Below are 57,225 nucleotides of genomic sequence, written 5' to 3' on the forward strand. Positions count from 1 at the left end.
GGCGATCCAGCGATCAAGAATGACGGCGGCGGCTACGGCATCGAGCAATTCGGCATCGCGGCGGCGGCGTTGACCTTCCGCACGTCCGGCGGCAAAACGCTGCGCAGCCTCAATGCTGCTGCTACGCTCATCAACCATCAGCACAGGCAACTTGAAGCGTTCCAGCAGGGCGCGGGCGAAACGCTGGGCACGCACACGCGATGGCTGGTCACTGCCGTCCAGCGTCAACGGGTCGCCGACGATGAAGCCTGCAGGCATCCATTCTCGCTTGAGCTTTTCGACTGCTGGCCAATCGGCCTTTTCATCACGCATATCCACCACGGCGATGCCGCGTGCGCCCGCACCCAGGCGACTACCGACTGCCACGCCGATGCGACGTGCGCCGACATCGAACGCCAGCATCGTGCCATCCAGCCTCATGCGCGACCGCTGTAATGGGTCATGCGCTCGAAGTTGACGCCGACCAACCCGGCCGCCGCCTGCCAACGCTGTTCCAGAGGCATGCGGAACAACAGATCGGCATCGGCTGGTGCAGTCATCCAGCTGTTCTCGGCCATTTCCAGCTCCAACTGCCCGGCACCCCAGCCCGCGCAACCAAGCGCGATGAGCGCCTGTTCAGGGCCATCGCCATCCGCCAAGGCTTGCAGGACATCACGCGAGGTGGTCAATGACAAGCCACCCGGCAGGCGGATGCTGGAATCCCATTCGCGGTCGCCATCGTGCAGCACGAAACCGCGTTCTGCGTGCACCGGGCCACCCGCAACCACGGGTAGCGCACGCAGCGCAGCGTCACCGCCTTCGATATTGAGTTGATCGAAGAGCTGCCCCACGGTGAATTCGGAGGCTCGGTTCACCACGATACCCATCGCGCCATCGCCGTCGTGCTGGCAAACCATCACGACGCTGCGGGAGAAATTGGGATCAACGAGGCCAGGCAGCGCAATCAACAGCTGCTGCGACAAGGCGGAAGCGGAATCGGACATGGCGCCAGTTTAGCGCCCTGCCCGCATCCGGGTCACTTGACCTCTGCCACCTCGACGCCGTCCAGCCCTTGGGCCAAGGTCCGGGCGTCGCCACTTTGCGCCAGTTTGATCCTGAGGCGCACCTCGTTCTGCGAATCGGCATAGCGCAGTGCGTCGTCGTAGCTGATCTCGCCCGCCTGATAGAGCTCGAACAGGCTCTGATCGAAGGTCTTCATCCCGAGTTGGGTCGAATCCTTCATCACTTCTTTGAGTTTGTGGACTTCGCCATCGCGGATGTAGTCCTGCACCAGCGGCGTGCCCAGCAGGATTTCCATCGCCACCCGGCGGCCCTTGCCGTCGCTGCGCGGCACCAACTGTTGCGCGACCACCCCCTTGAGGTTGAGCGAGAGATCCATCAGCAGCTGGTCGCGACGGTCTTCGGGGAAGAAGTTGATGATGCGGTCCATCGCCTGGTTGGCGTTGTTGGCATGCAGCGTGCACAACACCAGGTGACCGGTTTCCGCGAAGGCGATCGCATGATCCATGCCTTCGCGCGTACGCACTTCGCCGATCATGATCACGTCCGGGGCTTGGCGCAGGGTATTTTTCAACGCGTTTTCCCAACTGTCGGTGTCGATGCCAACTTCACGCTGGGTGATGATGCAGCCCTCGTGGCGGTGCACGAATTCGATCGGGTCTTCAATCGTGATGATGTGTCCGGTCGAGCTCCTGTTGCGATGGCCGATCATCGCTGCGAGCGACGTGGTCTTACCCGTTCCTGTCGCGCCGACGAAAATGATGATGCCGCGCTTGGTCATCGCCAATTGCTTGATGATCGGCGGCAGGCTGAGCTCTTCGACCGTCGGGATCTTGGTCTCGATCCGGCGCAACACCATGCCAACCTGGTTGCGCTGGTAAAACGCCGAGACACGGAAGCGCCCCACACCGGCCAGACCGATGGCGAAATTGCATTCGTGGGTCTTTTCGAATTCTTCGCGCTGCGGCGGCGTCATCACCGAGATGACCAGGTCGCGGCTTTGCTGCGGCGTCAGCGGCACGTCATTGACCGGCGACAGCTTGCCATCGACCTTCATGGACGGCGGCATACCGGCGGTGATGAACAGATCCGAGGCGCGCTGGGCGGCCATCAGCTTGAGGAGCGAGGTGAATTCGGTAGGCGTGGTCATCGCGGTACTCCTTGGGGTCGGCGCTTAAGGCCTTCCCGAAATCAATCAAACAAACGCTTGTCTTTCGCGTATTCGCGCGCCTGCTGCTTGGTGATCTGGCTGCGTGCCACCAAGTCCTGCAGATGCTGGTCGAGCGTCATCATGCCGTGCGACTGGCCGGTCTGGATGGCCGAATACATCTGCGCAACCTTGTCCTCGCGGATCAGGTTACGGATGGCGGGGATACCGACCATGATCTCCCACGCCGCCGTACGCCCGCCGCCGACCTTCTTCAGCAGCGCCTGGGCAATCACCGCACGCAGCGACTCCGACAACATCGAGCGCACCATCGGCTTCTCGCCCGCCGGGAACACGTCGATGATGCGGTCGATGGTCTTGGCCGCCGAGGAGGTATGCAAGGTGCCGAACACCAAGTGGCCTGTTTCCGCTGCTGTCAGCGCCAAGCGAATCGTTTCCAGGTCACGCAACTCACCAACCAGGATGTAATCCGGGTCTTCACGCAAGGCGCTGCGCAGCGCCTCGTTGAAGCCATGTGTATCGCGATGCACCTCGCGCTGGTTGATCAGGCACTTCTGCGAGGTATGCACGAATTCGATCGGGTCCTCGGCGGAGAGGATGTGGCCGTACTCGTTCTTGTTGATGTGGTCGAGCATCGCCGCAAGCGTGGTCGATTTGCCCGAACCCGTAGGCCCGGTCACCAGGATCAAGCCCTGCGGCTGGTTGATCAGTTCACGGAAGATCGGAGGGCAGCCCAGTTGATCGAGGGTCAGCACTTCTGACGGAATGGTACGGAATACCGCACCTGCGCCGCGGTTATGGTTGAACGCATTCACGCGGAAGCGCGCAAGACCCGGGATCTCGAACGAGAAGTCGGTTTCCAGGAACTCTTCGTAATCACGGCGCTGCTTGTCCGACATGATGTCGTAGATCAAGCCGTGCACGGTTTTGTGATCCAGCGGCGGGATGTTGATGCGACGTACATCACCATCCACGCGGATCATCGGCGGCAGGCCTGCAGACAAATGCAGGTCGGACGCCTTGTTCTTGACGGAAAACGCCAACAGTTCTGCGATATCCATGTGCTTTCCCCAATTCGCGGTCCATCCCCACCTGCGACCGCCGCAAACGGCAGAATAACCACATCCCACCCCATTTGGCACCCGTCATGCCTCGAGCGGTCGAACGACTTGCCCAATTGCAGGCTCACCTGGTTACGTCTGCGAAACAATCCGGCCGTCCAGCCCCCGTCCTATTGGCGGTCAGCAAGACCCGTGACAGCAGTGAAATCACTGCTCTTAATGCCGCGGGCCAACACAGGTTTGGCGAGAACTACGTGCAAGAGGCCATAAGCAAGATGCGCGAATTGGTCGGCAACAACATCGAGTGGCATCTCATCGGCCACCTGCAGTCGAACAAGGCCAAAGATGTGGCGACCCATTTCGATTGGGTGCAATCGGTGGACCGGATCAAATTGGTCGATGCGCTGGCGAGGCATCGCCCGGGCGATCGCGGGGCACTCAACCTGCTGGTGCAAGTCAACATCGACGATGAAGCCAGCAAGCATGGCTGCACGCCTGCCGATGCCGAAGCTATCTGTGAGGCGATAGCCACCCATGAGTCACTTGCATTGCGCGGGCTGATGGCAATTCCCGCACCGTCGGTTGACGTGGATGTGCGTCGCACTGCCTTCCACGATATGCGTCTGTTGTTTGATCAGCTGCGCGAGCGCTTCCCGTCGATGGACACCTTGTCGATGGGGATGAGCGACGACGCCGATCTCGCCATTAGCGAAGGCAGCACGATGGTGCGCATCGGCACCGCCTTGTTTGGTCCCCGCCCGGCGAAATAGTCGAAGGGCTATCCTGATGCGACATTCCCACCCCGCATTGCCATGAAATCGCCAGACGCCAAACCTTCGCTCCCCACCATCGCCTTTATCGGCGGCGGCAACATGGCGCGCAGCCTGATCGGCGGATTACTGCAGGCAGGCGCAACTGCAAACCAGGTGCACGTGGCCGAGCCCGTTGCTGAATTGCGCGATGCACTGGCGCGCGATTTCAACGTACACGTCTTCAGCGATGCTGCCTCGGCCGCCACCCACGCCGAGGTCTGGGTGCTTGCGGTGAAACCGCAAGTATTACGCGAGGTCTGCACGGTGCTAGCGCCCGTTGCGCAAGCGAATCAGCCGCTGGTCGTCTCCATCGCCGCCGGCATCACCGGAGCGCAGATTGGTCGTTGGCTCGGCGGCGGCATCGCGGTCGTGCGCTGCATGCCCAACACACCGGCTTTGCTTGGCGCTGGCGTGACCGGCCTGCATGCCAACAGCACCGTGAATGCCGAGCAACGTGACATCGCTCAAACCTTGTTGACCAGTGCCGGCAAGACCGTATGGGTCGATGACGAATCGTTGATGGATGCGGTGACCGGCGTATCGGGCAGCGGCCCGGCTTACGTGTTCCTGCTGGCCGAGGCGCTGCAAGCCGCCGGTGAAGCCGAAGGGCTGCCCGCTGATGCTGCGCGCACGCTGACCATCGAAACACTGCTGGGTGCATCGCGCATGTTGGCCGCCGATGACACGCCTGCTGCCGAATTACGTCGCCGGGTGACATCACCCAATGGCACCACGCAGGCCGCCATCGAAAGTTTCGAAGCCGATGGTTTCCGCGAAGTGGTTGCGCGCGCTGTGCATGCCGCACGCATCCGTGGCGCGGAACTTGCAGCCGCGAACGATTGATGAAGCCATGGCCCACGCTCGGATTGTTGCTCTTGCTCGTCGGCTGCAGAGGCGAGCCGCCGTCACCCCCTGCCGCTGCACAAGTCCCCGCGCCTGCTGAAACGCGGGTGGGCGATGTCATCGTCCGTGCCAGCACCTTGCCCACGATGCAGCTCAATGAGGCGATGGCGCGCAGCTATGGCGTGGAGCGCACGGAAGGCAGTGTGCTGATCGTGGTGGGGCTGCGTCGCGAATCCGCCACGGGCGAAAAGGCCATCCCCGGCACGGTCAACGCGACTGCCACGGACTTGTTCGGACGCGCGCAGACCATCACGATGCACGAAGTCGAAAGCGCGGGCTACGTCGATCACGTGGGCGTGGTTCCCGTCTCGATGCCGGATACCCTGCGATTCCGCATCCGCGCGCAACCACAAGGCGCGGCGTTGGCGACACTGGAGTTCCACCGCGACTTTTTCCCGCCGCGGTAGTCGCCCGGGCAGAGGGCTCAGCGTTGGTTGATCGCGTAGCGTCCCGGTCCGAGCAAGGCGAGCGCGACGGCGGTCGCCAGGAACATGCCCTGCAATTCCAGTGCCCAGCCGCCTTGCTCGTTGAGCTGGCCCAGCTGGCCCATGTGCGCCAATCCCACGGCAAACACCATGTTGATGGCAATCACGGCGCTGCCGATACGTGAAAAACAACCCATCAGCACGAGTACCGGCGCCAGCACCTCACCGATCAGCACGCCATAGCTCATGAAGGCAGGCAGGCCATGCGACGTCAGCATGCCTTCGATCCCACCCAGGCCGCCGCGCAATTTGGCAATGCCATGCAGCAGGATGAGCACGCCCAGTGCGATGCGAAGGATGAGAAGTCCGAGGTCGTGTCGATTGGAGGCTTTCAAAGGCCGCTCCCTGAAAATATGAACAAGGATGATGGCGGCATTGGCCCAGCGGGTCGAGCCTCAAGGTGGAACAGTCTGTCCGCTCGGCCATCCCTCTGATCGCTTGGCGGACCAGGCCTGGATGATGCGGGCGAGTTCGCGCACCCCGTCCGTCAATGCCGCCGGGCCGGGCTGCAGGATGAGCGGCGACTTGATTTCGTGCAGCTCGCCATCGCGCACGGCAGGAATGTCATTCCAGCCAGCGCGTGAAGCAACGCGTTCCGGGCGGAACTTCTTCCCACACCAGCTGCCGATGATGATGTCGGGCGCGCGGCGGATCACTTCATCGCTGTCTTCCAGAATGCGCTGCTTGGCCAACGACTCCCGCGCACGCTCGGGAAAGGTTTCAATGCCGCCGGCGATCTCAATTAATTCACTCACCCAGCGGATGCCGGTGATGAGCGGGTCATCCCATTCTTCAAAATACACCTTGGGATGATGCGAGAGCCGGGCGGCCTGCGCGGCGATGTCGTCCAGCCCGCGCTGCAGATCATCCGCGCAGGCATCGGCTTTGTCGCCAACGCCCACCAACGCGCCCAGGCGTCTTATGTAGGCGAGGATGTCATCGACGCTGCGATGGTTGGCGATCCACACCTCCACCCCGCGCCGAATCAATTCGGCGGCGATGTCCGCCTGGATGTCGGAGAACCCGATCACGAAGTCCGGCTTCAGCTTGAGGATCTCGCCAATCTTCGCCGAGGTGAACGCACTGACCTTGGGCTTCTCCTTGCGCGCCTGCGCTGGTCGCACCGTGAAACCGCTGATGCCGACGATGCGGTCCTGCTCGCCGAGCGCGTACAGCGTTTCCGTCGGCTCTTCGGTCAGGCAGACGATGCGCCGCGGACCGATCACGTCGCGACTTCCGGCATCGGGAACCAGGATTCATCGACGAATACCGCCGGCACTTCCCACGGGTGGTGACGATGCACACCTTCGCTCAACACGCGTTGCAAGCGCTCTGCGTCGCGGGGGATGGCGAATTCAATCCGCACGGTGTCGCTGCGCACCAACTCACCCGCGCTGCCCAACGTGGGATGGGCGGCGGCGCCCGGACGAAATTCTTCTTGTCCGCCCGGGGTGATCCACATCACTTCGCTGTAGTCCCCCAACGCGAGCGCATCCACGGCATGGATACCTGCCCGCAGCGTCTCTACGTACTCGGGCGGCACGAACACGGTCACGCGATAAACGGGCAACAGCTGCATCAGGGATACAACATGCGCTTGGACCAATCCCCGCCCATGCCGCGCTCATACAACCAACGCTCATGCAGGCGAAATTTGGCACCATGCCAGAACTCGATCGCACGAGGCACGACGCGCGTGCCCGACCAGTCTGCCGGCCGCGGCACTGCACGGCCTTCGAACTCACGCTCGAACGCATCGATACGGCGCTCGAACATCTCGCGCTCGTCCAGCGTGCGCGATTGCTCGGAGGCCCAAGCGCCGATCTGGCTCATGCGTGGACGCTCTGCGAAGTAGGCATCCGCTTCTTCATCGGATACACGTTCCGTCGCGCCCTCGATACGCACTTCGACGCCTGCTTCGCCCAGATGCGGCCACCAGAACAACAGCGCCGCTTGCGGGTTGGCGGCCAACTCCGCGCCTTTACGCCCGTCGGTATGGCTATAGAACACGAAACCGCGCGCATCGAAATTCTTAAGCAACACGATGCGCGCGGCAGGCTGTCCTTTCGCGTCGGCGGTAGCCAAGGTCATGCCGGTGGCATCGGCCTCGCAGCCCTTGGCCTCCTCGAACAAACGCGCGAAGGCGTCCAGTGCTTCGAGTAATAACGGGTGAGTATTCATCTCGCCATTGTGGCGTGCGCCGCCGATGCGCGCACGCACTTGGATCAAGAATCCGGTTTACTGCACCAGGAATGTGATCTTGAGGTTGACGCGCCACTCCTTGACGCTGCCATCGGGGCCGCAGACCACTTTGATCTCGTTGACCCAGGCGCCCTGGATGCCCTTGACCGTCTCGGAGGTCTTGGCCAGGCCCTTTTTCACTGCGTCTTCCATGCTGGTGGCCGATGCGGCATTGACTTCAATGATTTTTGCGACTGACATGCGGGTTTTCTCCTGGTTTGACGGCCCAATGCCGTGTGCCGAGCATGGCAGCCCGTGTGTTAATTCCCTGTACGATTGGCGTATGGATACCGCCGCCAACTTGGTGCTGGTCGGGCCGATGGGCGCAGGGAAATCCTCGATCGGCAAGCGGCTTGCACAAGCACTCTCACTGGAATTCGTCGATGCGGACCGCGTGCTGGAAGCGCGTACGGGTGCCAGCGTTGCCGACATCTTCGTCTGCGAGGGCGAGGCCGGATTTCGGCGTCGGGAGTCCGCATTGCTGCAGGAATTGCTGGCTGGCCAAGGTCAGCTGATCGCGACTGGCGGCGGCGTGGTGCTGTCCGATGCCAACCGCGCCCTGTTGTCGCGCGATGCCTTTGTGGTGCATCTCGATGTCAGCGTGACCGAGCAACTCAGGCGCCTCGCACGCGATCGCACCCGCCCGCTCCTGCAACGCGATGATCGCGAGGAGGTGCTGCATGTCATGGCCACCGATCGTGCCCCCCTGTATGCCGAAGTCGCCGATTTGCATCTCGACACCGATGGCTGCACGCCTGACCAAGCCTGCCGCATGTTGCTGCCCTGTATCCAGAACGCTTGGCGCGGGGTGGCTGCATGAAGCTGGATACCACGGTTGATGTGGGTGGGCCTTCGCCGTATCGCATCGATATCGGCAGCGGTTTGTTGGGCGATGCTGCGTGCGTGAGCGCGCAATGGCGTGGGCGACACGCGCTGATCGTCAGCGATACGCACGTTGCACCGCTTTACAGCGAGCGGTTGCAAAGCGCGCTTCGCATAGCGAAGCCGAGTTGCAACATCAACACCCATGTCATCGAGGCGGGTGAGGCATCGAAGACACTCGCCAACTTCGCTGCCGTCATCGACACTCTCGCGGTGCAAGGCGCGACCCGCGATGTCTGCGTATTCGCACTTGGTGGTGGCGTGGTGGGGGATCTAGCAGGATTCGTCGCGGCCAGCTGGATGCGCGGCATCGATTGCGTGCAACTACCGACGTCACTCTTGGCGATGGTGGACTCCTCGGTCGGCGGCAAAACTGCAGTTGACATTCCGGCGGGCAAGAATCTGGTCGGCGCCTTTCATTTGCCGCGCGCGGTCGTCATCGACACAGCGACACTGGCCACGCTCCCCGCCCGCGAATTGCACGCGGGTTTAGCGGAGGTGGTGAAGTACGGCGCCATCTTCGACCCTGGCTTCATTGCTTGGCTGGAAACGAATGCAGACGCATTGCTCGCGCTCGACGACGCAGCCATCGCCCATGCCATCGCCGCCAGCTGCCGCTACAAGGCGGCCGTAGTCGAGCGCGACCCGTTCGAGAAAGGCGAGCGCGCTCTGCTCAATTTCGGCCACACCTTCGCCCATGCCATCGAAACCGAACAGGGCTACGGCGGCTTGGTTCATGGGGAGGCCGTGGCAATCGGCATGGTGCTGGCTGCGCGCCTGTCCGCCCGACTTGGCCTGTCCAGTGACAAGGATGCCGCGCGCCTCCAGGCTTTACTTGAACGCTTCGGGTTACCCGTGAGCATCCCCGCCGAGCTCAGCGCCGATGCACTTATTACGCGGATGCGACTGGATAAAAAGAATGATGCCAACGGCCTGCGACTGGTCCTATGGGACGGCATGGGCCGTGCGCGCGTAGTCCCCGGTGTGCCAGAGGACGCCGTCGGCCACGTGCTGGGTTGATCCATCTCAACGGTCTGAATACGGCCCGGGCGCTACAATTTCCCCATGCGCCTGCTGCTGCAACAACGGCCTGACGGCCGCGAAGCGCCCCGCTTCGTCCAGCTTACCTTGCAACCGGACCTGTTCGGTGGTTGGGTATTGCTGCGCGAAACCGGACAAACCGGCAGCCGCAGCACTTTGCGTCGTGAGCAATACATGGACCAATCCAGCGCACTCGCCGCGCTGGAAAAAGCCCGCGACGCGCAATTGAAGAAAGGCTTCCAACTGATGTTCGCGCAGGGCGCGGACCTTCCACGCTAACGGGATCAACATGACACTGAAGAACGATCGCTTCCTGCGCGCATTGCGCCGCGAACCCGTGGACTACACGCCGGTGTGGTTGATGCGCCAAGCCGGGCGTTATCTGCCGGAGTATCGTGAGACACGCAAGGCCGCTGGCAGTTTTCTTGCCATGGCCAAGAACCCGGAGATCGCCTGCGAAGTGACGCTGCAGCCGCTGCGTCGTTTCCCGTTGGACGCCGCGATCCTGTTCTCCGACATCCTCACTGTGCCGGATGCGATGGGCTTGGGCCTGTATTTCGTCGAAGGCGAAGGCCCCAAGTTCGAGCGCCCAGTCCGCACCGAAGCCGACATCGCAAAACTTGCGGTTCCGGACATGGAAACCGAACTCGGCTACGTGATGGATGCGGTGCGCACCATTCGCCGTGAACTGGATGGCTCGGTGCCGCTGATCGGTTTCTCGGGCAGCCCGTGGACGCTCGCCTGCTACATGATCGAAGGCGGCGGCAGCAAGGATTTCAGCAAGATCAAGGCGATGGCGTATAGCCAGCCCGCGCTGTTGCACAAATTGCTTGGTGTCGTGACCGATGCTGTCATCGCTTACCTATCGGCACAGCGGCTGGCCGGTGCACAAGCGCTGCAAGTGTTCGACACCTGGGGCGGCGTGTTGTCGCCCGCGCTGTATCGCGACTTCTCCCTGCGTTACCTGCAGCGCATCGCCAAGGAACTCAAACGCGGCGAAGGCGCACAGCGCACGTCACTGATCCTGTTCGGCAAGGGCAACGGGCCGTACCTGGACCAACTCGCCAACAGCGGCGCGGAAGGCGTTGGCGTGGATTGGACAGTGTCGCTGGAAGACGCCGTATGGCGCACCAAGGGCAAGGTCGCCCTGCAAGGCAACTTGGATCCCACCACGCTCTACGCCAGCCCTGATGCGATTCGCGAGCAAGTGCGCGAATCATTGGACAGCTACGCGCACGGCAATGGCGGCTCACGCGAAGGGCACGTCTTCAACCTGGGCCACGGCATGTCGCCCGACATGAATCCCGAGCACGTCGCGGTAGTGGTGGACGAAGTCCACACCTACAGCAAGCGCTGACTCAAACGCCGCCTTTGGCTCGGGCGGCTTTGGCCTGAAGCAATCCGTTGGCCAGCATCTCAGCAGTCACCGGCTTGCGCAGGAAGGCATCGAATCCTGCCGCTCGTGACATCGGCTCGGCATCGGCATCGGCGCGCGCGGTCACGGCCAGCAATGGCCCGTTGAAGCCACCCAATCGCAGTTGCCGAGCCAAGGCGAAGCCATCCATGCCTGGCAGGTCCAGATCCAACAATGCGGCATCGAAACGTGTCGATGCCACTTCGGCCAATGCCGCCAAACCATGAGGTGCGTGCCGAACGTCATGCCCTTGCGTGCGCAACAGGCCTGCTACGACTTCGGCCACGGTGACATCGTCCTCCACCAGCAATAGATGGAGCACATCGCTTGCCGGGTTCGACGTCGAATGGGCTGGAGCGATTGGCAACTCCGCCGCCTTCAGTGGCAGATCCACGGTGAATCGCGCACCTGCGCCTGGAGCGCTTTCCAAATCAATGCGCCCGCCCATCACCGCCGATAGTTCCTGGCTGATCGCCAGGCCCAAGCCGCTGCCGCCGTAACGCGCATTGGTGCGCGCGCCTTCGGCCTGCTCGAATCGGCGGAACAGGCGCTGGCGTTGTTCTTCATTCAATCCCGGGCCGGTGTCATGGATGACGAAACGCACGCCCTCACCCTCCAGCGGCAACAGCGCCAACCCGACTTCGCCATGCTCGGTGAACTTGATCGCGTTGCCCAGCAAGTTGAGCAGGATCTGTTCGACCCGGGTGCGATCACCGATGAATCCACGCGGCAATCCCGAGGCGCATTGCAAAGTAAATCGAAGCTGCTTTCGTTCCGCCAATGGCGCCATCAACTCAACCACTTCGTCCACCAAAGCCTGCAGATCGAAGGGCTCTTCCGACAACACCAATTTGTCGGCCTCTATTCGCGCAAGATCCAAAGCATCATTGACCAAGCGCAGCAAGTGCTTGCCTGCGCGGTGAATGGCATGGACCTGGCCCTGCTGCCGATCATCCAATTTCGATGACTGCAGCAATTCGGCCATACCCAAAACGCCGGTCATGGGTGTGCGGATTTCATGGCCAAGCGTGGCCAGGAATCGTGTTTTTGCCTCCGAGGCTTGCTCAGCCATCGCGCGCTGCTGCTCTGCCAGGCGCAGTGCGTGGTTGCGATTCAAGCGACGACGATAATCCAGTGCCAACAATGCCAGCACGCCGACAAGTAGCAGGGCGCCAAAAAACAACGCCGGCAAGGTGCGCCACCACGGCGGCCGCACAGCGAATTCCAGCACCTGCTCTTTCGCCGCATTGCCCGCCGCATCGGTGGCACGCATACGCAATCGATAGTGTCCCGGCCCCAGCCCGCTGAACACACGCTCGCCCTGGGCACCCTGCTCTATCCAATTGCTGTCGAAGCCCTCCAACCGGCTCCAGTAACGCGTTCCGCTGGGATCATCGAACGCAAGCAAATGACCGGTCAGGCGGAATTCGCGATCATCCGGCCCGAATGACAAGGTCTCGGTGATGGGCTGCGATACCCATGCGCCATCACGACGCACATCAATACCGTCGATACGCAGCGTCGGCACGTTCGCCGGCAGGTCTGGATAGCGCGTGTCGATGAGCACCACGCTGCCATCGCGCGCGGGGACGCCGAGCATGCCCTCCGGCGTCAGGCTAAGCGCGCGATCGGCGAACTCCTGGCTGGACAAGCCATGCTGGATGCCGATGCGATCCAGATGTCGCCGCAGCGGATTCCAGCGATATATGCCTCGCTGGCTGGACAACCACACACGACCACGCGTATCCACTTGCAACCCGCCCGCTTGCAGCGAAGGCAGTTGCTGACCGGTCGGCACACGATCGGCTTCCCGCCACGAGTCGTCGCCGCCACGGTGATGCCGAGTCAGGCCATCCAATCGATACAACCAGATGTCATCGCGTCCAGCGAAACCGAACGCAAACACGCGCGAGCCCGCAAGGCCAGCAGGCACGACCAATTTGCCGCGACGGGTGTCCAACCAGCCCATGCCGAAACTACCGGCCAACCACAAACGACCATCAGGCCCACTGCGCATGTCTTCGATATCGCCATCGCCGATGCCGACATCGGCCATGCTGATGCGACGTAACACCTTGCCGCTGACGATGTCGCGCTGCTCAAACCCGACATCTGACATGCCAGCCCACAACGTGTTGTCGCCAGGGACTGCGAAGAAATCGTATTGCGCGTCCTGCAAATCGTCCGGGTTCTCACCTGGCTGCCAATCGTCCAGGCGGCCGTCGCGTCCGATTCGCCACAGGCCGGTCCGTCCGTAGAAAATCCACACCTGACCCAGCCTGTCCTCAATCATCGTCATCGGCTTGCTGGCCGGTAATTGCTCGCGGATGTCCTCGCCAATGCGCTCCACGACACCGCTCGCACTCACCCGCTCCACATGTCCATCGACCGCGGCCAACCACATGCCACCAGCACGGGCTGGAGCCGTGACCCGGTACGTGCTGCCCATCAAGCCGGTGCCATCGACACGCTTGCGCAGCTGGGCAATGGCGCGCCAGTCCGCACGCAAATAGCCCAACCCAATACCGGGTAGCGCGACCCATAGCCCGCCATCCGGCTGGCGCATGAGCGCCTGCACCGTGCCAGGCTGGTATGGCGGCTCGGTCGAGATGGGTTCGGGAATCGCGCTGTCATTCGCCACGCGCCATACCTGCCGCTGACTGCCCACCCACAGGGCACCATCACTGCCGATGGCCAGCCCGGTCGCCGCGTTGGGTCTTTCGAACATGTCGGCATAAGGCAGTCTTGACCACTGCCCATTGGCTTCGCGCCTAAAGATCCCTCCGGAAGTACCGACCCAGACCCGCCGACCATCCACCAGCACCGAATAGATCACCGGCATCGCGTCTTCACCCGGCAATGGTTCGCTGCGGACTCGCCCCTTCTCGAGCACAGCAAGACCACTGAAGGTCGCGATCCACAGCCGCCCTTTTTCATCGGTATCCAGGTTGATCACGGTGTCCGATGGCAAGCCGTCGATCCGCTCAGGCACCCATGTCGATGGATCTCCGGCCAGCGACATCCGATACAAGCCGGCATCCCCCGTGCCAAACCACAGCATGTCGCCGCGGCTGGCAATGGCGAAGATGTCGTCGCTACCCAGCTGCGGATGGGTAGCGCGACGCCAATGGCGAAAGCCGTCCCTCCGGCCATCCAGCATGCTGAGCCCACCAAATTCACTGGAAGCCCAAACGCGATCGCCTGCATCCACGTGCAAGACCTGTACCCAGTTGCCGGTCAGCGAGCGCGGATCATTGGCCTGATGTCGCCATACACGAAAGCCATTGCCGTCATAGCGGGCCAGACCATCGGTGCTGGCGATCCAGATGAATCCGGCACTATCCCGATCGATGGCATTGACTGTACTGGTCGGCATCCCGTCCCTGGGCCCGAGCACGCGCAGGTGCGGACTCTCGGGCACTTGCGCGCGCAAGCCCGCCAGCGGCCCCAGGGCAGATAGCATCAACAAAGCCGCCACGATCCATCGTCGCATCATCATTCCCCTTTCCCCAAGCCGATGCTGGGCCGATGCGAGCGTCAACGCAAGACCGGGCGCAGCGTTGCAGCTTAGAATCCAGCCACCGACTCCGGGGACAGCCTATGAGCCCTCGCAATTCCGCTACCCAGTGGGGCAGCCTCAGCAAGACCTTTCATTGGCTCATCGTGCTACTGCTGATTGGCCAGGGCATCCTGGGCTTGACGATGGGGGACTTCCCGCGCGAAACCCGCGTCGAGCTCATCGGCCTGCACAAATCGATCGGCATCACGATCCTGATGTTAGCCATCGCCCGTTTGCTTTGGACCTTATTTAGCGGGCGGCCCAGCCCCGCGCCTGGAGTGACACCCTTGCAGCACAAACTGGCCATGGCAGGCCATGTCTTGCTGTATGTCCTGCTGTTCGCGCTGCCGATCAGTGGCTGGCTGCTGACGTCCTACGCCGACCGCCCCAGCTCATGGTTTGGCCTGTTTGAATTGCCGCGTCTGGTCGGTGAGAACCACGACCTGCACGAGATGCTCGAGGAACGCCATGAGCAATTGTTCTGGTTGTTGACGCTGGTGGCCGTCGGCCATGCAGGTGCGGCCGTCTACCATCACTTGTTCCAGCGCGATGCCACCTTGTCTCGCATGTTGCCCAAAGGGTGGTTGCGCGACCCACGCAGCTGATCAGAGCAAGGCACGCACCGCCGCCGCATCGAACGGCCAATCCAGTTCGATGTCGCGGGCATCATCCCGCAGCACCGGCACGCGCAGACCGTAGCGCGCCTCCAGCGTTGGGGCGTCCTCGATGAACACACTATCGAAGTCCGGCGTACGGGCTTCGGCCATCACGGCCAATGCCTGATCGCACAAATGGCAGTGATCGCGCTGAAAAAGAATGAGAGCCATGCGGGGGCGTTGGTTGCTGTCGATCAATGCTGCCTAGAATAGCGGTTCATCCCGTGGAATCCGCGCATGGCTGTCAGCGTCTTCGACCTCTACAAGATCGGCATTGGCCCCAGCTCCTCGCATACGGTGGGGCCGATGCGCGCGGCTGCGCGCTTCGTCGAGCACCATTTGAAAGAAGCCGGCCGGCTGAATGAAGTCGCGCGCCTCCGTGCGGAAGTCTTCGGCTCACTCGCGCTGACCGGTCGCGGCCACGGCACCGACAAGGCCGTGTTGATGGGGCTGGAAGGCCATTGGCCGAACTTGATCGATCCGGACATCATCCCTGATGCCCTTGAGCGCATCCGCTCATCGAAGAAAATTCGACTGCATGGCGAACGCGAGATCGGCTTCAACGAGAAGACCGACCTCATCATGAACAAGCGCCAGAAGCTACCCTTCCACACCAATGGCATGCGCTTCGCTGCGTTCGATGCCGAAGGCAACGAGATCGCCACCCGTGACTATTACTCGGTCGGCGGCGGCTTCGTGGTCAATCAGGACGAAGCGGCGGAAGATCGCATCGTCGCCGATACCACGCCGGTCGCGCATCCTTTCCATAGTGGCGATGAGCTCTTGGCGCGCGCAAGGGAAACTGGCCTGTCGATCTCGCAGTTGATGCTGGAAAACGAACGCGCGTGGCGCAGCGACGAAGAGACGCTGGCTGAGCTGCGCGAGATATGGGCAGCGATGAGTGGCTGCGTGGCACGCGGCATTCGCGAAGCTGGCACCTTGCCGGGTGGCTTGCATGTGGGACGCCGCGCACCTGCATTGTTTGCGGAGTTGTCATCGAAACCCGAGGCCGCGATGCGCGACCCCCTGACCGTGCTGGATTGGGTCAACCTGTACGCACTCGCAGTGAACGAGGAGAACGCTGCCGGTGGACGCGTCGTCACCGCACCGACCAATGGCGCCGCTGGCATCATCCCGGCGGTCGGTCATTACTACGAACGCTTCATTCCCGGTGCGAGCGAACAAGGCATCTTCGACTACCTGCTTACCGCAGCTGCGGTCGGCATCCTCTACAAGGAAAACGCCTCGATCAGCGGCGCCGAAGTCGGCTGCCAAGGCGAAGTAGGTGTGGCTTGTTCGATGGCCGCAGCCGGTTTGACCGCAGCACTCGGCGGGACGCCATCGCAAATCGAGAACGCGGCGGAGATCGGCATGGAACACAACCTGGGCCTCACCTGCGATCCGATCGGTGGGCTGGTTCAGATCCCCTGCATCGAACGTAATGCGATGGGCGCAGTCAAGGCAATCAACGCCGCGCGCATGGCGATGCGCGGCGACGGCAAGCACAAGGTGAGCCTGGACAAGGTCATCAAGACCATGCGCGACACCGGCCGCGACATGCAAGACAAGTACAAGGAAACCTCACGCGGCGGCTTGGCGGTGAACGTGATCGAATGCTGAGGATGTCGCGCTGGCAGTAATCCGCAGCACGTCGTCGATGAGCGCAGCCGCGGTGACTTCCGCGCCCGCACCCGGCCCCTGGATCACCAACGGCTGGTCGCAGTAACGATCCGACCAGATCGCCACGCGGTTGTCTGTGCCAGCGCCTGCTGCCAGCGGATGATCCGCAGGCAGTGCTTCCAGACCGACCTTGGCTTCGCCATTTTCATAGCGCGCGATGAATTTCAACACTTCGCCATTGCGATAGGCTTCGGCGTAACGAAGGCGCATTGCTTCGTCGAGATTCGATAACGCCTCATCGAACTCCTTCGCCGACAAGTTGGCGAGTGTTTCCGGCACCAGCGAATCGACTTGCACTCGCGCCGCATCCAGCGCCACGCCCGCCGCACGCGCGAGGATCACGATCTTCCGGCGCACGTCCTCGCCCGACAGGTCATCGCGTGGATCGGGCTCGGTGTACCCGGCATCACGCGCCTCACGCACGAAGCCGGAGAAAGGGCGCTTGCCATCGTAATGGTTGAACAGCCACGCCAGTGAACCAGACAACACGCCGGCAATCGCGCGGATATGGTCACCGCCCGCTTGCAACTCACGCAGACTGCGCAGCAATGGCAGCCCTGCCCCGACCGTAGCGCTGTCACCGTACTGGGTGTGCGATGTGGCTGCAGCCAAACGTATCGCCTGCCAGCGATCGACCGAGGTGCCCTGGCCCAGTTTGCATGCAGTCACCACGTGTGCCCCGCGGCCGAGCCATTCCGCATGGCGTGCGGCCAGATCCTCGCTGGCGCTGGCATCGACGACGATGTCACCGCGACCAAAGTGCGTACGCGGCAACCATGCAGCATCGCGCGGCGCAGACGATGCGCGTAAAGCATCCAGCGTTTCATTCGCGGATGCCGCATCGCAATCGCCCCAGCCGCGTGAGTTGGCGATCGCCACCAAAGGCGGCAGCCCGACACCCTTGGCACGAAGCCGCGCCTGACGCTCGACGAACACGCTGCCCACCGTGCCCGTACCAAGCAGGTACAGCCGAGGCGAAGGATGGCTCATGCCGCCAGCGCCTCGCGTTTACACGACAACACGCGATCCAGCGCTGCCTGAAGATCCGCGATGAGGTCATCGACATGCTCGATGCCCACCGACAGCCGCAGCAAACCATCGCCGATGCCCGCCGCACGCCGTGCCTCCGGCGTCATCGCCGCATGCGTCATGGTGGCCGGATGCGCGATCAGGCTTTCCACACCGCCCAGTGACTCGGCCAAGGTGAAGCACTGCAGGCCTTCGACAAAGGCTTGCACGGCGGATTCATCGGCCAGCTCGAATGAGAGCATCGCGCCGAAGCCCTGCTGTTGGCGCGCGGCGATCTCGTGGCCCGGATGCGAGGCCAGCCCCGGCCAGTACAGGCGTCGCACCGCCGGATGGCCATCCAGCAACTCGGCCACTGCATGCGTGTTCTCTTCGTGCACGCGCAGGCGCGCCGACAGCGTGCGCACGCCGCGCAAGGTCAGGAAACTGTCGAACGGCGAACCCGTGATGCCAAGAGCATTTGCCCACCAGGCGAATTGTTCGTGCAACGCGGCCTCACGCGCGACGACCGCGCCACCGACCACATCGCTATGGCCATTGATGTACTTGGTAGTCGAGTGCAGCACCGCATCAGCGCCGAAGTCCAACGGGCGTTGCCACAACGGCGAGAGGAAGGTGTTGTCGACCAACACTTTTGCACCGGCGTCCTTGGCTTCACCAATCACCGTTTCAAGATCGGTGACACGCAGTAATGGGTTGGACGGCGTCTCGATCCACACCAGCTTCGGCCCGCGCGCGAAGACGTCGCTACGCGCATCGGCATCGGTGAAATCAATGGTGGCCAACTCGAATGCGCCTTTCTTCGCCAACGCATTGAACAAGCGCCAGCTGCCACCGTAGGCATCGTGCGGCACGACCAGCAAGTCGCCGGGCTCCAGCAGCGCATTCAATGCCAAGGTGATCGCCGCCATGCCCGTCGCAGTCACGACACCGCCTGCACCGCCTTCGAGTGCCGCCAGCGCATCGCCCAAGAGGTCACGCGTGGGGTTGCCACTGCGCGTGTAGTCGTACTTCCGCTTCTGATTGAAGCCTTCGAAGCTGAAGTTGGATGAGAGCACCAAAGGCGGCGTCACCGCGCCAAATGCTGGGTCGGTGTCGATGCCGGCACGTACGGCGCGGGTGGCGATGTTGGTTTCAAGCGTCATGATTCAGGCGTCCAATGCGTCGTTGAGGGCAGCAGTGATGGCTGCGGTTTCTTTGAGAAATGCGTCGTGTCCATAGCGTGAACTGACCAAGTGCAGCCAGGCATCGGGCGCACGTACGGCGAGCTCGGCCAGGTCTTCGCTGGGCACCAATTGATCGCTGTCGATAGCGATGACCGAAAGCGGCACACGCACGGCTTCCGGCTCCACGCGGTGCAAGTCAATGGACTCGGAAAGGCGTCGATACGCGGTCGCATCGAAGCGCGTGATGGCGCGCTGGCCACAGGCTTCGAGGTACCCCTCGGCCGGGCACACTGCGCGTGCGCCTTCAACCGTGACTGCCTCGGCGAAGCGTTCGGCAAATTCCTGTGGCGTGCGGTACGACAACATCGCCAATTGACGCGCCAAGGCTAGCCCATGACCGTCATCGCATTGCAAACCGCCCAACTCGACGATCTTGCGTTGGATCGAACGCAGAGCGCTGGACCACGGGTGCGAACGATGCGCACCGCTGATCGCCACCAAGGCACTAAGGCGATGGGAATAGCGCGCAGCGAATTGCAATCCCACCATCGCGCCATACGAAGCCCCGACGAAAGCGCGGACCTTGGCGATGCCGAGAGCATCCAGCACGCTGGCAATCGCATCGGCCTGATCGGCACTGTCGATGGGCGCATCCAGGCCATCGCCATCGCCCAGCCAATCTATGGCCAGCACGCGATATCGACGCAGGAAATTGGCCTGTGCCTGCCACCAGCCGTCGGTGCGATCAGAATCATTGGCCAAGACGTGTCGGGTTGCGGAAATACCGCCTGCGACGATCAAGATTGGTGCCTGGGCCGGTCCGCTCAACTCCCAGCGAACCGCGACATCGCGGGCACCCGCATGCTTGAGTGCGAGGGCGCAGGGGAGGATGCCCTGCTCTGCCACGGACTCCAGCGCATGATGCGAATGCCCGAATCGACAGGCCGGGTCGATGGCTGATTCGGATGATGCGTGGAACGAGGCGGCAACCAGACTCATACGGAACTCCTTGTGCATCGAGTTCCGGGCGGTGCGCATGTCGGGCAACGCCAGGGCGCTGCTCAACCATCTGCGCGGTGGGCTTGCGCCCCCACAGGAATTGGCACCTTGGACTATGTCCAGGTTGCCTCGGCGTCGTAGGGCCTATCCCTCAGCCGATCTCGATGGATGTCCGCAGCTTGCCTCAGGGTTTTCGCAATGTCAATCGCTTCATCCGAATTGAGCGATACACATTCCAATCTGTCATGAGCAGGATAATCAGGCGATGTCACTTCGTCCTGTCTTGCTTCTGCTGCTCGCTGCTCTGCTCTCTCAGCCAGCCCAGGCCCAATGGCTCAGCTGGCCGCCAAAGCCGACCTCACCCAGCACCACACCCGCCGACCCGCCTGCCGCCGCTGTCCGCCTGCGCTTGGCCGGCCACGACACGATGCGAGAGATCTGGGTCGACAACGATTTGTCCGGACCTGTAGAGGTCAGGATCGACACCCAGCAACGACGCAACGGATTCCCTCTGCAGCAGACGCTGCCGGGCCGAGGTGGGTATTTGCTCGGCTACTTGCCCGCTGATACCCCTGTGACCTTGCGCCTGACTGCCGTCCCCGGCCTGCCCGCAGCCCATGCGCAGGGGGTGAGTTACCGCTTTCCTCTGCTGCTGCCGCAAGTCCGCATCGGCCAAGCACCGGAAGGCCGCTTCAGCCATGTCGATGTGGAAAACCGCCAGGCCATCGATTTTGCCGCGCCACTCGGCACGCCGGTGATCGCGGCGCGGGCAGGCACGGTGATGCAGCTCGAAGACCGCTTCGGCAATACGCCCGGACAACTGGATGAAGCGAACTTCGTCCGCATACTCCACGCCGACGGAAGCATGGCGATCTATGCGCATCTTGAACGCGGCAGCATTGAGGTACTTCCCGGCCAGCGCGTGGAGACGGGCCAGGTGCTCGCGCGCAGTGGCAATTCCGGCTATTCCAGCGGCCCGCACCTGCATTTCGCGGTTCAAGTGAATCGCGGGATGCGGCTGGAATCGGTACCGGTGCGCATCGAGACCGCCAGCGGCGAGTTGCGCCTGCCGCGTACGACAGCTCAACCGTAACGCATCCACACCGGTTTTGGCTTGAGCTTGGCGATGCGTTTAGCGGCCGGGCAGTCCGCGCGATGCGCGCCCGGCAGGTAGCCCAGACTCATCAGAAACTCTCCCACGATCTCCCCGCCGACGAAGCGGAAGTCGCGCTTGAAGAGCTTCACCCACTCGGCCTTGGTGCGCGCGCGGCCGTCCAATTCAACATGCGCGTCCAGCCATCCGGCAAACCCGCCGTGCGAGGCACGCAGGCGCTGGATGACACCAGCGTTGTGGATCGCCGCATCCACCTTCAAGCGGTTGCGGATGATGCCGGCATCGTTCAATAGGCGTAGCCGGTCGGCGTCGCCGTAAGCGGCCACCTTGTCGACATCGAAGCCGTCATACGCACTGCGAAAGCCTTCGCGCTTCTTCAGCATGGTTTCCCAGCTGAGTCCGGCCTGGTTGATCTCCAGGATCAGGCGCTCAAACAAGGCGGCTTCGTCACGCGCGGGCACGCCGTATTCGCGGTCGTGGTACGGGCCGTGCAACGGGTGGCCGGGGGCGATATCGCAATATCCAGACATGGCGGGCAACGTTGTGGCGGGAAGGCAAAGATAAACGTTGCGGCTGCCAGGGATTTTCAGCAGCAGGGCGGCCGCTGCATCCCGCTATAATTCGCGTCCCGACCCGACACCCGACGGCGCCAACCGCGCCGTATTCCGCATGTCCGCCATCAAACAGGAAGCTGCGCGTCGCCGCACCTTCGCCATCATCTCCCACCCTGACGCCGGCAAGACGACCCTGACCGAGAAGCTGCTGCTGTTCGGCGGCGCAATCCAGATGGCCGGCTCGGTCAAGGGCCGCAAGGCCGCGCGCCATGCGACATCCGACTGGATGGCGCTGGAGAAGGAGCGCGGCATCTCGGTGACCTCGTCGGTGATGCAGTTCCCGTATGGCGAGCACATCGTCAACCTGCTCGACACCCCCGGCCACGCCGACTTCGGCGAGGACACCTATCGCGTGCTGACCGCGGTAGACAGCGCGTTGATGGTGATCGACGTCGCCAAGGGCGTCGAGGAGCGCACGATCAAGTTGATGGAAGTCTGTCGACTGCGCGACACGCCGATCATGAGCTTCATCAACAAGCTCGACCGCGAGGGCAAGAACCCGATCGAGCTGCTAGACGAAATCGAAAGCGTGCTGAAGATCCAGTGCGCGCCGGTGACCTGGCCGATCGGCATGGGCAAGCGCCTGCGCGGCGTGGTGCATTTGCTCAGCGGCGAAGTGCATTTGTACGAAGCCGGCAAGAACCACACCCGACAGGACTCGACCATCTATCCGTCCATCAACGATCCGCGCGTGGAAGCGGCGATCGGCGCGGACATGCTGGCCGAGCTGCGTGACGAGCTGGAATTGGTCGAAGGCGCCTCGCATCCGTTCGATCAGGACGCCTATCTTCGTGGCGAGCAGGCGCCCGTTTTCTTTGGGTCTGCCGTGAACAACTTCGGCGTGCAGCCGCTGCTGGATTTCTTCGTCCAGCACGCCCCGCAACCGCAGCCGCGCGAGACGACCTCGCGCGAGGTCGAGCCGACCGAGGACAAGCTGACCGGCTTCGTGTTCAAGATCCAGGCCAACATGGACCCGCAGCATCGCGACCGCGTTGCGTTTATGCGCATTTGCTCGGGCAAGTTCAGCGCCGGCATGAAGGCCTTCCAGCCGCGCACTGGCAAGGATCTGAAACTCGCAAACGCACTGACGTTCATGGCGAGCGACCGCGAGATCGCCGAGCACGCCTATCCGGGTGATGTCATCGGCATCCATAACCACGGCACCATCTCGATTGGCGACACCTTCACCGAAGGCGAGAACATCGCCTTCACCGGCATTCCCAACTTTGCGCCAGAACTGTTCCGCCGTGCGCGCCTGCGCGATCCACTCAAGCTCAAGCAGCTGCAGAAGGGTTTGGCCCAGCTGAGTGAGGAAGGCGCGACGCAGTTCTTCCGCCCGCTAATGTCGAACGATCTCATCCTCGGCGCCGTCGGCGTGCTGCAGTTCGATGTCGTCGCCTATCGCCTCAAGGACGAGTACGGCGTGGATGCCTCCTTCGAGCAGGTGCAAGTGGCGACGGCGCGCTGGATCAAGTGCGACGATGCTAAAAAGCTGGAGGACTTCCGAGAGAAGAACGCGGCGAACCTGGCGCTGGATGCGGCAGGCCAACTGGTCTATCTGGCGCCCACCCGCGTCAACCTGCAATTGGCGCAGGAACGGGCGCCGGGCGTCGAGTTCCTCGCCACCCGCGAACACGCACACGCGGAACGCATCGACTAAAGAATCAATGTCATCGCGGGGCTGTATGCTCCCGGCATGGGCGCTTCCACTACATCCGCATATTCCCCCCGCGAAGAACGCGCCAACGTGCTGACCCACGGCATCGGCGCGGGCGTTGCGCTGGTGGCCGGGCTCACCATGCTCACGCTGTCGATAGGACGTGGGGGTGATCCTTGGCAATGGGCGTCAGCGATCGTGTTCTCTATTTCGATGCTGATGCTCTACCTCGCCAGCACGGCCTATCATCGCGCGGTCGATCCGGTGCGTCGCGCTCGACTGAAGATCGTGGACCATTGCGCCATCTACGTGCTCATCGCGGGCACCTATACGCCTTTCACGTTGACCGTCCTGCGCGATACCGTCGGCTGGACGCTCTTCATCGCCATCTGGTCACTGGCCGCGATCGGCATCATTTTCAAATTATTCTTCACCGGCCGCTTCAAGCTGGTATCCACCCTCATCTACATCGCGATGGGCTGGTTGGTGATGCTCTACGCCAAACCGGTGTACCAGGCCTTGAGCGGCTGGACCTTCGGCTGGCTGTTGGCCGGCGGCATCGCCTATACGCTAGGTACAGTGTTCTACATGCAAAGGCGCATGCCTTACGCACATGCCGTTTGGCATTGCTTCGTGGTAATCGGCACCGTCTGCCATTTCATTTCGGTATGGTCGCTGGTGGTGCCCCGCGCCTGAACGAATGGCCACGGCATTCACCCCTGTTTGACCTGCGTGCGTCGAAGGTGATGGCAACGACCTGCCGCACCTTTGCCGCATGACTGACACCACAACCCCAAACAATCCCACGCCCCGCATGCCAGGGGAGGAAACAACATCCCCCCGTATCTGGCCACGCCGCCACCCGTGGCTGACAACACTTGGCATCATGATCGCGGCCATCATCGTGCTGATCCTGTTGTGGGACTGGAACTGGTTCAAGCGTCCGATCGAGCGCTATGTGCACGCCAAGACCGGGCGTGAACTGCACATCGACGGCAATCTGGATGTCGACCTCGGCCGGATGACGCGCGTCAGCGCCGACGGCCTACGCTTTGGCAATGCTCCATGGTCGAAGGAAAAGGAGATGGCGAAGACCGACCGCCTCGCCTTCGCTTTCGCTTTGTGGCCTGCCATCTTTCAGCGTGACTTCCGCGTGCCAGAGCTGCGCCTGACCAATCCCGACGTGCTGCTGGAAAAAGGACCGGACGGCCAAGGCAATTGGGTGTTCAAGGATCAGGAAGACACGCGCGGCAAGCAGCCGGAATTCCGCAGCCTGTGGATCGACGATGGCCGCCTGCGCTTCGTCGATGCCAAGGGCAAGACCGACATCGACATCCGCGTGGACAGTGAAGCCCGCGGGAAAAATGAAAGTGGGCCGCCCATTGTCGTGGCGGGCAAGGGGCGTTGGAAAGGCAATCCTTTCACGATGCAAGGACGTGGCGAGTCACCACTCGACCTGCGCAACGCGGACGAGCCATACCGCATCGATGTGCGTGCCACCGCTGGCCCGACCAGTGCCCACGCCGTCGGCACCTTGCTGGACCCGCTGCGCATGCGCGACTTCGACCTGAAGCTCTCAATAAGTGGCCAGAACATGGATGACCTTTATCCGCTGTTGGGTATCGCCCTGCCGCCCACGCCGCCCTACTCCCTCAATGGTCGCTTCACGCGCGAAGTGAAATCACTCACCCGCAGCACGTGGAAATACGACGGCCTAAGCGGCAAGGTCGGCGACAGCGACTTGGCCGGCTTCGCCCACTTCACCACGGGCAAGCCGCGTCCACGTTTGGACGCCGATCTGCGTTCGAAGCGGCTGGACCTGGATGACCTGGCTGGCTTCATCGGTGGCGCACCCAAGGCCTCCGGCGGCGAGAAGAGCAATCCCGAGCTGGCGGCCAGGGCGGCTAATCAAGCAGCCAGCGGCAAACTGTTTCCCCGTGACGAGTTCAAGCTGGAAAAACTGCGCGCGATGGATGCCAACGTGCGTCTGCGCGCGACCCGCATCAACACCCAAACCCTCCCCGTGGACGACATGGATGCCAGGATGAAGCTCGAAGCCGGGGTGATGACACTGGCACCGCTCAACTTCGGCGTCGCCGATGGCGACATCCGCTCCACCATCCGGATGGATGCGCGCGAAGGAAGCGTCATCCGCACCCGCGCCGACATCACCGCCAAAGGACTCACGCTGGGCAAATTGATGCCCAAGGTAAAGCTGGGCCAGAACGCCATCGGCAGCCTAGGCGGCGACATCAAGATCAACACCACCGGCAACTCCATTGCCAAGATGCTGGGCAATGCCGATGGGCAGGCCGATGTCGGCATGGGCAGGGGCAGCATCAGCAAATTGTTGATGGAGATGGCGGCGATCGACATCGCCGGCATTCTGAAAGTGAAACTCACCGGCGACAAGCAGCTGCCCGTGCGTTGCGCGTTCGGCGACTTCGACATCAAGAACGGCGTGATGAACACGCGCGCGCTTGCCTTCGATACCGATGACACCGTCATCACCGGCAGCGGCACCATCAGCCTGCGTGATGAACGTCTGGACCTCACCCTGAAACCCAAGACACGCCGCTTCAGCCCACTGTCGTTGCGCTCACCGCTGTACGTGCAAGGCAGCTTCACCCACCCGAGCATCCGTCCCGACTACAAGCGCGTCGGCCTGCGCGCGGCGGCAGCGGTGGCGCTGGGTGCGGTGACCGCGCCGGCAGCTGCGTTGGCTGCGACCACCGACCTCGGCAGCGCCAAAGGACGTCAGTACTGCGGTCAACCGAAAGGCTGAAGCGCACGCGAAATCAGGACGCGATGTATTCCTGCAGGTGTCGTAATTCGATCTGCTGCTCGTCGATGACGGCCTTGACCAGGTCGCCAATCGACACGATGCCGACGACTTCCTTGTGCTCCAGTATCGGCAGGTGGCGAATGCGCTTCTCGGTCATCACCTGCATGCACTGATCGACCGTGTCCCCCAGGCGACCGCACACAACCTGATGGCTCATGATCTCGCTGACTGGCGTATTGGCCGAGGTACGCCCCAACAGGACGACTTTGCGAGCGTAATCGCGTTCAGAGAGGATGCCGACCAATTTGCGGCCCGCTTCCATCACCAACACCGCGCCGACACCGTGGTCGGCCATCAATTTCAGTGCGTCGATGACGGGGGATTCAGGCGCGATCGACACCACGCCCAACTGCTTCGATTCAAGTAGATGCCGCACCTGACGCATGGCCGCTCCTCGCTTCGGATTCGCTGCCAGCATACGCCTGTCCGGCCGCGGGCCGCCAATCGGCGATCACATACAACGGGCGTTGCTTGGCTTCGACATACAGGCGACCCAGGTATTCGCCGATCATCCCCAGCGCGATCAACTGCACGCCGCCCAGGAACAGGATCACCGCCATCATGCTGGGCCAGCCGGCGACCGGATCACCGTACATCCACGCCTTCACGATCACATAGAGGCCGTAAACCAACGCGATCAAAGCCGTGATGAGGCCCAGATAAGTACTGATGCGCAGTGGCGCGGTAGAAAAGCTGGTGATGCCTTCCAGCGCGAGATTCCACAGCTTCCAGAAATTGAACTTGGTGGTGCCTGCCACGCGTGCCTCGCGCTCATAGACAATTTCCGCGCCGTTGAAGCCTACCCAACCGAACAAGCCCTTCATGAAACGATGGCGCTCGCGCAACTCGCGCAAGGCCTTGAGTGCACGCGGCGATAGCAAGCGGAAATCACCGGTGTCCTCCGGCACCGGCGTGCGCGACAAGCGGCCGATCAGGCGATAAAACATCGATGCAGTCGCGCGTTTAGCAATACCTTCGCCTGCACGCTGGCTACGACGGCCGTACACGTTGTCGAATCCGGCACGCCATTTGGCAACGAACTGCGGGATCAATTCCGGCGGATCCTGCGCATCGGCGTCCAGAATCATGGCTGCCCCTTCATCGACCAGATCAAGTCCCGCCGTCAGTGCCGCCTCCTTGCCGAAATTGCGCGACAGCCGCAGCAGGCCAACGCGCGGATGATTGGCCGCGAGCCGTTGCATGGTGGTCCAGGTCGCGTCACGACTGCCATCATCGACATACAGGATGCGCGCATCGACATCGTTCATGGATGCCAGCACCGGCAACAATCGCGCATGCAGCAAGGGCAAGGCCTCGGCCTCGTTGAACGCCGCGACCACGATGGTCAAGCGATCCGTCTTGCCAGCAACATTCATCACTTCCTACCCTCGACTTCACGCAACGCGCCCGCACCGCCGATGTAACGCATCTGGCGCTGGATGGCGCGACTACGACGCTGCACATAAGGACCCGGTCGGGCCACGCTATAGCGCTTCGGATTGGGCAACACGGCCGCCAGGCGTGCGGCTTCGGCTGCAGACAAGCGCGAGGCATCCTTGCGGAACCACGTGCGCGCCGCGGCCTGCGCACCGTAAACACCATCGCCGAACTCGGCGAAATTTGCATACATCTCCAGGATGCGCGTTTTCGGCCAAAGCAGCTCCATCCAGAAGGTGTACCACGTCTCCAACGCCTTGCGCAGCCATCGCGTCAGGCCCGTGCCGCTCCACAGGAACAGATTCTTCGCGGTCTGCTGGGTGATGGTGCTGCCGCCACGGATGCGCTTGCCACGCTCGTTGCTGTCGCGGGCATTTTCGATCGCCTTCATGTCGAAGCCGGAATGATCGGCGAAACGCTGGTCTTCGGCCGCAATCAGCGCCACCGGCACGTTGCGGGACATCTGGTCGAGGTCGCGCCAGTCATGCGCGATGCGGAAATCGATGTCCCCACTTCCCCATGCCTGGAATTGACGGATCATCATGAAGCTGGAAAACGGCGGGTCGATGAAGCGCAAGGCGAGCACTTGGACGATCGGGAAAACGACGATGAAAGCCGCCAGCCAAAGCAAACGTCGCAGCCAACGCCGGCGCGGTTTTCGATCAACTTGCGCTTTGCTCACATCGTCCCCATTTATCGCAGCAATGGCGGCATTATCGGGGAGATTCCCGTGCGCCGCAGACCTTCGAGAGACCGATGAGCAACGACAACACTTCCGCGGCCCACGGCGGCCGCCTCGACATCTTCCTCCTCCCCGACGCTGGGGTGCGCGGCGCATATGTGCGCCTTGATGATGCCTGGCGCCAGATCATCGCCCGCAACGATGACCCGGATGCGGTACGCGACCTGCTGGGACAAGCCGTAGCCGCGACAGCCCTGCTCACCGCACACACCAAGGTCGATGGACGTTTGTCGGTGCAATTGCGTGGCTCGGGCGCATTGCGCAGCCTGTTCGCGGAGTGCACGGGGGCCCGGACGGTACGCGGACTCGTCCGTTTGTCCGAGGATGCTTCGCCCAAAGCCGCCACTGCCGAAGCGCTGGACCTGTCGCAGCTTGGCGGTGATTCGGTGATGGCCATCACCATTGAAAATCCCACACCCAGCGGTGAACCCGTCCGTTATCAGGGTTTGGTGCCGCTTGAATCGCCCACGCTTGCGGGGGCCTTCGAGAACTATTTCCGTCAATCCGAACAATTGCCGACCCGATTGCTGCTGGCCGCCGATGGCCAGCATGCCACCGGCCTGTTGCTGCAGAAACTGCCTGCGTCCGAAGCCGACGATGATGGCTGGAACCGCATCGAACAGTTGTTCGCGACGCTGGGCACCGAAGAGCTGCACTCGGTGGATGCGGCGACGTTGCTGCATCGCCTGTTCCATCAGGAGAATTTGCACGAGCTCGGCCACCGCGACCTGCAGTTCGGCTGCTCCTGCTCGCGTGAGCGCGTAGCGGAGGTCTTGCGCAGCCTTGGGCGCGAGGAGGCCCTGGCGGCGGTCGAAGCAGGCGATGTGGACGGCGCGGAGGTCCGCTGCGAGTTCTGTGGCCAGCGCTACCACTTCGATACCGCCCAGATCGAAAGCCTCTTCCTGGCCCCCGAACCCAATACCGATGCCCCTAACCGCTTGCAATGATTGAAGTTTTTCCTTCAACCAGCCAATCTGAATGCGGCCTCCAGACCGATTGTTAAATTAATATAAATGAGGTACTTTGGATTGGCAGGAAAGACCCGGTTACCGGGAACTTACCGCGCCGGGGATAGTCAATAGGTGGCCCATGAAACATCGCCTCTTGCCAACGCTGTTGTTTGCAGGGCTTACGCTCGCCGTCTCTGGTGGTCAGGCGTATGCACAAGCGCGCAAGGGCGTGACAGTCATCCCCGTCGTCAACAACACCAATGGCAAGGTCGAGGGCATGTTCGTGCTCGAGCCGACCGGCAAGGCCAACAGCGGTGCCCGCTGGCGCTTCGGTAGCAATACCCTCGAATCAGCGTTCGGCTTGTCCTCGGGCGAATCACTGGCTCTGCTGTGCAGCGGCAAGGGCGGCATCCCGAATCGGATGGACCGACTTTCCGATGACTGCACGCTGGGCTCGATCAGCCCACGCGGTGCGGCTGCCTCTCTTGGCAATCGCAACGCCCGCGTTGGTGTGGGCGTGGGCAAGGCACGCGGCAACCTGCCCGGCTGGCTGACACCCGGCAGCCGCAATCGCGTCGAACAAACTGACCTCGCCCTCTTCGCCGAATACAACATCGGCCGCAGCGGCGTGGTGTCGATTGCCGGCACCACCGCCAATGCGCGTTTGATGCCGGCGGCGGAAATGCCGCAATTCGCCGACCGCTGGAACAGCAAAGGACTGAGTATTGGCGGAGGCGTCGGTGCCTTCAGTGCCAGTGTCTTTGGCCGCGTCGTCGAAGTGCCCGGCCAACCCGGCAAATGGGAAGGCTTTGGTGTTGGCCTGACTTGGCGCACGCCTTGGAGCGGCCAGCTCAGCGTGGGCGCTGACAACGTGGTGACCCGCGGCAAGAATCCTTTCGCGCCTTCCAAAGGCGAGGAAGAAGGCACCGTTCCTTACGTGCGCTACCAGCAGGATCTTTGATCCTCACCCTGCTCTGCGCGTCGACAGCGACGCACAAGAGCCGTTGATTACGCCTGCTCCCAGCCCTCCAGCACGCCGCCTTGGCGCAGGCGTGTGATCATCGGCTGCAAATAAGTTTCATACGGCTTCCACTTCGGCACATCCCGCACCTGAATGCCTTCGCGCACCTGCACTGCACTGGCGGTGGATACGCCGCGCTTGCGATTGCCGATGGCGAGCATCTCAGGCGTGAACTCCAGTGCACAAAATTCACAGACCTCACGCATGACCGCCTCCGGATCACGGACCATGCGGTCATAGCGGATGTCGAAGATGCGCCCCGGATACGTCTTGCGCCAATGGGCCATCAGCTTGTGGTATTCGATATAGAAGTCCGCCAGCTCGATCTGGTCGTAAGAATACGGATTGGCGCTCGAGAACAACTCCCTCAAGTTGGAGAAACAAACTTCCACAGGATCCCGCACCATGTGCAACAGCTTTGCCTGTGGCAAGGCTTCGCAAATAAAGCCCGCATTGAGAAAGTTGGATGGAAGTTTATCGGTGAAGTGCGAGTTGCCCTTTAGGCGCCATTGCAGCCCTTGCAGGTAGCGCCCCCCTACGGCCTTGAAGTTGAACCCGGCAGTGAATGCTCGTTCGACAATGACCTGGTCGATCACACCCTGGCAGTGATGGTCCGTTTCGTACCGCATCGCGCTGGTGAAATCGTATAGTTCGCCAACACCTTGCACCCGCGGATGACCATCAAGCATCTGTTCCAGCAAGGTGGTTCCCGAACGATGCATGCCGATGATGAAGATAGGAACTATCGCTGGCTCGACCACCTCCGTCGATTTATCAACTGCACTCGAGCAGAGTAGATCAATCAACTGACGAGTCTCTTCAGAGGCGTAGCGGAGGGTCTCGCGCTTTGATCTATTTCCCTTGCTCAAGGCCTCCCAAGCCTGTTCAGTGCGACCAAGATCATCCAGTTCCTTGTGCAGCGCGTGACAAAGCAGCGCAATGTCTGTGGGAGTCGGCAGTTTGCCCGAGGGTGTCAACTGCGCTTCGACTTCCTGCACATGATTTTCCGTTGCCGTCGCCTTGCCAAGCCTCGAAGCGAGCCACCATGCCTGCGCGATACCCGGGGCTCTTTTCAAGGCCTTGATGATGTCGGCCTTGGCCTCGGCAAAACGTGCCAAATACATGAGGACTTGAGACCGCGCAACAAGAGTCGTAGGGAAATCAGGATCCCCGGACTTTGCCTCGTCAAGCAAGGTCATTGCCGTTGCTTGATCATTGACTGAACTGAATTGTGAAGCCGCCGAGATCAGCAACGGGATGGGAAGCCTCCGAGGTCCACCCAGCCTGCGAATGTAGTCATGCATTTCTGGCACTTGGTTGAACGTCCGCAACCTGGAAAGAACATCCTGGACAACTCCCAAGCTACCGGGACGAGCTGCTGCAGCCTTGATCGCTGCGGCACGCGCCTGACGATATCCCCCCAGATAGGATTCGACATAGGAAAGCTGTACCCACAAGTCTGCGCTACCCGGATTTTGGGTAATCAATTGCACAAGCCCGCTCTTGGCCGACGCCCAATCTCCTGCCGCAATCGAACGCTCGACCGATGCCACCAAGCTCTTCGGATCCATGTTCTTCATCAGGTCCAACCTAGCCGCATCCTCGCATCGATCTCATGCAAATCCTTGCGCTTCCAGTCGACGCCTCAGGGGCTCCAACTTCCCCGCATAACGACGCCAGGCCCCGATCCCATTCCGGTTCAAAGGCTTGCGTACTTGCGCCTTGCTGGCTGTCGATACCGGCGACTGATTTCGCGCCAGATCTTCCTGTCCTTGCTGATACTCGCCGCCGCAGAACGCCATGACCTCCTCAAGCTGTGCGCGAGGCTGAGCGACTAGCTCTTCGTAACTCACCGCCTTGAAGCGCTTCGGATGCGTTTGCTCGAAGTGGGCGGCAAGCCGCCTGAAATCAGCATAGTGATTCGCCAAGTCATCTTGCGAATAGCTGTAACCATAAGCCCCAGGAGAAAACGGCTCTTTCAGGTTTGAGAAACAGGTGTCCATCGGATCGCGCACCATGCAGATAATGCGGGCATCGGGCATAGAGCGCGCGATGAAACCTGCATTGGATATGTTCAACGGATTCTTGTCGATGATGCTCTTTCGACCAGCGCGGAGATACTCGGTGGCTTCGCCATAGCGCGCGGCCACGGTCCTATCATCCAATCCGACAGCAGCTTGCACGATGGCCTCGGTTACCGGCGGCTCGTAGAAGCGATCAATAGCCCAAGACAGGCTGCGGGCGAACACATTCAACTCTCCCGCCGACACCATGTCGGAATGATTGCCCAGCATCCTGTCCAGCACGGTGGTGCCACTTCGCGGCATCCCCACGACGAAGACGTGTCTAGCAGCTGCGCCGCCATCATCCAAAACATCAAGTTCAGCCACTTGTGCGCGGCTACCATCCCTAATCAAGGCGTCGATACCTCGGGATTCGCGCCCTTGGTCATACGTCTGGTTGGCCCGCCGCAGACCTGCACCAGCAGAAAGATGCTCCCACGCTTCATCGACGGCATCGATGCCATCCAGCTCCTTGAAAAGCGCGTAATGAAGATCGATACGGTCTTCAACGCCTATGCCTTCCCCAGCGGTTCGCAAGATCTCCTTGATTCTTTCGATTCTGGGGCCGGAATCCTGCGTCGGGTGCAGGTATGCGAGCGCCCTGTGAGACATCGAGAACATGGGGTTCAACTTGATCGCCAACTCATGTTCTATTTCGGACTCTTCCAGCCGCCCCAGATGGCTAAGCACCTCTGCCTTGGAGTAATGCAGCAGATGATGTGCTGGCAGCCGCCTCATTGCGTGCTCAAGGAACGCGAGCGCCACGTCGTCCGCGCCAACCAGCCACAGCTGTTGCGCGAGCACAGCGGATTCCGAAAGCAATAGCGGGTTGTTCCAATCCGCTTCTTCGATCAACTCGCGGACCAAGCGGCGCTCATCAAAACGCAGCAGTTGGCGCCCCACATGCGGCAACGCTTGCCAACGCGAGGCGCGACGCATCGCATTGGCCGCTTCCAAGGTCGCGTCCAATGCATTCCGGTAAGAGCCTTCGAGCAAAGAAGCCTGGCCAAGTTTCAGCCATGCAGCCGGCAAATCGGGCACCTTCGTCACGACCTCTTGGTAGGCCGCTCGAATGAGGGATAGATTGCCACTCGCCTCGGCAGCACGCACGCCACCCCAGATATCTGCTTCTTGAACGCTCATGCTTGCATCGTATTCCATCTGAAAATGAAACGGCCGCCCGGAGGCGGCCGTTTGAGTAACCGACTTCAGTTGAATCAGAAGTCGTACTGCACCATCAAGCGAACCGAACGCGGCTGCTGGAAGCTCGCCGGCAGCATATAGGTGCTGCTGGCAGCACCCGTCGCTGAAACTTCTGCAGTTTCAATGACCGAGGTGACCTTCTGCGAGTTCAAGATGTTGAAAACGTCCATCTTGAATTGCAGGCCCTTCATCCAGTTGGGCTGATACACAACGTTCAAGCCATACTCCGAAGTCCACGGCAGGCGACCCTTGGTGCCGCGCGGTACGGCAACGACCGAAGCATCGTCAGTGGCATCGCCGGTGGTGCTGCAACGCATGAACGAGGAGCCGTACGGGTGAGCCGAGTAACCATCACTCGGATCCAGGTCAAGCACGCCCAGGCAGTTGATCGGGCGACCGGACTGCACAATGGCGTTCATGCCGACGGACAGCTCATCGCTGATGTCGTAGCTACCGAACAACTTCAGGCTGTGGCGACGGTCGTTCGGCAGGAAGCCGTACGTGTCGGTCGTCAGCGCCAGGTAGTCGAAGTCCTGCGTCACGCTGGTATCGCCCTGACCGATGTCGGACTTGACGCCACCTTCGGTGTTGCCCTTGCTGCGAGCGTACGTGTAGTTGCCCTGCAGGAAGAAGCGATCCCAACGACCGTCGAACAGGAACTCCAACGCGGAGTACGTGCGCTTGGCCTTCGGCGACAACAGCGCGCCGGGGACGGTGACTTCGGTCAAGGTGCCGTTGTTGAGGTAATCCGTCACGAAGACCGCGTCATTGCCGGGGTTGAACATGCGGCAATACGGGAAGCCTTCGCTGGGCAGCTCGGCATGGTCGCCATTGGCATTTTCGAACGTGTTGGGATCGAAACCGCCCGCGATCAGCACCGGCACGTAATCGCAGTTGTCATCGATCGCGGCTTTCAGCTCACGCATGATGCCGCGCACGCCGACCGCCACGTTGTCGGTGACCTGCTTCTGGAAGCCCAGGATGAACTCGTCCTGATACATCGGGTCCAGGTTCTTGGACGCGATCGTGATCGGGTTCTTCGGGTTGCCGGTTTCCGCGTTGATGAAGCGGAAATTGCCACGCGAGGTCGCACCCGTCGGAGCACCGGTTGCCCGGTCAATACCGGTGAACAGGTAGTCTTCACGCGTGAACAGCGAGGCCGAGGCGCCGCGCACAGCCACGGACGGGGTCAGCGGCAGTGCATAACGGCCGGCGGTACCGAACACCTTGAAGGAACCGTCGCCATCGACGTCCCAGCTGAAGCCCAGACGCGGAGAGATCTGGTTCTCGATCTTCACGTAGGCCTGGCCCTGGCCGTTGACGTTTTCGAAGGTGTCCGAACGGACGCCCATGTACAACATGAAGTTGTCGGTGATGTTCCAGCTGTCTTCCAGGTAGTAAGCGCTTTGCTTGACGCTGACGACTGCACCCTGGCTGGTGTACTGCAGGCGTGCAACATCGAACTCGTCACCCGTGTTGGCACGGCCGTCCGGACCGTTTGAGGTCAGGTACGTCCAGCGATAACCACCTTCGAATGCGGAACCGGCGCGCGACTCGTAATCATCGCGGTCGTAACCGCCGCGGATGCGGTGATCACCCAACTGCCATTCAAGATCGACGCGGTACTGCTCGCGTTCGTCGCCGGAGTTGATGTCCTGCAACGTGGCATTACTGATGTTGCAAGGGCTGGAGTAGGCGCCAGTGAGCGTCTGACGATAGCCAGGGCGTGAATCGACCACGGTCGGGCAGCCACCGGTCGGTGCCACGCGCGGGGTCGGCACGGTGAAGCTGCCATCGTAACTGCCACGACGACCATCCGGGCTAGTGACGTACGTCGAACGGGAGTACTCGCTGCGGCCCGCCAAGGCGGACAGCGTGAAGCTGTCGGTCAGGTAACCGGTGTACTTCAGGATGTAGTTCTGACCACCCGATTCCGCAACCGTGTCACCCAAGTAGGTGCCGCGAACGAACGAGCCCGGCGCATTGGTGTACGAGCTGGTGACCGTTTCGCTTTCATCACTGAATGCAGTGAATTCGAGCAGGTTGTTGTCGGTGATGTTCCAGTCCATCTTCAACAACCAGGTCGGGGACTTGGTTTCCGAGGTGGTGTTGCTGGTGGCAAGCACGGAACCAAAGGTGTCCGCTTCGTTCTTGCCATACGACAAGATGCCGTAGGCGAACAGGCGGTCCTTGATCAGCGCGCCGCTGGCCCAGACGTTGGCGCGGACGCCATCGGACGTGTCCTTCGAGTTGTCCTGGCGCAGGCTGCCAAAGTCAGGCGTCAGCGGGTTAGCGTAGTACGTGTTCTTGACCTGAGAGCGGAGCGAATCCGGGCTCCAATAGACGTTGCCGCCGGCATGGAACTCGTTGGTACCGCGCTTGGTGATCTGGTTGACCACGCCGCCCAGCGAACGGCCAAATTCAGCGCCGTAGCCACCGGTCTTGGTCTGCTGCTCCGCAACGGCCTCGAACGGAATGTTGCTGAAGTTGAGGTTGCGGAAGGTATTGGTGACGTTGAAACCGTTGACGTAGTACTGGTTCTCGGCCACCGAAGCGCCGCCGAAGGAAGCGAGGTTGCCGAATGCGGCATCGCCACGCACCGTACCCGGGGCCAACAGGGCCACCGAGGTCGTGTCACGACCCACCGGGATCTTGTTGATCTGCTCGGAGGTCAGGATGGAGGTGGACTCCACCGAGGTCACGTCGATCGGGTTGATGTAGTTGCTGCCCACCACCGTGACGGTGTCCAGCGCCGAGCCGCCGCTGACGAAGTCGACGTTGGACGCCGTACCCACGTTGACAGTGACATTACGCGGGCTGCCGCCATTGCGTGAAACGGTGTATTGGCCGGTCGGCAACTGCGAGAAGCGATAATTGCCAGAGGAGTCGACCGTGATCGTGCGACTAAAGCCGGTTGCTGGATTGGCAACCGTGATCGTGTCACCCGCTGCCGCCTTACCTGCCACGGCACCTGCCGTATTGGTCTGCGCCTGAACACCGCCAGCGAAGCAAAGCCCCATCGCCACGGCAAGTGCGCTTCGCTTGAGCGAGGTGCGCATCGTATTAGAAGCCATTGTCAAACCCCCAGGTAGAAGAGTAATGGATTGAAATTTCAGAAATGCTAGTCAAGACCAGAATGCCCGACCGCCCGACTATAGTCCCGCCAACGAAACGTTAACAAGGGGGTGTCTGCTATTCATATTAATAAGAGTCGCTTTTCCGGGCATTAGGTCACGCCACCAAGTCCTGCTGGCGCCATCAGGCAATAGGTGTCAAAGATCCCCGATCCTGTGGCAAACCGGGTACTTAGGCCTGATCTGGTACTCGCGCTCTCCCTTCTCATTGAGAGTTCCGCACATAACCATCATCTGCATGCATTATTTACGTTTTGTTCATTTTTAAAAAAACCTTGTCGCATCAAGGCTTTGCCCTCACTCAGAACAAACATTTGACGCCCTTCGCCGCTTAATTATTAACAAGACTTTAATTTTCAAGCGGGGCTGGCTACTATCGGGGTAGCCGTGCGTTAAAGCTTCGTGATGAGCAATCGCGCGTGGCCAATCAGCTTGCCTATGGCAGACGACACTAGCCCTCTTGGAGACAAAGAGTCATGAGCTTCAAAACCCATAAGCTTCGCGATGCAATCGTGATCGCACTCGCCGTAGGCGTCGCCGCTCCCGGCCTCGCCCTCGCCCAAAGCAATGAGGAGTCCGACAGCAAGACCCTCGACCGCATCGAAGTGACCGGCTCGCGCATCAAGCGCGCAGAAGTCGAAGGTGCACTGCCGGTAACCGTCATTGGTCGCGAACAACTCGAGACCAGCGGCGACATCTCGGTGGCCGACTACCTGCGTAACACCAGCTTCAACACCTTCGGCTCGTTCCAGTCCACCTCGGGCAGCTCGGGCCAGGGCTTCACCGGCATCAGCCTGCGCGGTCTTGGTACCAACCGTACCCTGATCCTGATCGACGGCCGGCGTGCACCGACCGCGCCGATGATCGGCAACTCGCAGGATCTGAACTCCATCCCGATGGCCGCTGTCGAGCGCATCGAGCTGCTGTCTGACGGCGCATCGGCCATCTACGGTTCCGACGCCATCGGTGGCGTGGTCAACGTGATCACCCGCAAGGATTTCGAAGGCATCGAAGCCAGCGTCGGCCTGGGCATGCCCAGCGAGGCGGGTGGCGACACCAAGGAAATGAGCGTCGTCATGGGCAGCGCCGGTGAGCGCAGCCGCGTGATCGCAGGGGCTTCGTGGAATTCGCGCGACGTCATCTATACCCGTGACCGCGATTATTGGTATTCCGCCCCGGGTGCTTCGGTTTATTCGAACAACTTCTCGCGCACCACCTCGACGGCCGCCAGCGCGTTGCTTGCCCACCCCACCTTCGGCTCCGCCGTGCCGGGCCTGTGCACCAACGGCGATGCCAGCGACCTGTTCTATCAGTCCGCGAACCGCAACTGTCAGTTCAACCACTCCGCGACTTCGGCCAACCTGACCTCGCTGGACAACCGCGCTGTGTTTGCCCGCGGTGACGTGCAAATCAACGACAACTGGACCTCGTACTTCACTGCCTCGGTCAACCGCACCAAGAGCTTCGGTCGTTACGCACCGGTCCCCTCAAGCCCGTGGCCGGGCGGCGCCATTCGCCTGGTAGCCGGCACCCCCAACCATCCGGGTACTCCGACTGCCAATGGCGGTCTGAACCCGAACTGGGCTGACCCGTACTACCAGACGTTCCGCAACCAAGACGTGTTCCTGTTCCACCGTTTCGCTGCCCTTGGCCCGCGCGATGGCAACACCGAGAACACCACCAGCAACTTCATGCTGGGCTTCGAAGGCTTGCTGTGGGACAAGGTGGACGTGGACTTCGGCATGCGTTACGTGCAGTCGCGCGCCATCAGCCTCGGCACCAACTACGTCGTCGGCGGCCTGGCACAGGCTGCGATCACGGCCGGTCGCTACAACATCTACAACCCGTATGCCGGCAACCCCAATGGCCTGGGCATGACCGCGACCATCTCGCGTGACATGGAAACCTCGGTGAAGGAAGTCTACGGTACCGCTGGCTTCGATCTGTTCAGCCTGCCGGGCGGCAATGCTGCCGCCGTTGTCGGTGCCGAATACCGCGAAGAGGCTTATCAGGACATCTACGATCCGCTGTCCTCCAGTGGCCAGATCGTTGGCTCGGCTGGCAACTCGGCGGCGGGCGACCGTAACGTCAAGGCTGTCTACGCCGAAGTCCTGTTCCCGTTCTTCAACTCGTTTGAGATGAGCCTGGCCGGTCGCTATGACCAGTACAGCGACTACGGCAACGACTTCGCACCGAAGGTGTCCTTCCGTTACCACCCGATCGATTCGCTGACCTTCCGCGCTTCGTATGGTCAGGGCTTCCGCGCGCCGTCGCTGGACATCCTGTCTCAGGCGGCCGCGTTCAGTGCAGTGACCACGTCCGATCCGGCCACCTGCCTGATGTTCACCGGCTCGCTGTCCTGCAGCAACGCTCAGGTCTCGACCTACAGCATCTCCAACCCGAACCTGGAGTCCGAAAACTCCAAGCAGTGGACGGCAGGTGTGGTGTGGGATGCCACCGACTGGATCAACACGTCGCTGGACTACTACAACATCAAGATCGAAAACCAAATCGCCCAGCTGACCCTGGGTACGGTGGTTGGCTGTCTGCGTGGCACGATCTCGATCTGCCCGAGCGCACTGTCGACCTTCCCGCAGGGCACCGTGCTGCCGAACGTCGGTCTGGGTCTTGGTGCCCAGTTTGACCCGGCCACGGGCGGCATCGTGAATGCCCAGACCGGTTTCGGCAACATCGGTTACTTCGAAACCCAGGGCTTCGACTGGAAGGTCAACACGAACTTCGATCTGGGCACCATGGGCAAGATGCGCAACCAGCTGTCGGCCGGTTATGTGTCTGATTACTCCGGCAATGGTGGTGCAAACACGGCCGGCCGCAAGGGCCTGCCGCGTATCCGCGCCAACCTGAACAACAATTGGTCGTTCACCAACTGGGACTTCAACTGGAACATCAGCTACATCCACAGCACGCAGTCGCAGGCCTATCGTGAGTGGCTGGCCCTGATCAACACCCCGGTCTTGACGCCCGTCCAGATCAGCAACAGGGACTTCTACGCATCGCAGCCCTCGCACCTGCCGTCGTGGGTCATCCACGATGTCCAGGCCAGCTTCAAGGCCCCGTGGAATGCCACGATCTCTGTCGGCGTCAATAACGTCGCCAACAAGATCCCGGTGTTCGAGAACTACTCCGGTGGCACCAGCTACGACTCCACCCTGTACGATCCCTGGGGTCGTGTGATCTACTTCCGCTACACCCAGCGCTTCTGATCAAGGCTGGCGCATTCAATCAATGCGGAAAGGAGGGTCTCGAAAGAGGCCCTCTTTTTTTATGCGTGCGCGGCACGAGCAGCCACCGCCATAGACAAGCGGAATCGTTACCATGGACTGTGCTGATGACGTAGTCGCCCATGCCTATCCTGCCGTCCGTTTTTTCAACGCCCATGACGACCGCGGAGGGTCACCGAAGCGCACGCCTTGGACGAGCGAGTCCTCTCTCCACATCACGCGCCGCAACGGTTACTTCGGCAGGCACAACCACTCCCTGCATTCTTGGTCCGGCGTGTATAGCACCTGCCTAGAAGCAAACGATTGGAGAGGTGATACTGGGTGTCTTGCCTTTCTCAATACGAATTCGTCGATATTCATCGAGATGTCGGAGGCTTTTGGCCTGAGTCATCTTTCGATCAAGCTCAAACCTGACTAACGTGTGCTGTTTCCGTCCCAGCTGCAGCATTACGACAGCCCTTCCGAGCCCGCAGGCGATGATGGCTTGCGAATCACCATAGCGTTCAATGCGCACATGCGCATGGACTCAATCAATCCGACAGGACAACCCGCATGAGCAACGAAATGCAGGACGCGAACCCGGATCGCCGCAAGGCATGGGGCAATTATTGGCAGCAAGGTGCACTGCACAGCCTGCCAACCTCGTACGCGGGAAATTATCGCGGTGCCGTGGCGGATTTCTGGGCGTCGATTGCCAATACGCTCAATGCCGATCAACGCGTCCTCGACATCGGCACCGGCAACGGCTCGCTGCCCTTCCTCCTTCACTCACAACTTGCTGCGAATTGCCCGCGCATCGACGCGATCGATCTAGCCGACCAACTCGCCCCGGCATGGCATCAGGCGTTGCCGGACGAGATCCGCGGCAAGATCGCATTCCACACGGCAACCCAGGCCGAACATCTGCCTTTTGCAGATGAATCATTTGACCTGGCCTGTAGCCAGTTCGGCATCGAGTATTCAAACCTTACTGCGGCGCTTGCGGAAGTTGCGCGAGTACTTCGTCCGCAGGGTCGACTGGCATTGATCATGCACCATGCCGAATCGCAGCTTGCCTTGGTGGCAGCAGAAGAATTGAAGTGGGCGAACTGGCTATCAACTGAAGGCAATTTCCTGCAGAAAGCCAGGGATATCTATCCATGGCTGGCATGGGTAGCGGCGGGCAAGCAGGCAGAACTCGTCGACAACCCGGAGGCCAACAGCGCGCGTACGGCGTTCAATCAGGCACAGGCGGAGATGTCGCAATTCATCGAGTCCAGCCCGATTCCCGACTTGCTGCACGATGCGCGTGACATGGTGGCATCGCATATTGATGCGATCCTGTCTGGGCGTGCCAATGCGGCGCAAGCAAACCAGGCATCACTTGAATGGCAGGATGCACTGAAACTGAGCGCCTTCCGCCAATACGAGCTGATCAAGCACGCGCTCGACAAAGCTTCTTTTCAGCATCTGTCAGGCACATTGGACACGCTCGGATTTCAGATCGAGCACGCGCAGGCACTCACGGAAGGCGACGACATCCTGATCGGCTGGTCGCTTATCGCCAGCCGTCGCTAATCACTTGATGACGGAGCGCGGCCCGCTTAGCCGAGGCTGCGAGCCGTGGCCTTCTGCTCGTCCTTGAGTGCCTCAGGCATGCGAGGACCGTACTCATCCAGGTACTCACCAATGCTGGCGAACTCGTGCCGCCAGCCCTCGCGGTCATAGCCAAAGAGCTTCTCGCGGGCCTCTTGGCTAAGCTCGACGCCCTCAAGATTCACGTCCTCTATCTTCGGCAGGTGGCCGATCGGGGTTTCCTGGCTATCAACCTCCCCCGCCACCCGCTTGAGCATCCACTCCAGCACGCGCATGTTGTCGCCGAAACCGGGCCACAAGAAATCGCCGGCGTCGCCCTTGCGGAACCAGTTGACGTGGAAGACCTTCGGCAGCTTGGCGTTGGCTTGGTCGAAGGACAGCCAGTGTGCGAAGTAATCCGCGAAGTTGTAGCCGCAGAACGGCTTCATCGCCATCGGGTCGCGGCGCATCACGCCGACCGCGCCGGTCGCGGCCGCCGTGGTCTCGGAACCCATCGCCGCGCCGACGAGCACACCATGCGTCCAGTCACGCGCCTCGAACACCAGCGGCACCAGTGACGCACGACGCCCACCAAATACAATGGCACTGATCGGCACGCCTTGCGGGTCTTCGGCCATCGGCGAATACGACGGGCACTGCTTCGCACTGACGGTGAAGCGGGAATTGGGATGCGCCGCCGGCTTGCCGGCATTGAAATCGTATACATTTCCGCGCCAATCAATGGCGGGCACGCGTTTGTCGAGACCCTCCCACCACGGCTGGTTGTCATCGGTCACGGCGACGTTGGTGAAGATGGCATCGCGTTGCAGCGAGGCCAGCGCATTCGGGTTCGATTTTTCGGACGTGCCCGGCGCCACGCCGAAGAAGCCGGCTTCCGGATTGATCGCATACAAGCGACCATCCGCGCCCGGACGCATCCAGCAGATGTCATCACCGATCGTGGTGATCTTCCAACCATCACGCACGTAGCCTTCCGGCGGGATCAGCATCGCGAGGTTGGTCTTGCCGCAGGCACTCGGGAATGCGGCGGCGATGTAGTGCTTGTCGCCTTTCGGGTTCTCGATGCCGAGGATCAGCATGTGCTCGGCCAGCCAGCCTTCCGACTGCGCTTGGTGCGAGGCGATGCGCAACGCGTGGCACTTCTTGCCTAGTAGCGCATTGCCGCCGTAGCCGGAACCGAAGGATTGGATCTCGAGCTCTTCGGGGAAATGCATGATGAAGCGACGGTCCGGGTTCAAGTCGCCGGTCGAGTGCAGGCCTTTCACATAGCTGCCATCGCGCTCGATGCGCGCAAGCGCCGGCGCGCCCATGCGGGTCATGATGCGCATGTTGGCGACGACATAGGCCGAATCGGTGATTTCCACGCCGCAACGCGACAGCGGCGAATCGATCGGGCCCATGCAATACGGCACGACATACATCGTGCGCCCTTCCATGCAGCCTTCGAACAAGGAATCCATCTGCTGACGGGCCAACTCAGGCGCCATCCAGTGGTTGTTCGGGCCGGCATCGTCACGATTGGTGGTGCAGACGAAGGTCAGATGCTCAACGCGTGCGACATCGTCCGGATGCGAACGGTGCAGGTAACTGTTGGGATGGGTGTCTTCGTTGAGCTTGATCAAAGTGCCATCGGCTTGCATCGCCTGGATGAGCGCTTCGTTCTCGGCGTCGCTGCCATCGCACCAGTGGATGCGATCAGGGCGGGTGAGGCGGGCAACTTCAAGCACCCACTGGTTCAAGGCCTCGAGTTTGCTTTGCGAATTCTGTGCGATATCGGTCATGTCGGTTCCGGAAATGGAGCGAAGCCGCGCAAAGGGCACGGCAGAAATAAAGGAAGTCAGACTTTGGCGGGGATCAGCGTCGCCATCATGTGGTTCACGTAATCCTCGAACTCCTCGCGCTGCATGTCGCGCTGGCCCAGCTGCAGGTTGAGCTGGAGGAAGCCGACGTACGCGGCATACGCCAGGCGTGCGCGGTGCTGCGCATCGGTCGCATCCAGACCCGCAGCGCGGAAAGCCGAGGTGAGGTAGTCGAGGCGGCGCTTGGACACGCGACCGATCACCGGCTGCACCGCCGGGTGATCCAACGCCTTCAAGAGCTCGCTGTAGATGACGTGCGATTGCACTTCGTTGGCCACCAGCTTGAACAGTGCACCCAGACGCGCGGCAGGATCCTGGATGCCTTCCAGCTGACCGAAGACTTCATCCTGCTCATGGCCCTCCCAACGCTCCAGCGCCGCCTGCAGCAGCGCATCGCGCGAAGGGAAGTGCCAGTAGAAGCTGCCCTTGGTCACGCCCAAGCGGCGGGCCAGAGGCTCTACGGCCACGGCGGATACGCCCTGTTCGGCGATTTGGTCGAGCGCGGCCTGCGCCCAGTCATCAGCGCTCAGTCGGCCGCTGCGTTCGGGTTTGTCGTTGGGAGGCGTCATGGTGGACATTGTAACCATACGCAGGGGTCAAATTGCGTATGTGGCAGTGCAGCTTGACATGCCATCATGGCAAACATACTTTTGCGTATGGTTTACATCTTCCCGGCGACGTCCACTTCTAGTAGATGTCTCTTCGGGTATTACATAGACAAACAGTCAGCGCGCTAGCCGCAGGAGTGCACCATGTCCACCGTGATCCCGTTTCTGGCCATTCTTCTTGCCACCGGGCTTGCCTCCTATCACCGATGGCGGATGCCAGTGTGGGCGGCCCTCACCGCCTGCTTGCTGGTGGCGTGTTGGCTGCTGGGCGCAAACCCGACCGCAACATTCATCGCCGCCGCGATTACCGCGATCATCGCCATCCCGCTGCTGATCCCGGGCCTGCGCAAGGCTGCGATCACCACGCCCTTGCTCAAGTTCTACACCAAGATCCTGCCGCCGCTCTCGGACACCGAGCGCACCGCACTTGAAGCCGGCACGGTCGGTTTCGAAGGCGAATTGTTCTCAGGCAAGCCAAACTGGGATTTGCTGCTCTCGCAGCCAAAACCCGTCCTGACCGAAGAAGAGCAGGCCTATCTGGATGGCCCGACCGAAGACCTCTGCCGCATGGTCGACAACTGGGACATCGACCACGTCCGCGCCGATTTGCCGCCGGAGATGTGGGAGTACATCAAGCGCAACAAATTCTTTGGCCTGAACATCCCCAAGGAATACGGCGGCCTGGGCTTCTCGGCGCTGATGAACCACAAGGTGATCCAGAAGCTGGCCTCGATCAGCTCGGTGGTGAGCTCGACCGTCGGCGTGCCGAACTCGCTTGGCCCGGCCGAACTGCTGATGCACTACGGCACCGAAGACCAGAAGCGCCACTACCTGCCGCGCCTGGCCGATGGCCGTGAAGTGCCCTGCTTCGCATTGACCGGCCCGTTCGCCGGTTCGGATGCGACCTCGATCCCCGACTACGGCATCGTCTGCATGGGTGAGTGGCAAGGCGCGCAGGTACTTGGTATCCGCCTCACCCTCAACAAGCGCTACATCACTCTGGCCCCGGTCGCGACGCTGATCGGCGTGGCCTTCCGCATGTACGACCCGGATCATCTACTGGGCGACAAGGAAGACATCGGCATCTCGCTGGCCCTGGTGCCGCGCGATACGGCTGGGCTTGAAATCGGACGTCGCCACTTCCCGCTCAACTCGCCGTTCCAGAATGGCCCGATCAAGGGCCGCGATGTGTTCGTGCCGCTGTCGCAGCTGATTGGCGGCGAAGATTACGCCGGCCAAGGCTGGCGCATGTTGATGGAGTGCCTGTCGATCGGCCGCTCCATCACCCTGCCCTCTACGGCCAGCGGCGGTTCAAAGATGGGCGCGGTCACCGTGGGCTCGTACGCGCGCATCCGCAAGCAGTTTGGCCTGTCGATCGGTCGCTTCGAGGGCGTCGAAGAGCCGCTCGCACGCATGGGCGGCCACGCCTACGCGATCAGTGCGCTCTCACAGGCCACCGCAGCCGCCGTGGCGCGCGGCGAGAACCCGGCCGTGCCTTCGACCATCTCCAAGTACCACTGCACCGAGATGGGCCGCATCGTGGCCAAGGATGTGATGGACATCATCGGCGGCAAGGGCATCATCCTTGGGCCGCGCAACTTTGCTGGCCGTGCATGGCAGGCCTCGCCCATCGCCATCACGGTGGAAGGCGCCAACATCATGACGCGTTCGCTGATGATCTTCGGCCAGGGCGCGATCCTCTGCCACCCCTGGGTAATGAAGGAAATGAAGGCCGCCATGCTGGCCGACCCGACGGTGCGCATCAACGAGTTCGATGGTGCCTTGTTCGGCCACATCGGTTACGCCATTTCCAACGCGGTGCGCAGTTTCTGGTTCGGCCTGACTGGCTCGCGCTTTGGCTCGGCACCGGGTGACAACTACACGCGTCGCTACTTCCGCAAGCTCAACCGTTACTCGGCCAACCTCGCCTTGTTCGCGGATGTGTCGATGTTGATGCTGGGCGGCAAGTTGAAATTCAAGGAATCGCTCTCGGGCCGCTTAGGCGATGTGCTCAGCCAGCTCTACATCATCAGCAGCATGCTCAAGCGCTATCAGGACGAAGGCCAGCCGGTCAGCGACCAGCCGCTCTTGGCCTGGGCCGTGCATGACTCGGTCAACAAGATCGAGACTGCGCTCTCCACCGCGCTGCGCAACTTCCCCATCCGCCCGGTGGCGTGGGTGTTGTGGCCGATCATCTTCCCGCTGGGTCGTCGCGCGCAGGCACCGAGTGATCGCCTGGGCCACAAGGTCGCCTCTTTGCTGATGACGCCATCCGATGCGCGTGATCGCTTGGCCGAAGGTGTGTTCACCACGCCGACCGCGCTCAACCCCGGCGGCCGCATCGTCAGCTACCTGCCGAAGTTCGTCTTGGCAGAGCCGGTGGAGCGCAAGTTCCAGAAGGCACTGAAGAACAGCGACATCGAAGCACTCGAATTCGACCAGCAGCTGGTCGAAGGCGTGCGCGAGGGCTGGATCACCGACGAGGAAGCTGCACAGTTGAAGGAATTGCGTGAACTCACCCTCGACACGATCACCGTGGACGACTTCGATACCGAGGAATTGCGCTCGGCCGGTTACGCCGACCTGATCGCCCGCGAGCGCCGAGAGCACGAGCGCGAAGTCGCTTGATCGATATCACTGACTACGCCCGGCCAAGTGCCGGGCTTTCTTCTTCTACACCGAGTAAATCCCATGCGAATTCTTGATTTGTATCGTCGCCTCGCAGACAAACCCGGCGGTCGCTGGCTATTCTCGAAACTCGTGTGCTTCAAGGCCCCTTACTTCGCCAGCATCGCACCCCGCATCGTCTCGTTGGAGCCGCAGCGTGGCGTCGCGACCTTGCGTCACCGCCGACGCGTCACCAATCACATCGGCACCGTACATGCGATCGCGCTATGCAATCTGGCGGAATTCGTCGGCGGCCTGACCTGCGATGTCAGCCTGCCGCGCGGCATGCGCTGGATCCCAAAAGGCATGCAGGTCGAGTATCTGAAGAAAGCCGCAGGCACGATGACGGCCACGGCCACGCCGGAATTCACTCCTGACGTCAGCGACAACGGTTACGACCTCCCTTTCGATGTCTCGATCACGGACGGCGGCGGCGCGGAAGTCTTTCGCGCGCGCATCGCCATGTGGATCACGCCGGTGTCGCCATCGACAATCAAGGATTGATCGAAAGTTTCAGCGTGTGAACCACAACATTGCAATTGCAATCAGCGCCGGCAATGCCTGCACGTAGAAGATGCGGCGACTGACCGACCACGCGCCGTACAAGCCCGCGATCACCACGCAGACCAGGAAGAACATCGCAAATTCACGTGATGCAGTGATAGCTGCGTAAAACAGGCCCGCGGCTATGAAACCGTTGTACAGACCCTGGTTGGCGGCCAGCACCTTGGTCGCCTCGGCCCGCTCAGGCGAGTTGCGAAACGTCTTCAAGCCCAACGGGCGCGTCCACAGCAACATCTCAAGCACCATGAACCACAGGTGCAAAAGGCCGACCAGCACCACCAACCCCCAAGCGACCTGCGTCATTGCGTTTCTCCGTCTTGATTTGATGTTTGCTTGAGCGTCAGCCGTGAAATCTCCGGCGGCACGCCCAGGCGCACGGGGATGATGCTGGTACCGACACCCGGCGATACGAACATTGTGCGCCCTTGGTACTCAATCCAGCCATTGAGCGTGTGCGAGTGTTCGATGAAGTGCCCTGGCCTGCGCAGCGGTAATGGATAGATCTGCCCGCCATGCGTGTGCCCCGCGACCGTCAACGCGGTGTGCGCCGGGATTCGCGGCAACAGGTCCGGCTCATGCGTCAACGCGATCACTGCCGCATCACTAGGTATCTGCGCGTAGGTACCTGCCACATCGGGCCTGCCTTCCTGCAAATCGCCAAGGCCGGCCAACCAGAAGCTGCACTGACCGATCTGCACGGGAACCGCGCGGTTATCGATCATCTCTACCCCCGCCGCCGAAAACTTCGTACTGATGTCGTTACCGTTCTTCCACCAATCATGGTTGCCCAGCACCGCATATACCGGCTTGCGTGATGTCAGCGGCTTGAGATGCTCGGCGATGACCTCGGGCGGAACGTATTCGCCCAGCAATACGCTCAGAATCACGTAGTCGCCGGCCATCAGCACGATGGGGGCGTCGCTCGCGATCAAACGCTGCACCAGACGGTCGAGCTTGTCCACGCCGTTACGCGGAGAACCCGTGTGCGTGTCGGTGATGACATCCATACGTAATCCATCGCATTGGGCGGGCCAGTTGTTCACTGGCAAGACATGATCGCGTTCGACCAAGCGCGCGGTTTCGATCACGCCACCGTAGAACGTCAGCCCGATGGCAGCCAGCAACGCCGCCAAGGTGCTTCGGCGCACATGGCGATGGGCGATGAAGGCACGCAGGCGCCCTCCTTTGCGCGATGTCATTTCTCGTGGTCCGGGCGCATCGATGCGGCCAGACGCTCACCCGTCAGCTTGGACAATCGCCATCCAATCAAGCCCGCAACCAATGCAGAGGTCGCGCTGATAGCCGCGAACATCGCCACCGTTGCTCCACCGGCGCGCAGGATGTTCATGCCACTGGCGATCACCATGTCGCCGAAGCGCCAGACCGCGGTATCGACCACATTCTGACCCTTGTAACGCATCACCCGTGGCGCCTTCGCGAACAAGCTGTGTCGCGCGGGCTCGGCCATGCCGTAGGCGAGACCACGTGTCACGATCAATGCGAGCGCGACGGCAGGCATGCCGGCGATGAGCGGCAGATGTGGATCAGGCACCACCATCACCAAGGTCAACATCGCGATGCCTGCCACCGCCCACACGGTGAGAACCACTCCTGCGCCATAGCGAGGCAGCATCCAACGGGTGAGGAATATCTGCACGACCACCGTCAGGATATTGGTCGCGAGATCCACATTGGCGAAGAACCGCGTACGCAGCACATCCGTGTTGAAGGCTTGGTGCGCGTAATCCGTCACCAAGGCGTAATTGACCGTGCCGATGCCATCGGCCAGCAGCAGCAAGATCGCCATGTTGCGCATGAAAGGCGTGGCGAAGATCTGTTTGACGCCATCCCACATGCCGCCGCCAACGGCCTCTCCGCCTGCCTGCTCCGGGCGCACATGCGCATGCGCTTTCGCCCATCGCCCCAGCATCACCACGCAGATGACCGCGACGCTCAATAACGATGCCGACACGACCAGGAGCGGCGCGACGCCGAATACCTGCACCAGGCCACGTGTCAGTGTCGGGCCAGCCACCGCGCCAACGGTACCGGCCACCGCGATGATCGGGAACAAGCGCTTGGCCTGTTCTGCACTCCAGATATCGGTCATGAATATCCAGAACAGCGACACCACGAACAAATTGAACACACTCACCCAGACAAAGAACACGATGCCGAGCGTACGCGGCGATAGCAGCGTCGGGTTGGCGAAAAACGGCACGAAGCACAACAAGCACGCGACACCCGCCAGATTGAACAGCGGCACGACGATTCGCCGCGGCCAGCGCGAGACCACGGCGCCGAAGATCGGTGCCAGCAACACCATGCAAATGAAAGTCGCGCCGTAGAACCAGGGCAACTGGGTAGAGCCCACGGCGGCCGATAGCTGTTCACGTACCGGGCGAATCATGTAATACGCCGCCAGCACGCAGAAGAAATAGAGGAAAGAGATCGCCACCGCCGGCCATTCGCCTTGGTGAATACGATCAAAAGCGTTGCCACCGGCAGGTTTGGGTTCCATCCGCGCACGGTATCTGACCGATGCCGCCACTGCCACTATTCCGATGGACCGATCCCTCCGCGCATGTAAGCGAGCCGCATGCAGTCACTTAGCTGAATATTGCGATGCAAATCAATTGGATGCCGAAACTACTTCGCCCTGTTCATGCACAAAATGGATTCACTCACTTAGTATGTCCACCAGATCTAATCCGCTCGAGGGGATGCCATGCACGGACGTCGCGGAAAACCGCTGATTGCGTTCAAACTCGCCACCGTCGCCTTCCTGATGCCAGCCACGGCTGGCCTCTCTGCCCAGACCACACTGCGCTGGCCTTCCAACTCGGGACAAACCCCGACCGTGGAAAAAACCGCGCCCGGCAACACGGCCCTGGACAACTATCTGCAGCAACAAGCGACGCCGCAGGCAGACATAACCGCGCCCCTGCCATTCGATGTGCGCACGTTCGAAGGCATGGCCCAGCAACTTGTCAGCAACCAGAAAGTTCCAGGGCTGGCCGTCGCGATCGTGCAGAACGGCCGCGTCTTGAGCGCGCGAGGTTATGGCATCACCGACACCTCGCGCCCGGAACCCGTGGACTCGCACACTGTGTTCCGCCTGGCATCGCTTTCCAAGTCTTTCGCAGGCACGCTCACCGGCATGCTGGTCAATGATGGACTTCTGTCCTGGAACCAGCCCGTCGTGCAGTACGTGCCGAGTTTCCGCCTCAGCAATGCGGATTCGACTGCGCGCCTGAATGTCGCCAACCTGCTCAGCCAAAGCACCGGCCTGACTCGCAATGCCTACGATCGCGACATCGAGGCCAATGCCAGCTATTACACCGTGCGCTCGAAATTGGCTGCCGCACCACTGCGCTGTGCACCGGGCAGCTGCTACTCGTATCAGAACGTCGCCTTCAGCGTGATCGGTGACGTGGTGCATGCCGCCACTGGCCGTTATTACGATGCCAATGTGCAATCGCGCATCTTCAAGCCGTTGGGCATGAACGATGCAAGCCTGGGCCTTGAAGGTATCGAAGGCAGCCCGCGCTGGGCCAAGCCGCACGTGCGTGGTGGTGGCGGATGGCGCTCGTTGATGCCGAAGCCGACCTACTATCGACTGGGGCCGGCAGCCGGCGTCAATGCCAGCATCACCGACATGGCGCAGTACCTGCTTGGTCAGATGGGTCATCGCCCCGAAGTCATGTCACCCGAATTGCTTCGCTCGATCCACACCGCGCGCGTCGACACGCCGACCGAGCTTCGCAGCTCGCGCTGGCGCCGGGAGCGCCTGCAATCCGCCGGCTACGGCATGGGCTGGCGCATCTATGACTACGCAGGCCACAAACTCTACTTCCATGGCGGTGCAGTGCAGGGGTATAGAGGCGCGATGGCCTTGCTGCCCGACCGTGATCTCGGCATCGTGATCCTCTGGAACAGCGAAAGCAGCCTGCCTTCGGGGCTTTTGCCCACCATCCTCGATAGCGCGATCGGCCTGCCGCAGCCGCAAGTGGCTTGGTTGAAACTGGACAACATGCCGACCGGCGCACCGACGCCTGGCATGGACGAGGAAGAAAGCGAAGGCGTTGGCAGTGGATCGGCCGAGGGGTCGCCGCCTCGCTGAATCGAGCAAGGCGCCAGCCTCGACCAGATAGAAAAAACCCGCGCTAGCGCGGGTTTTTGGTATCCGAATGACCGGAACCCAAGTGATCCGGCCGCCTTCGCCTGGGCGCGAAGGACGGCTGGATAATTGCCGATCAGATCGTCGGCATCGGCATCGGCGGCATCGCAGCCGGGGCCTTCTTGGCTTTCTTGGTTGCCTTTTTGGCTTTCTTCGCAGCCGGCTTCTTTTTCGCCGCCTTCTTTACTGCCTTTTTGGCAGCTTTCTTGGCTGGCTTCTTCTTGGCTACCTTTTTGGCAGCCTTCTTAGCTGGCTTTTTCTTGGCTACTTTCTTCGCAGCCTTTTTCACTGCCTTCTTGGCAGCTTTCTTGGCTGGCTTTTTCTTGGCTACTTTCTTCGCAGCCTTCTTCACCGCTTTCTTGGCGGTCTTCTTCTTGGCTACCTTCTTCGCGGCCTTCTTGGCTGCCGGCTTTTTCTTGGCGGCCTTCTTCACGGTCTTCTTGGCGGCCTTCTTTACCGCCTTCTTGGCTGCCGGCTTCTTCTTGGCGGCCTTCTTCACGGTCTTCTTGGCTGCGGCCTTCTTGGTCGCCTTCTTTACGGTTTTCTTCGCCGCCTTCTTGGCGGTGCTTTTCTTTGCTGCTTTTTTCATGGCCATGGTATGGCTCCTTGTCATTGGGACTTTACTTACAGCTGCCCAGGCTTACACACCACGGGAGTCGGACCCGAGGCGGACCGGCCGCGCGCCACGCGCGAGGCTGCGGTGTCATTGCGTGCATGAGTAACGCTGCACGCGGATACGAAAGAACCCGCGACGCTCACCGATGCGGGTTCCTGATGTTGATGGAGGCGGGAAGAGAGAGACCCGCGAACCCCACTCCGTTTGGGAGCGGTGGCGGACATGTCCGCATGCACATGGTTCGCGACGACGTAGGGCAATTCAAATCCACCTGTTGTTTTCGCGAAACCTAATCACGGTTTTTTTGACTGTCAACACATTCGTGCAATTTTTTTCACGTCCAGGCGCAATACCAGCAAGTGCCATCACGCTTCAGGGGCGCTCTACTTGATCGTCTGCGTCATGCGTAACGCACTGCCGTCAGGGCAGAAAAAAAATTCCAGACCTTAAAACAAGTCTTTTTTATATTTATTCCATTGAAGCGCACAACGAATGCGGATGGATGGGGCAAGCTGCCATCGTTCTGACCTCAGGGTAAAAAGCCTCGAGTGGCTAGTTGAAAATTTTTTTCACCTTTGATCGTTTTTTTGCATCGCGACAGGCATTTTGCGCGAACTTTTTTGCGCCATACCCATCATCTGCCACCAACAAAAACGGCCACCCAAGGGCGGCCGTCTATCCAGCTCACCGATGCGAATCAGTGGTCGTCGTCTTCCATCGTCGCGGCATAGTCGTCAGCGGAGAGCAGCTCGTTGAGTTGCTCTGGTTCGCTCAACTCGACGACAAACAGCCAACCTTCGCCGAACGCGTCTTCGTTGATGATCTCCGGCTTGTCGGCCAAACCTTCGTTGATGGCGACAACCTTGCCGCTCACTGGGGCGTAAACATCAGACGCAGCCTTGACCGACTCAACGACTGCGCAAGCATTGCCGGCCTCGACATCATCGCCAACCGCGGGCAACTCGACGTAGACCAAGTCGCCCAACAGGCCTTGCGCGTGATCGGAAATGCCGACAGTTGCGCGACCGTCGCCTTCAATGCGTACCCATTCATGGGATTTGAGGAATTTCAGATCGCCGGGGATTTCGTTGCTCATGGGGGCTCCGGAAAATGGGTGTGGGGTGGAAGTGGGTTAAGTCTAGCGGCTCAAATGCCGTCCTGCGCCTTGCCTTCGCGCACGAACGGGAACTTGACCACGCGCACTGGCACCTCGCGGCCGCGGATGTCCACACGCACGTCACCCGGCGCACCCGCCGGAACGCGTGCGAAGGCGATCGCCTTGCCAAGGGTCGGCGAAAAAGTACCGGACAGGATCTCGCCATCACCGTTGTCGGTCACGACGCGTTGCCCGTGACGGAGCACGCCCTTCTCGTCCATCACCAGACCGATCATCTGGCGCGGCGCACCATCTACGGCTTGCTCTTCAAGCGTGCGACGACCGTTGAAGTCGCGTCCTTCATCCAACGCCACCGTCCATGCGAGTGCGGCTTCATAAGGCGAGACGGTCTCGTCCATGTCCTGGCCATAGAGGTTCATGCCGGCTTCCAGGCGCAAGGTGTCGCGTGCGCCAAGGCCGGCCGGCTTCACGCCTGCGGCAGCCAGTGCATTCCACAAAGCAACGGTATCGGCTTCGGGCACGATCACTTCAAAGCCGTCTTCGCCGGTATAACCAGTGCGGGCGACGAATAGCGGAACACCATCGACCGTGCGTGTTTCGAGCGCGGCGAATCGGCCAAGCTTGGCGGCCTTCGCGCGATCGGCTTCCTCCAGCAATGCGATCACCTTGTCCCGCGCATTGGGGCCCTGCACCGCGATCATGCCGAACTCCGGGCGCTCCACGACCTGCACATCGAATGCCGCCGCTTGTACGGTGATCCATGCGATGTCCTTGTCGCGGGTCGCTGCGTTGACGACCAGACGGAACCAATCTTCACGCATGTAATAGACGATGAGGTCATCGATGACGCCACCTTCCGGCGTCAACATGCAGGTGTAGAGCGCCTTGCCCGGCTTCTGCAGCTTGTCGACGGAATTGGCGACCAGTTTGCGCAGGAAATCACGCACGCGCTCGCCGGTGAGATCGACCACCGTCATGTGGGATACATCGAACATGCCGGCATCGCGGCGCACATCGTGATGCTCGTCGATCTGCGAGCCGTAGTGGATCGGCATGTCCCAACCGCCGAAGTCGACCATCTTCGCGCCCATCGCGCGGTGGGTGTCGTTGAGGACGGTCTTCTGGGTCATGTCGGTCTCGCGCGTGAGGAAAGGCGCGATTATCGCATTGCAGGCCGAACGCAGCCGGACCGCGCTACGAACAAATAGGCATATGAAAACCTACGCCCCCGAATGCAGGGGCGCAGGCAGCTGCGCTCAGGCGGCTTCCACCTGCAGCGTCATTCCGCTTACCGCGACGATGCGCACGCGCGTGCCGGCCGGCAGATCCGGGCCGGTGACGTTCCAGAACGCATCGCCCAGTTGCGTACGCCCTTCGCCATCGATGATCGGTGCGGACAACACCGCGGTGTGGCCGACTAACTGCTCGCCACGTTTGTTGAGGAGCGGCTGATCACTGGCGCGTCCACGACCGCGGAACCATTTGCGATAGATCGCCACCGATATGAAGCTGAGCACGATGAAAATGACGACCTGCGTCAGCACGCTCATGCCTGGCACCAGCAGCACGACCAAGAACACAGCCGCGGCAGCGAAGCCAAGCCACAGCAGGAACGCGCCCGGCACTATCGTTTCGGCAGCGATCAACGCAAACGCCAACGCGGCCCAGGTGAAGACATCCCAGCGCATGGGTCAGCCTCCGCTCGGGAACTGCGGGCGAGCCGGCGGACGCGGCGGCGTGCTGTCATTGCGCTCCAACGCTTCCTTGGCCAACTCGCCGATACCGGCCAGCGAACCGATCACGCCGGCGGACTCCATCGGCATCATCACAAACTTCTGATTCGGTGCTTCGGCCAACGCCTTGAACGCCTCGATGTACTTCTGCGCGACGAAATAATTGATCGCCTGCACGTTACCGCCGGCAATCGCTTCGGACACCACGCGTGTCGCGTTGGCTTCGGCTTGGGCCAGACGTTCGCGGGCTTCGGCCGCACGGAACGCCGCTTCCTTTTCGCCTTCGGCATCGAGAATGGTTGATTGCTTCTCGCCCTCGGCCTTCAAAATCGCCGCTTCACGGAAACCTTGCGCTTCGAGGATGTTCGCGCGCTTCTCGCGTTCTGCCTTCATCTGCCGCGCCATCGAATCGACCAGGTCACGCGGCGGCTGGATGTCCTTCAGCTCGATGCGATTGACCTTGATGCCCCACGGATGCGTCGCCTGGTCAACAGCCACCAGGACCTTGGCGTTGATCTCGTCACGTTTGGACAGCGACTCGTCCAGATCCATCGAACCGATCGCGGTACGGATGTTGGTCATCACCAGGTTCAAGGTGGCGATCTCAAGCTGGGCGACTTCGTACGCAGCTTTCGCCGCATCGAGCACCTGGAAATAGACCACGCCATCCACTTTGACGACGGCGTTGTCCTTGGTGATGACGTCCTGGCTGGGCACATCCATCACCTGTTCCATCATGTTGATCTTGCGACCGACGCCTTGGTAGATCGGGATCAGGAAGTGCAGGCCCGGCGACATCGTGTGGGTGTATTTGCCGAAGGCTTCCACCGTCCATTCATAACCTTGCGGCACCATGCGCACCGCCTTGAACAAGACGATCACACCCGCCACCAGCAACACCATCGCCAACATCGGTCCCGTAAACATCACCACCCCTCCTTGTTGAATACCTTGAGTATACGGAGTGGCCATGACAACGCCTGTGCCAAACGCTCACGCGCCAAGTGGCGGCGCTACGCCTTCTGCCAATGCGATCCGGCGGGCGATGCCGCGCCCGACTTCCGACACCGCGGTCCACCCCATCGTGGCGCCCCCGTCGTCGATGCTGGGCGCAAGCCGCAACAACGATGCCTTCCAGCCGCGCTCGCGTGTGCAGAAGCGATACAGGGCGCAGCTGGCGCAGGCCCTGGCGCGACTCACCTGCCACGCACGGCAGACGCGCGCGTAGCGCTTCCCAGACCGAATAGTCACTGTCCGGCAGCAGGAACAAGCGCAGGCAACTGCGTCCCTGATCATCCAACAAGCGCAGGCTTTTACGCACGCCATCCGCGTCCACGCAGCTTTCGGCGCAAACCGAACGCGCACGCTGCCATCCATTCAGCTCGCCACTGTTGCTCGGATACAGACATAGCAACGGGCCCACCCGCGCAAACGCTTCGGCGCTGATCGACGACAGCGATGCATGCGGGAATGTGTCAAGGCGACACATCGTGATGGCCTACTTGGTCAGGATCAGCTTGTCGTTGCGGGTATGGCGAAGCCGATAGCAAGTGTCGCCATGGCGGATGATCAACTCGCGTCCACCGCGCAAAAGCGCACGGCTGGTGACCATCGCCAAGGCGGCCGAAGAAACCGGAGATTGGGGGATGTCGCCACGGTCACTGGGATTGCGTTCGGCATGGGTTTCGACAGCAGGCAGGAGATCGAACATCGAGCACACCTCGGGTTGGCTTTAAATGAGAATAATTATCATTTACTGAAGATGCAAGCCCGCCCATTAGAATGTGTGCACCTCCTCGGGGAGTAGCCCACCGGCAGCGATGTCGGGGCGCGCGTCAACACACTTGGCCGGCCGGCCATGGCGCGCGAAGCGATGCAAACGCATCGACAGGGCAAGACCGAAGGCAGGCAGGGTGTCCCGAGGCCGGGCACGCCCTGCGTGCTTTCGTGTTCCGCACCACGCCCGGCCCCGGAGATCCTGATGAGCGACATCCCCTTCTATCCGGCGCTGCTGTCGACCGGCACCGTGGCCTTGGCCGAGATAGGCGACAAGACCCAGCTACTGGCATTGCTGCTGGCCGCGCGCTTTCGTAAACCCTGGCCCATCATCTGGGGCATCCTGGTCGCCACCCTGCTCAACCATGCCTTGGCGGGTTGGCTGGGCACGCTGGTGGCGCAGTGGCTGACGCCAA

The 57,225-nt window shown here is 61.4% G+C and carries 53 protein-coding genes, 1 pseudogene and 2 riboswitches (2 of these 56 only partly in view); of the genes and pseudogenes, 21 read left to right on the forward strand and 33 right to left on the reverse strand.

Annotation, left to right across the window (positions count from 1 at the left end):
* The 4 genes in view from ruvX to BW989_RS07320 are tightly spaced (at most 41 nt apart) and all read right to left on the reverse strand, a layout consistent with a single transcriptional unit that may run on beyond the window.
* On the reverse strand, positions 1-420 hold the 5' portion of the coding sequence (ruvX, locus tag BW989_RS07305) for a Holliday junction resolvase RuvX (RefSeq protein ID WP_076586881.1). Its footprint begins 45 nt before the window's first position; only the first 420 of its 465 coding nucleotides appear in the window; its start codon is at positions 418-420; its stop codon lies off the left edge, out of view.
* Entirely contained in the window at positions 417-983 is a 567-nt protein-coding gene (locus BW989_RS07310; RefSeq protein ID WP_076586883.1) for a YqgE/AlgH family protein, read from the reverse strand. The genes ruvX and BW989_RS07310 overlap by 4 nt, the downstream gene beginning before the upstream one ends.
* Before the next feature lie 32 nt (positions 984-1,015).
* On the reverse strand, positions 1,016-2,149 hold the full coding sequence (locus tag BW989_RS07315; protein WP_076586885.1) for a PilT/PilU family type 4a pilus ATPase: 1,134 nt from the start codon (positions 2,147-2,149) through the stop codon (positions 1,016-1,018).
* 41 nt (positions 2,150-2,190) lie between these two features.
* Positions 2,191-3,228: a type IV pilus twitching motility protein PilT gene (locus tag BW989_RS07320; RefSeq protein ID WP_076586887.1), complete on the reverse strand. Its 1,038-nt coding sequence runs from the start codon at positions 3,226-3,228 to the stop codon at positions 2,191-2,193.
* 86 nt (positions 3,229-3,314) lie between these two features.
* Here BW989_RS07320 and BW989_RS07325 point away from each other — a divergent pair, with 86 nt between their 5' ends.
* Genes BW989_RS07325 through BW989_RS07335 form a run of 3 tightly spaced genes read left to right on the forward strand, consistent with a single transcriptional unit; the run spans position 3,315 to position 5,350 of the window.
* On the forward strand, positions 3,315-3,998 hold the full coding sequence (locus BW989_RS07325) for a YggS family pyridoxal phosphate-dependent enzyme (RefSeq protein ID WP_076586889.1): 684 nt from the start codon (positions 3,315-3,317) through the stop codon (positions 3,996-3,998).
* Positions 3,999-4,040: 42 nt separating this feature from the next.
* Positions 4,041-4,883, forward strand: a complete 843-nt coding sequence (proC, locus tag BW989_RS07330; protein ID WP_076586891.1) for a pyrroline-5-carboxylate reductase — start codon at positions 4,041-4,043, stop codon at positions 4,881-4,883.
* Positions 4,883-5,350, forward strand: a complete 468-nt coding sequence (locus tag BW989_RS07335; protein WP_076586893.1) for a DUF4426 domain-containing protein — start codon at positions 4,883-4,885, stop codon at positions 5,348-5,350. Before proC ends, BW989_RS07335 begins: the two co-directional genes overlap by 1 nt.
* A gap of 17 nt (positions 5,351-5,367) precedes the next feature.
* On the opposite strand, the gene BW989_RS07340 is transcribed toward BW989_RS07335, so the two are convergent.
* From BW989_RS07340 to BW989_RS07360, 5 genes are read right to left on the reverse strand one after another with little or no spacing between them, the layout of a single operon-like run.
* Entirely contained in the window at positions 5,368-5,763 is a 396-nt protein-coding gene (locus BW989_RS07340) for a DoxX family protein (protein WP_076586894.1), read from the reverse strand.
* A gap of 60 nt (positions 5,764-5,823) precedes the next feature.
* On the reverse strand, positions 5,824-6,651 hold the full coding sequence (locus BW989_RS07345) for a cobalamin-binding protein (RefSeq protein WP_076587255.1): 828 nt from the start codon (positions 6,649-6,651) through the stop codon (positions 5,824-5,826).
* A complete protein-coding gene (locus tag BW989_RS07350; RefSeq protein ID WP_076586896.1) occupies positions 6,651-7,007 on the reverse strand; it encodes a YqfO family protein in 357 nt (118 codons plus the stop codon). Before BW989_RS07350 ends, BW989_RS07345 begins: the two co-directional genes overlap by 1 nt.
* A complete protein-coding gene (gene pdxH / locus BW989_RS07355; RefSeq protein WP_076587258.1) occupies positions 7,007-7,609 on the reverse strand; it encodes a pyridoxamine 5'-phosphate oxidase in 603 nt (200 codons plus the stop codon). The genes BW989_RS07350 and pdxH overlap by 1 nt, the downstream gene beginning before the upstream one ends.
* A 57-nt stretch (positions 7,610-7,666) precedes the next feature.
* Complete coding sequence (locus BW989_RS07360; protein WP_076586898.1) at positions 7,667-7,870, reverse strand: dodecin family protein; 204 nt, start codon at positions 7,868-7,870, stop codon at positions 7,667-7,669.
* Positions 7,871-7,952: 82 nt separating this feature from the next.
* Between BW989_RS07360 and BW989_RS07365 the strand changes: the two genes are divergently transcribed.
* Genes BW989_RS07365 through hemE form a run of 4 tightly spaced genes read left to right on the forward strand, consistent with a single transcriptional unit; the run spans position 7,953 to position 10,949 of the window.
* Positions 7,953-8,489, forward strand: a complete 537-nt coding sequence (locus BW989_RS07365; RefSeq protein WP_076586900.1) for a shikimate kinase — start codon at positions 7,953-7,955, stop codon at positions 8,487-8,489.
* On the forward strand, positions 8,486-9,571 hold the full coding sequence (gene aroB, locus BW989_RS07370) for a 3-dehydroquinate synthase (protein WP_076586902.1): 1,086 nt from the start codon (positions 8,486-8,488) through the stop codon (positions 9,569-9,571). Before BW989_RS07365 ends, aroB begins: the two co-directional genes overlap by 4 nt.
* 45 nt (positions 9,572-9,616) lie before the next feature.
* Entirely contained in the window at positions 9,617-9,871 is a 255-nt protein-coding gene (locus BW989_RS07375) for a WGR domain-containing protein (protein ID WP_076586904.1), read from the forward strand.
* A 10-nt stretch (positions 9,872-9,881) separates the two neighbouring features.
* Positions 9,882-10,949: a uroporphyrinogen decarboxylase gene (gene hemE, locus BW989_RS07380; protein WP_076586906.1), complete on the forward strand. Its 1,068-nt coding sequence runs from the start codon at positions 9,882-9,884 to the stop codon at positions 10,947-10,949.
* A 1-nt stretch (position 10,950) separates the two neighbouring features.
* On the opposite strand, the gene BW989_RS07385 is transcribed toward hemE, so the two are convergent.
* Positions 10,951-14,505 (reverse strand): hybrid sensor histidine kinase/response regulator, encoded by a 3,555-nt coding sequence (locus BW989_RS07385; protein WP_083688364.1) that lies wholly within the window; start codon positions 14,503-14,505, stop codon positions 10,951-10,953.
* A 101-nt stretch (positions 14,506-14,606) separates the two neighbouring features.
* Here BW989_RS07385 and BW989_RS07390 point away from each other — a divergent pair, with 101 nt between their 5' ends.
* On the forward strand, positions 14,607-15,170 hold the full coding sequence (locus tag BW989_RS07390; protein WP_076586908.1) for a cytochrome b: 564 nt from the start codon (positions 14,607-14,609) through the stop codon (positions 15,168-15,170).
* Here BW989_RS07390 and BW989_RS07395 read toward each other — a convergent pair whose 3' ends face one another.
* Positions 15,171-15,392 carry a glutaredoxin family protein gene (locus BW989_RS07395; protein ID WP_076586910.1) on the reverse strand — a complete coding sequence of 74 codons (222 nt, stop codon included), beginning with the start codon at positions 15,390-15,392 and terminating at the stop codon, positions 15,171-15,173.
* Between the two features lie 66 nt (positions 15,393-15,458).
* Between BW989_RS07395 and BW989_RS07400 the strand changes: the two genes are divergently transcribed.
* The gene (locus BW989_RS07400) at positions 15,459-16,841 is read left to right on the forward strand and encodes an L-serine ammonia-lyase (RefSeq protein ID WP_076586912.1); all 1,383 of its coding nucleotides are present in this window, start codon (positions 15,459-15,461) and stop codon (positions 16,839-16,841) included.
* On the opposite strand, the gene BW989_RS07405 is transcribed toward BW989_RS07400, so the two are convergent.
* From BW989_RS07405 to metX, 3 genes are read right to left on the reverse strand one after another with little or no spacing between them, the layout of a single operon-like run.
* Entirely contained in the window at positions 16,803-17,891 is a 1,089-nt protein-coding gene (locus BW989_RS07405; RefSeq protein WP_076586914.1) for a homoserine dehydrogenase family protein, read from the reverse strand. The genes BW989_RS07400 and BW989_RS07405 overlap by 39 nt on opposite strands.
* Entirely contained in the window at positions 17,888-19,072 is a 1,185-nt protein-coding gene (gene metB / locus BW989_RS07410; protein ID WP_076586915.1) for a cystathionine gamma-synthase, read from the reverse strand. The genes BW989_RS07405 and metB overlap by 4 nt, the downstream gene beginning before the upstream one ends.
* A 3-nt stretch (positions 19,073-19,075) precedes the next feature.
* A complete protein-coding gene (gene metX / locus BW989_RS07415; RefSeq protein ID WP_083688413.1) occupies positions 19,076-20,092 on the reverse strand; it encodes a homoserine O-succinyltransferase MetX in 1,017 nt (338 codons plus the stop codon).
* Between the two features lie 63 nt (positions 20,093-20,155).
* Positions 20,156-20,263, reverse strand: a riboswitch (SAM riboswitch).
* A gap of 94 nt (positions 20,264-20,357) precedes the next feature.
* Here metX and BW989_RS07420 point away from each other — a divergent pair.
* Entirely contained in the window at positions 20,358-21,185 is an 828-nt protein-coding gene (locus BW989_RS07420; RefSeq protein ID WP_076586917.1) for a M23 family metallopeptidase, read from the forward strand.
* Here the strand turns inward: BW989_RS07420 and BW989_RS07425 are convergent.
* Positions 21,176-21,736: a DNA-3-methyladenine glycosylase I gene (locus BW989_RS07425; RefSeq protein WP_076586919.1), complete on the reverse strand. Its 561-nt coding sequence runs from the start codon at positions 21,734-21,736 to the stop codon at positions 21,176-21,178. The two genes, BW989_RS07420 and BW989_RS07425, sit on opposite strands and share 10 nt — an antisense overlap.
* 139 nt (positions 21,737-21,875) lie before the next feature.
* On the opposite strand from BW989_RS07425, the gene BW989_RS07430 reads away from it, so the two are divergent.
* The 3 genes from BW989_RS07430 to BW989_RS07440 all read left to right on the forward strand — a co-directional run bounded on the left by BW989_RS07430 (position 21,876) and on the right by BW989_RS07440 (position 26,262).
* On the forward strand, positions 21,876-23,480 hold the full coding sequence (locus tag BW989_RS07430; RefSeq protein ID WP_076586921.1) for a peptide chain release factor 3: 1,605 nt from the start codon (positions 21,876-21,878) through the stop codon (positions 23,478-23,480).
* A 36-nt stretch (positions 23,481-23,516) separates the two neighbouring features.
* On the forward strand, positions 23,517-24,173 hold the full coding sequence (trhA, locus tag BW989_RS07435) for a PAQR family membrane homeostasis protein TrhA (RefSeq protein ID WP_076586923.1): 657 nt from the start codon (positions 23,517-23,519) through the stop codon (positions 24,171-24,173).
* A 118-nt stretch (positions 24,174-24,291) separates the two neighbouring features.
* The gene (locus BW989_RS07440) at positions 24,292-26,262 is read left to right on the forward strand and encodes an AsmA family protein (RefSeq protein ID WP_076586925.1); all 1,971 of its coding nucleotides are present in this window, start codon (positions 24,292-24,294) and stop codon (positions 26,260-26,262) included.
* Positions 26,263-26,275: 13 nt separating this feature from the next.
* Here the strand turns inward: BW989_RS07440 and BW989_RS07445 are convergent, their stop codons facing one another.
* The 3 genes from BW989_RS07445 to mtgA are packed head-to-tail and all read right to left on the reverse strand — an operon-like array spanning position 26,276 to position 28,441.
* The gene (locus BW989_RS07445) at positions 26,276-26,707 is read right to left on the reverse strand and encodes a CBS domain-containing protein (protein WP_076586927.1); all 432 of its coding nucleotides are present in this window, start codon (positions 26,705-26,707) and stop codon (positions 26,276-26,278) included.
* Positions 26,682-27,698: a glycosyltransferase family 2 protein gene (locus tag BW989_RS07450; RefSeq protein WP_076586929.1), complete on the reverse strand. Its 1,017-nt coding sequence runs from the start codon at positions 27,696-27,698 to the stop codon at positions 26,682-26,684. Before BW989_RS07450 ends, BW989_RS07445 begins: the two co-directional genes overlap by 26 nt.
* Positions 27,698-28,441, reverse strand: coding sequence for a monofunctional biosynthetic peptidoglycan transglycosylase (mtgA, locus tag BW989_RS07455; RefSeq protein WP_242651374.1), 744 nt, complete (start codon positions 28,439-28,441; stop codon positions 27,698-27,700). The genes BW989_RS07450 and mtgA overlap by 1 nt, the downstream gene beginning before the upstream one ends.
* 74 nt (positions 28,442-28,515) lie before the next feature.
* Between mtgA and hslO the strand changes: the two genes are divergently transcribed.
* Together hslO and BW989_RS07465 are read left to right on the forward strand one after the other, a co-directional pair.
* Positions 28,516-29,448, forward strand: a complete 933-nt coding sequence (hslO, locus tag BW989_RS07460) for an Hsp33 family molecular chaperone HslO (protein ID WP_076586930.1) — start codon at positions 28,516-28,518, stop codon at positions 29,446-29,448.
* Between the two features lie 142 nt (positions 29,449-29,590).
* Complete coding sequence (locus BW989_RS07465) at positions 29,591-30,412, forward strand: XOO1806 family protein (protein ID WP_076586931.1); 822 nt, start codon at positions 29,591-29,593, stop codon at positions 30,410-30,412.
* A gap of 47 nt (positions 30,413-30,459) precedes the next feature.
* On the opposite strand, the gene BW989_RS07470 is transcribed toward BW989_RS07465, so the two are convergent.
* The 3 genes from BW989_RS07470 to BW989_RS07480 all read right to left on the reverse strand — a co-directional run bounded on the left by BW989_RS07470 (position 30,460) and on the right by BW989_RS07480 (position 36,797).
* Entirely contained in the window at positions 30,460-32,052 is a 1,593-nt protein-coding gene (locus BW989_RS07470) for a tetratricopeptide repeat-containing sulfotransferase family protein (RefSeq protein WP_083688369.1), read from the reverse strand.
* A gap of 33 nt (positions 32,053-32,085) precedes the next feature.
* Positions 32,086-33,402 (reverse strand): tetratricopeptide repeat-containing sulfotransferase family protein, encoded by a 1,317-nt coding sequence (locus BW989_RS07475; protein WP_165688572.1) that lies wholly within the window; start codon positions 33,400-33,402, stop codon positions 32,086-32,088.
* A gap of 350 nt (positions 33,403-33,752) precedes the next feature.
* Entirely contained in the window at positions 33,753-36,797 is a 3,045-nt protein-coding gene (locus BW989_RS07480) for a TonB-dependent receptor (protein WP_076586935.1), read from the reverse strand.
* Positions 36,798-37,348: 551 nt separating this feature from the next.
* Between BW989_RS07480 and BW989_RS07485 the strand changes: the two genes are divergently transcribed.
* Both BW989_RS07485 and BW989_RS07490 read left to right on the forward strand, forming a co-directional pair.
* Positions 37,349-40,096: a TonB-dependent receptor plug domain-containing protein gene (locus BW989_RS07485; RefSeq protein WP_076586937.1), complete on the forward strand. Its 2,748-nt coding sequence runs from the start codon at positions 37,349-37,351 to the stop codon at positions 40,094-40,096.
* Between the two features lie 570 nt (positions 40,097-40,666).
* Positions 40,667-41,671, forward strand: coding sequence for a class I SAM-dependent methyltransferase (locus tag BW989_RS07490; RefSeq protein WP_076586939.1), 1,005 nt, complete (start codon positions 40,667-40,669; stop codon positions 41,669-41,671).
* 26 nt (positions 41,672-41,697) lie between these two features.
* On the opposite strand, the gene BW989_RS07495 is transcribed toward BW989_RS07490, so the two are convergent.
* On the reverse strand, positions 41,698-43,470 hold the full coding sequence (locus BW989_RS07495; RefSeq protein ID WP_076586941.1) for a phosphoenolpyruvate carboxykinase (GTP): 1,773 nt from the start codon (positions 43,468-43,470) through the stop codon (positions 41,698-41,700).
* Positions 43,471-43,526: 56 nt separating this feature from the next.
* Positions 43,527-44,117, reverse strand: a complete 591-nt coding sequence (locus BW989_RS07500) for a TetR/AcrR family transcriptional regulator (RefSeq protein ID WP_076587266.1) — start codon at positions 44,115-44,117, stop codon at positions 43,527-43,529.
* Between the two features lie 183 nt (positions 44,118-44,300).
* Here BW989_RS07500 and BW989_RS07505 point away from each other — a divergent pair, with 183 nt between their 5' ends.
* Together BW989_RS07505 and BW989_RS07510 are read left to right on the forward strand one after the other, a co-directional pair.
* Entirely contained in the window at positions 44,301-46,784 is a 2,484-nt protein-coding gene (locus BW989_RS07505) for an acyl-CoA dehydrogenase (RefSeq protein ID WP_076586942.1), read from the forward strand.
* Positions 46,785-46,847: 63 nt separating this feature from the next.
* A complete protein-coding gene (locus BW989_RS07510) occupies positions 46,848-47,327 on the forward strand; it encodes a hotdog fold domain-containing protein (protein WP_076586944.1) in 480 nt (159 codons plus the stop codon).
* 9 nt (positions 47,328-47,336) lie between these two features.
* Here BW989_RS07510 and BW989_RS07515 read toward each other — a convergent pair whose 3' ends face one another.
* Genes BW989_RS07515 through BW989_RS07525 form a run of 3 tightly spaced genes read right to left on the reverse strand, consistent with a single transcriptional unit; the run spans position 47,337 to position 49,908 of the window.
* Positions 47,337-47,690, reverse strand: coding sequence for a DUF1304 domain-containing protein (locus tag BW989_RS07515; protein WP_076586945.1), 354 nt, complete (start codon positions 47,688-47,690; stop codon positions 47,337-47,339).
* Entirely contained in the window at positions 47,687-48,586 is a 900-nt protein-coding gene (locus BW989_RS07520) for a metallophosphoesterase (protein ID WP_083688372.1), read from the reverse strand. The genes BW989_RS07515 and BW989_RS07520 overlap by 4 nt, the downstream gene beginning before the upstream one ends.
* Positions 48,583-49,908, reverse strand: coding sequence for an NTP/NDP exchange transporter (locus BW989_RS07525; RefSeq protein WP_076586947.1), 1,326 nt, complete (start codon positions 49,906-49,908; stop codon positions 48,583-48,585). Before BW989_RS07525 ends, BW989_RS07520 begins: the two co-directional genes overlap by 4 nt.
* Positions 49,909-50,115: 207 nt before the next feature.
* On the opposite strand from BW989_RS07525, the gene BW989_RS07530 reads away from it, so the two are divergent.
* A complete protein-coding gene (locus BW989_RS07530; RefSeq protein WP_242651376.1) occupies positions 50,116-51,510 on the forward strand; it encodes a serine hydrolase domain-containing protein in 1,395 nt (464 codons plus the stop codon).
* 133 nt (positions 51,511-51,643) lie between these two features.
* On the opposite strand, the gene BW989_RS07535 is transcribed toward BW989_RS07530, so the two are convergent.
* The 7 genes and pseudogenes from BW989_RS07535 to hemP form a co-directional block, all read right to left on the reverse strand.
* Positions 51,644-52,162 (reverse strand): hypothetical protein, encoded by a 519-nt coding sequence (locus tag BW989_RS07535; RefSeq protein WP_076586948.1) that lies wholly within the window; start codon positions 52,160-52,162, stop codon positions 51,644-51,646.
* A gap of 718 nt (positions 52,163-52,880) precedes the next feature.
* On the reverse strand, positions 52,881-53,279 hold the full coding sequence (gcvH, locus tag BW989_RS07540; protein ID WP_076586950.1) for a glycine cleavage system protein GcvH: 399 nt from the start codon (positions 53,277-53,279) through the stop codon (positions 52,881-52,883).
* Between the two features lie 50 nt (positions 53,280-53,329).
* The gene (gcvT, locus tag BW989_RS07545) at positions 53,330-54,430 is read right to left on the reverse strand and encodes a glycine cleavage system aminomethyltransferase GcvT (RefSeq protein ID WP_076586951.1); all 1,101 of its coding nucleotides are present in this window, start codon (positions 54,428-54,430) and stop codon (positions 53,330-53,332) included.
* A gap of 126 nt (positions 54,431-54,556) precedes the next feature.
* The gene (locus BW989_RS07550; protein WP_076586953.1) at positions 54,557-54,988 is read right to left on the reverse strand and encodes an NfeD family protein; all 432 of its coding nucleotides are present in this window, start codon (positions 54,986-54,988) and stop codon (positions 54,557-54,559) included.
* Between the two features lie 3 nt (positions 54,989-54,991).
* Positions 54,992-55,960, reverse strand: a complete 969-nt coding sequence (locus BW989_RS07555) for an SPFH domain-containing protein (protein WP_076586955.1) — start codon at positions 55,958-55,960, stop codon at positions 54,992-54,994.
* 66 nt (positions 55,961-56,026) lie between these two features.
* On the reverse strand, positions 56,027-56,233 hold the full coding sequence (locus BW989_RS12410; protein WP_129582863.1) for a hypothetical protein: 207 nt from the start codon (positions 56,231-56,233) through the stop codon (positions 56,027-56,029).
* A gap of 298 nt (positions 56,234-56,531) precedes the next feature.
* Positions 56,532-56,636 (reverse strand): annotated as a pseudogene (gene hemP, locus BW989_RS12820) (hemin uptake protein HemP); the annotation flags it as partial.
* A gap of 188 nt (positions 56,637-56,824) precedes the next feature.
* A riboswitch (yybP-ykoY riboswitch) is annotated at positions 56,825-56,922 on the forward strand.
* A gap of 92 nt (positions 56,923-57,014) precedes the next feature.
* Here hemP and BW989_RS07570 point away from each other — a divergent pair.
* Positions 57,015-57,225 carry the start of a TMEM165/GDT1 family protein gene (locus BW989_RS07570; protein ID WP_076587273.1) on the forward strand. Its footprint extends 365 nt past the window's final position, so the window shows 211 of its 576 coding nt (coding positions 1-211); it begins with the start codon at positions 57,015-57,017; its stop codon lies off the right edge, out of view.

Origin of the sequence: Solilutibacter tolerans (assembly GCF_900155935.1) — a bacterium.
Lineage (GTDB): Bacteria > Pseudomonadota > Gammaproteobacteria > Xanthomonadales > Xanthomonadaceae > Solilutibacter > Solilutibacter tolerans.

Coding starts and splice junctions, on each gene's coding strand:
- hemE (WP_076586906.1), top strand. CDS start 9,882: ATGACACTGAAGAACGATCGCTTCCTGCGCGCATTGCGCCGCGAACCC.
- BW989_RS07550 (WP_076586953.1), bottom strand. CDS start 54,988: ATGCGCTGGGATGTCTTCACCTGGGCCGCGTTGGCGTTTGCGTTGATC.
- BW989_RS07365 (WP_076586900.1), top strand. CDS start 7,953: ATGGATACCGCCGCCAACTTGGTGCTGGTCGGGCCGATGGGCGCAGGG.
- metB (WP_076586915.1), bottom strand. CDS start 19,072: ATGACGCTTGAAACCAACATCGCCACCCGCGCCGTACGTGCCGGCATC.
- BW989_RS07480 (WP_076586935.1), bottom strand. CDS start 36,797: ATGCGCACCTCGCTCAAGCGAAGCGCACTTGCCGTGGCGATGGGGCTT.
- BW989_RS07490 (WP_076586939.1), top strand. CDS start 40,667: ATGAGCAACGAAATGCAGGACGCGAACCCGGATCGCCGCAAGGCATGG.
- gcvH (WP_076586950.1), bottom strand. CDS start 53,279: ATGAGCAACGAAATCCCCGGCGATCTGAAATTCCTCAAATCCCATGAA.
- BW989_RS07440 (WP_076586925.1), top strand. CDS start 24,292: ATGCCAGGGGAGGAAACAACATCCCCCCGTATCTGGCCACGCCGCCAC.
- BW989_RS07510 (WP_076586944.1), top strand. CDS start 46,848: ATGCGAATTCTTGATTTGTATCGTCGCCTCGCAGACAAACCCGGCGGT.
- pdxH (WP_076587258.1), bottom strand. CDS start 7,609: ATGAATACTCACCCGTTATTACTCGAAGCACTGGACGCCTTCGCGCGT.
- BW989_RS07350 (WP_076586896.1), bottom strand. CDS start 7,007: ATGCAGCTGTTGCCCGTTTATCGCGTGACCGTGTTCGTGCCGCCCGAG.
- BW989_RS07325 (WP_076586889.1), top strand. CDS start 3,315: ATGCCTCGAGCGGTCGAACGACTTGCCCAATTGCAGGCTCACCTGGTT.
- proC (WP_076586891.1), top strand. CDS start 4,041: ATGAAATCGCCAGACGCCAAACCTTCGCTCCCCACCATCGCCTTTATC.
- BW989_RS07310 (WP_076586883.1), bottom strand. CDS start 983: ATGTCCGATTCCGCTTCCGCCTTGTCGCAGCAGCTGTTGATTGCGCTG.
- BW989_RS07500 (WP_076587266.1), bottom strand. CDS start 44,117: ATGACGCCTCCCAACGACAAACCCGAACGCAGCGGCCGACTGAGCGCT.
- BW989_RS07505 (WP_076586942.1), top strand. CDS start 44,301: ATGTCCACCGTGATCCCGTTTCTGGCCATTCTTCTTGCCACCGGGCTT.
- gcvT (WP_076586951.1), bottom strand. CDS start 54,430: ATGACCCAGAAGACCGTCCTCAACGACACCCACCGCGCGATGGGCGCG.
- BW989_RS07315 (WP_076586885.1), bottom strand. CDS start 2,149: ATGACCACGCCTACCGAATTCACCTCGCTCCTCAAGCTGATGGCCGCC.
- BW989_RS07425 (WP_076586919.1), bottom strand. CDS start 21,736: ATGTCTGGATATTGCGATATCGCCCCCGGCCACCCGTTGCACGGCCCG.
- BW989_RS07385 (WP_083688364.1), bottom strand. CDS start 14,505: ATGATGATGCGACGATGGATCGTGGCGGCTTTGTTGATGCTATCTGCC.
- trhA (WP_076586923.1), top strand. CDS start 23,517: ATGGGCGCTTCCACTACATCCGCATATTCCCCCCGCGAAGAACGCGCC.
- BW989_RS07445 (WP_076586927.1), bottom strand. CDS start 26,707: ATGCGTCAGGTGCGGCATCTACTTGAATCGAAGCAGTTGGGCGTGGTG.
- BW989_RS07450 (WP_076586929.1), bottom strand. CDS start 27,698: ATGAATGTTGCTGGCAAGACGGATCGCTTGACCATCGTGGTCGCGGCG.
- BW989_RS07520 (WP_083688372.1), bottom strand. CDS start 48,586: ATGACATCGCGCAAAGGAGGGCGCCTGCGTGCCTTCATCGCCCATCGC.
- BW989_RS07525 (WP_076586947.1), bottom strand. CDS start 49,908: ATGGAACCCAAACCTGCCGGTGGCAACGCTTTTGATCGTATTCACCAA.
- aroB (WP_076586902.1), top strand. CDS start 8,486: ATGAAGCTGGATACCACGGTTGATGTGGGTGGGCCTTCGCCGTATCGC.
- BW989_RS07555 (WP_076586955.1), bottom strand. CDS start 55,960: ATGTTTACGGGACCGATGTTGGCGATGGTGTTGCTGGTGGCGGGTGTG.
- BW989_RS07495 (WP_076586941.1), bottom strand. CDS start 43,470: ATGACCGATATCGCACAGAATTCGCAAAGCAAACTCGAGGCCTTGAAC.
- BW989_RS07360 (WP_076586898.1), bottom strand. CDS start 7,870: ATGTCAGTCGCAAAAATCATTGAAGTCAATGCCGCATCGGCCACCAGC.
- BW989_RS07470 (WP_083688369.1), bottom strand. CDS start 32,052: ATGAAGAACATGGATCCGAAGAGCTTGGTGGCATCGGTCGAGCGTTCG.
- BW989_RS07395 (WP_076586910.1), bottom strand. CDS start 15,392: ATGGCTCTCATTCTTTTTCAGCGCGATCACTGCCATTTGTGCGATCAG.
- BW989_RS07485 (WP_076586937.1), top strand. CDS start 37,349: ATGAGCTTCAAAACCCATAAGCTTCGCGATGCAATCGTGATCGCACTC.
- BW989_RS07530 (WP_242651376.1), top strand. CDS start 50,116: ATGCACGGACGTCGCGGAAAACCGCTGATTGCGTTCAAACTCGCCACC.
- BW989_RS07390 (WP_076586908.1), top strand. CDS start 14,607: ATGAGCCCTCGCAATTCCGCTACCCAGTGGGGCAGCCTCAGCAAGACC.
- BW989_RS07335 (WP_076586893.1), top strand. CDS start 4,883: ATGAAGCCATGGCCCACGCTCGGATTGTTGCTCTTGCTCGTCGGCTGC.
- BW989_RS07465 (WP_076586931.1), top strand. CDS start 29,591: ATGAAACATCGCCTCTTGCCAACGCTGTTGTTTGCAGGGCTTACGCTC.
- BW989_RS07420 (WP_076586917.1), top strand. CDS start 20,358: ATGTCACTTCGTCCTGTCTTGCTTCTGCTGCTCGCTGCTCTGCTCTCT.
- BW989_RS07405 (WP_076586914.1), bottom strand. CDS start 17,891: ATGAGCCATCCTTCGCCTCGGCTGTACCTGCTTGGTACGGGCACGGTG.
- BW989_RS07535 (WP_076586948.1), bottom strand. CDS start 52,162: ATGGCCATGAAAAAAGCAGCAAAGAAAAGCACCGCCAAGAAGGCGGCG.
- BW989_RS07515 (WP_076586945.1), bottom strand. CDS start 47,690: ATGACGCAGGTCGCTTGGGGGTTGGTGGTGCTGGTCGGCCTTTTGCAC.
- hslO (WP_076586930.1), top strand. CDS start 28,516: ATGAGCAACGACAACACTTCCGCGGCCCACGGCGGCCGCCTCGACATC.
- BW989_RS07400 (WP_076586912.1), top strand. CDS start 15,459: ATGGCTGTCAGCGTCTTCGACCTCTACAAGATCGGCATTGGCCCCAGC.
- BW989_RS07375 (WP_076586904.1), top strand. CDS start 9,617: ATGCGCCTGCTGCTGCAACAACGGCCTGACGGCCGCGAAGCGCCCCGC.
- BW989_RS07430 (WP_076586921.1), top strand. CDS start 21,876: ATGTCCGCCATCAAACAGGAAGCTGCGCGTCGCCGCACCTTCGCCATC.
- metX (WP_083688413.1), bottom strand. CDS start 20,092: ATGAGTCTGGTTGCCGCCTCGTTCCACGCATCATCCGAATCAGCCATC.
- BW989_RS07320 (WP_076586887.1), bottom strand. CDS start 3,228: ATGGATATCGCAGAACTGTTGGCGTTTTCCGTCAAGAACAAGGCGTCC.